This window comes from Leptospira langatensis (assembly GCF_004770615.1).
GTDB lineage: Bacteria > Spirochaetota > Leptospiria > Leptospirales > Leptospiraceae > Leptospira_B > Leptospira_B langatensis.
On record NZ_RQER01000007.1, the window covers coordinates 288,357 to 344,151 of the forward strand.

Sequence of the window (55,795 nt, forward strand, 5' to 3'; positions counted from 1 at the left end):
GGAAGAAGAAGGCTGAGATCTACGACCTTAACTCCGGAAAGTGGACCTTTGTTCATTTTATATAATCTTCCTGCTGTTTAACTTCCGACCTGTTTAGATCTAAAAGGAGAGAAGGAAAGTCATTTTTAATTCTAAAAAACAGCGTTCACATTTACTCTTCTAAAACTTCTTTGGTCGTTTTTCCCCAGCGCCATTTTGCATAATCTTCTGCAGTTCCGAACTTATATCCTTCTTCTTTTAATTTTTCTATTACGAATGGTAACACTTCTTTGGTGGTTGGATGCGTATCATGGAATAGGATCACTATTCCTTGCCCGTCCGTTTTAGAAGTAAGCTTCATATAGATCCGATCCATTTTCGCTCGGAACCGGTCGCTCTCTATGTTGATCCTCGGCCCCTTCTCATACCATTCTCCTCTGACCCACTCTTTGGAATCGGAAGAATCGAAAGCCTTAGACCACATGAAGACGATCCCTTTCTTTTGCAGAACGGAGCTTACTCTTTTCTTCTTCTCCTCGCTCAAATTCCTGTTATAAGGAGATCCGAAAGGAGGACGGAGCAACGTTAGTTTTTCTGAATATTCTCCCAATTCCTTTCTATACAATCTCTCGTTCTCATCCAACTGCCTTTCTATCCTTGCCTCCGACATATTCGCAAGATTCGGATGACCTAAAGTATGGTTTCCTACTACGTGGCCCTCTTTTCTCATTCGGATCAGAGTGTCCCTATACTTCTGAAAGCTATTACCGCTCCTGCTTTTCTGCGGAAGCCAAGCACCGCAAACGAAGAAGGTGGCCTTAACGTTCTCTTCTTTCAATACATCCAGCACTTCGGAAGTCCAGTCCGAGGGCCCGTCGTCGAATGTAAGGAATGCAGTTTTACTCGGGAGAGGATCTCCTTCATAATATCCTAACGCATATTGATTGGAAGAAGGATGCAGATCCGATCGTAGATCGGCAGCAGTACATTGAAGAAAGAAAAGAATAAGCGAGGCAATCGCTAAGACGAAAGCGTTCATAAGATTTTACCTTCCCAAGAAGCAGAATACTTTCAGCATGGAAACGATTGAGATCTTACTTTGCGCTTATCCTCTTACCCATTAGACCGCCCTGGGAAATTTGTTCTGACAGAAGAGAGATTTTATTTCTCTCGGTCCTTATTCCCAAACCGGGAAATAAGGATGAAAACTTTGGGAATTTTGAAACGAACGGGAAACTGAATTGTTTAAGGTCGGAAAAATCTAAGGACTCAATCGAACATTTCGCCGGCGGTCAGCCATACTCCAACCACGATCAATGCGATCCCGGTCCATTGGGACCAGTTTAATTTTTCCTTAAAGAAAACTGCGGATGCAAGTAATACGATGATGAATCCCGCGGAGGTGAACAATGGATAGGCCAAGGATAATTTCAGTCCTTTTCCTAAAACCCATCTATATCCAAGCAAAGCGATCCCGAATGAAACTAGTCCTGCAAAGAAAACAGGGTGAATAAAACTTTTGATCAATCCTTCAATTCCGGGAGTCGTATCCGTTTTATCTCCTAAGGAACTCGCTTTGATCAGGATATTGGCGAGCGCATTGAAGGAGAGCGCGACGATAAACACAAGAATCACAGTTGCTTTCATTCGTATTTCTCTAATGTTCGATTTTTGCTTTCTCGGAATCTCCCGAATGGAAGGATGTATTATCCCGGTCTTCGGGTCCGGGGATTGAATTCCCGAATTCCTATCCATCGAATGTAAAGGAAAGGAAATAGCAAGGGCAAATCTTGAATGCATAGAAAAACGTTCCAGTTCCGTGGGATCCAGCTCTCTTATCTAGATTCGGGTCCGAAAGAAAAATCTCCCATCCTGATCGCACATGCGAACGGCTTCTCTGCAGGATGCTATTCGTATTTGATCCGAGAACTCTCTTCTTCTCATAGAGTCTTAGCCTTGGATTTTTGCGGTCATGGGAATTCTGAATCTAATATGGATTGGAAGAATTGGTTCTTCTTAAGAGATCAGGTTCTAGCATTGATCGAAGAAGAGAATTTACAGAACATAGTCGGCATAGGTCATTCCATGGGAGGAGCAAGCCTTCTTCTTTCGAGTCAAAATAGGCCGGGCTTATTCCAAAAGATATTCGCTCTCGATCCGGTAGTTTTAAATATCACGTATACATTGCTTTCTCTTCTATTCGGAAATCCTTTGGCAAAAGGTGCAATGAAACGAAGAAGGGAATTCAAGAATCTGGATGTGATCCGCAAAGCATACCGCAAGACTCCCACATTCGCAAATTGGACCGACGAGATCTTCGAGGACTATCTTCATTCTTGTTTAAAAGAAGAAGGAGACAAATGGGTCCTATGTTGCCCGCCCGAGCTGGAAGCAAAGATCTTCACCTCCATGAACCCCCTCGCCTTCTTGCAGTACGGAAAATTTAGCACCGAAATGCATATTACGATTCCAAAAGATTACGAAGTATGTTCTCCTAATTCGGCAAAAAGGATCATGAAGGGAAATCCCAATTCTTCTTTGGAATCTTGGGAGAATGTATCCCATTTTTTTCCTTTCGAACAACCAAAACGCACCTTGGAAAGAATTCTAAAAAGATTATAAACAGAATGGAAGGGAATCAAAGCGGAGTTCTATTTTATTTCGGAGGAAGGGTCTTACTCGCTCATAAGGGACTCGTTACGGACCCGCATTCCCATTACGCAGTCTCCATTATCATTTCCTTAAGTTCCAATTTCCAGATCGTGGACGAGTCCGACAAAAGTAAGGACTACCAAGCCGTCGTACTAGCTCCGAATACCTATCACACACTTCTTGCGGAACATTCCGATCTGATCGTCTTGCAAATGGACCCATATGGTATCGATTATGCGGGAGTTGCAGCAAGATTCGGAAGAAAAGGGATCTCGGAGATCCCGTTTCAGGATCTGGACTCTGTATTGGATCGTTGCAAGGATCTATTCCGAGAAAAAGTAAATTGTCATTCTGCCAAGGAGCTCTTTGAAGATATACTGAATGCTGTGGGCTCCCAAAAACCTGTACGAGTCTCCTTGGACTCCAGGATACTGGATGCCACGGAAAAGATGAAGGCCGCTCTGCCAGGTTCCATTTCCGTTCCGGAACTCGCAAAAGAGATCGGATTCTCAGAGACCAGATTCATGCACGTATTCAAGATGCAGATGGGCCTTCCGGTCAGACAATTCCAACTCTGGCTTAGACTGCATGAGGCGGCAAAACTATTGAAAGAAGGTGGTAATCTCACCGAAGCTTCTCATGCGGCAGGCTTCGCGGACCAAGCACATTTGAGTAGGACATTCAAAAGAATGTTCGGAGTGCAACCCTCTCGGTTCTTAGGATCAAATACGAACGTCACTGTTCATTTTTGCGTATAACGTTCCAAACTTTTTGCCGCAGAGAGAATCGCTTCTTCTACGGAGCGAGGCTTCCATCCTAAAACTCGTTTCGCTTTTTCGTTTGTTGCATTCTTCCTCTTGCCCAATTCAGGAAGGATCTGTCTAGCTAAAGGATTAAATAAACCTGCAAGCCTCACGAGAAGGTTCGGCAATTGCTTCTTCGGAACCTTGTCCGCGTATTTTCCCAGGTTTTCCCTAAGTATATTCGCGATCTCTATCATTGGAATAAAATCGTCTGACACCGCAATAAAGCGTTCTCCCTTGGCGTTTGGATGAGTCATCGCTTTCAAATGCAGATCCGCCACGTCACGCACATCGACTACCCCAAAATAGATCTCAGGACAGCCGGGCATGGCCCCACTTAAGAGACGCTGCAATAATACGATCGAACTGGCAAAATCCGAACCTAGGACAGGTCCAAAGATCCCGACAGGATTGATCACAGAAAGTTCCATGCCATTCCCTTCCCGATCCATGAAGTCCCAGGCCGCCTTCTCTGCAATTGTCTTAGACTTATTATATGCAGGGACCTTTGCATTCAAGTTGGTCCAATTTGTCTCGTTGAAAGGAATGCTTTGAGGCTTATGACCGTATCCGATCGCCGCAAAAGAAGAAGTCAATACTACCCTCTTGACCCTCGCTTCTTTAGAAGCGCGTAACACTCGAATCGTTCCTTCTCGAGCAGGAACAATTAGATCATCCTCATGCTTTGGTACACCTGCAGGAAAGGGAGAAGCCACATGCAAAACAAACTCGCAACCTTGGACTGCTTCCTGCCAACCTGCGTCCTTTTCCAAGTCTGCCTCAAAGAAGGAAAGATCATCTTTAGCGTCTACTCCTCCCTCTTTCAGCATCGCCCGGACCTCGGATTCTCTTTTTAAATTCCTTACGGTGGTCCGCACTCGATGTCCGTCCTTTAATAACTGAAGAATAATATGACTTGCTAAAAATCCGGATCCGCCGGTGACTAATACTGTACTCATTCTACCTCCGATCTTTACATATCCGAAATTGGCCAGAATATTCGAATGGATATTCTTTACTTGTCCAATCCGACAGCACGACCTTTCTTTAGCTAATTTGTTTAACTTTACCAAATTAGTAAAAATAGTCAACAATGATTCCCTTTAGTCCAGAGCATTCATTTTGTAGCACAAGCGAATTTTTCCCTTTAATTAGTTTGGTATTACGAACTAAAAAACCCATTCGTTCACAATAATTAGTTTTACATAAAACTAATGACGATATATCCTTAGTAAAGTATATTAGGAGTTCAGAATGAACGAAGAAAAATACAAAGGCCAGATCATAGACGCCTGGGCCCAGCCTTCCCTCTTATCCATGTTCGAAAAATTACCCGAGATCTTATCCTTATTTAAGCGTTCCGGTTCGGGTGGATATGCAAAGAAGAATCTAGGCCCGGAGGATATCATTGAGCTCATGGACAGAGCAGGAGTGGAAAAATTGCTCTTGAGAGCTTGGTGTCGTCCCGGGCAATGGGTATGCACAAACGAACAGATCTACGAATACACAAAAAAGTATCCAGATCGTTTCGTAGGGATCGCAGGCGTAAATCTGGAAAAACCGGTAGAGGCAGTGAAAGAATTAAGAAAGGCGGTCCGGGAATACGGCTTTAAGGGCTTATTCGTACTTCCTTGGCTTTGGAAACTTCCCCCAAATCATAAATTGTATTATCCTCTCTTTGTGGAATGCATTGAACTCGGGATCCCTTATTGCACGCAAGTGGGACATACGGGTCCTCTCATGCCATCCGAACCGGGAAGACCGGTGCCTTATCTAGATGAGGTCGCTCTTACATTTCCGGAGCTAAAGATCGTAGGAGGTCATATCGGTTTTCCTTGGACGGATGAGATGATCGGACTCTGCATGAAGCATGAGAATATCTATATAGATACTTCCGCTCATCTTCCGGCTCATTATCCGAAACAACTCTTGGAGTATATGAAGACTTCGGGAAGAAGTAAGGTCTTGTTCGGGACGAATTTCCCCCATTTGGATTTCAAGAAATGCACGGACCAGGCCATGGAATTGGATCTTCTGGAATCTTCTTTGAAAAGATTCTTTTATTCGAATGCTAAGAGAGTGTTTAATATTTAGAAAAGAAGAACGCCCGCAAGAAACGCGGGCTTTCAGAGGGAAAGAGAATGTTTAGTGAGCGGTGCTGAAAGTTTTCAACTTACCTTGAGCGGCAAGTTCCTTACGGACTGCTTCTTGCACGTCCTTTCTATATCCAAGTTCGAAGAACACATCTGCAACTACAAAGATAGGAGCCGATACGATCGCTTGGAATAGATTGTCGAAAAGAGCAGGACGACTTTTTTCGAAGATAAAATGTCCGTAAAATTGAGCTCCCCAACCGACTAACTGTGCTACTGCAAATACTGTCCAAGCAGTTGTGGAATCCAAAGAGGCAGTTAGATATTGAGCCAATGCCATCAAGGACCCGAAAACGAGGGTAGTCGTCGCAGCAAAAATAAAATCTAGAGTGAAATAATAGAGTATAACCACAAACCCGAATACGGTTGACGCAGTGATATCAAACCCTCCCAAATTCCATATATGAAATCTACTCAGCACTAAGAAGAGTGTGAATGTGATGGTAGGAACCCCTAATACGTGGATCCATACGTTTCTCTTCTCTTGGTGGTATGCGGAATAGAAAGCCATTTCCTTAGCGAACTTCATGTAAAACTCCTCACAATTTCGAGTTTGATTATAAGCGAACCTTGCCTTTCCGGCTTGAACGAACCTGCCGTTTTTGGAAAAAAAATCCGTTGCATAATCCTCGTTCGAAATAAATTTAGAAGCAGATCCAAGGAATCACTACGAATATGCCTTATGTTAATCTAAAAGTCGCAGGAACTCTCACGAAAGAGCAAAAGAAAACGATTGTGAAAGAATTCTCCGATACACTTGCAAAAGTAGCAGGTAGAGCTCCGGAAACTACCTATATCGTGATTGATGAGGTTTCTAGAGAAAACTGGGCCAAGGGCGGCGATCTTCTCGAGTGAGTATGGATACCCTCTTCTTTGCGGTATCTAAACTTGCGGGGGCCTTTTTGTTCCCGCTTCCCGCTTGCTTGCTTCTTCTTATTTTCTTTGGGCTGCGGCTTCCTAAGTTCAAACATAAGGTTTGGATCCTTCTTCCCACCTTATTTCTTTGGGTATGTTCCACTGACAGTTTTTCCCAATGGATGATCTACGGATTGGAGGAAAACCATCCTCCAGTTAAATGGGAGAAGCTCCAAAACTCCGACGCCATCTTGGTATTAGGCGGAGCCGTGGATAATCTGGCCTTGCATAATGAGCAGGTGCAATTGACTTCCGCTGCGGAAAGAATGACGGATGCTGTCTTCTTATTTCAAAAGAAGAAGGCTCCGAGGATCGTATTCACTGGTGGTTCCGGAAATCTATTCTTCCAAACTAGAAAAGAATCCGATTCGGCAGCACTATTCTTTCGTTCATTAGGTGTGCCGAACCATTCTATTTTCTTGGAAACCGAAAGTAGGAATACCAAGGAAAACGCGGAAATGACTGCCGAGTTATTCCGTAAGAAAGGTTGGAAATCCGCAATACTCATCACTTCTGCATTTCATATGGAAAGGTCTATTTTGGTTTTCCAAAAGACCGGTTTAGATATCAGGCCTTGGCCTACGGATTATCGCTCTCGGGTGAAGGTGCTAACCATCGATGATTTTGTTCCTTCTTCTCAAAGTCTGGAGAATACGAGTATCGCTTGGAAGGAGAGGATCGGCCTCTTCGTTTATAAGCTTAGGGAGAGTATTTCCACTTTTCTTCCCCTCCGCTTCCGATATCCTTGGTCTAAGAACTGGACTTCGGCCTAAATATGAACCTTAAATTTACTGTGCTTGCGAGCGTGATCGGACTCTCTCTGGCATCTATTGCTTTTTTCTCTTCCAAAGAAACCTCTTATACCCTACTAGACGCCTCCGAACTGGCGGCTCATCCCGCTAAGTACGAACCGGACGAACTCTTAAGAGTCAGAGGCTTCGTGAAATTGGGCAGCCTGATCCGAGAAGGAAAGACCGCAAAATTCACTCTTCAATTGAACGAGAAGGAAGTCCCCGTTTACTTTACTGGAGCCACTCTTCTTCCGGATGCTTTTAAGGAAGGAGCTAGGGCCAGAGTGGATGGTGCCTGGAAAAACGGGGTACTGGTAGCCGACAAAGTGGAGGCTAAATGTGCTTCCAAATACGAGGCAGGATACCAGGGAGAAGAGAAAGAATATTAAAGATTTATTATATATTTAGCTTCAGGATTTTTCAATGAACGATTTAGGCGCCCTCTGTCTTATCTCCTCTTTTTCCGTTTTATTATTCTCCTTGGTCCAAACAGGCTATGGGATCTTTAAGAAGGATTTCCGCGCATTAGAATTAGGCCGTTATACTCTGATGGCAAATTTCGGTCTCATCCTTCTCGCATTCATAGTGCTTGGGGTCCAGCTCATGAGAACGGATCTTAGCAATTATTACGTTGCGATGCATTCCAGCGAACATCTTCCGATGTTCTATAAGGTCACTTCGATCTGGTCCGGTTCGTCGGGGTCCCTTCTCTTCTGGAACCTTCTTCTTTCCTTATTCACTTTTATCGTTCTTTGGCAGACCAAGGATCTGGCAAACGATCGGATCCCTGTTATGCATTTCAGCCTGGCGCTGATCTCCTGCTTCTTCTCCTTCTTGGCTATCTTCTTTCCGGATGCACAACCTTTCCGGGAATTCCAACCGGCAGCTGTCGCAGGAAGAGGATTAAATCCTCTCTTGCAACACTGGGCCATGATCATCCATCCTCCTATCCTTTACATCGGATATGTGAGTTTTGCGATCCCTTTCTCTATCGCGACTTCCGCATTGATCACAGGACAATTGTCCGAGAACTGGTTCCGTTTCGTAAGAAGATGGAGTATCTTCTCTTGGTTCTTCTTGGGTACCGGAATTCTTTTAGGTTCCAAATGGGCCTACGAGGAATTGGGTTGGGGTGGTTACTGGGCCTGGGATCCGGTAGAGAATGCAAGCCTCATGCCTTGGCTTTTATCTACGGCATTTCTTCATTCCATGATCATTCAGGAAAGAAGAGGAATGTTAAAATTTTGGAATATGCTTCTCATCATTTTAGCATTCCATTTCTGCCTTCTTGGGACCTGGATCACTCGAAGCGGAGTATTAGAAGGACCCCATTCCTTTTCCAAGTCTAGCATAGGAACTCCTTTCATCATTTATATCGGGATCAGCTTCTTCGCTCACATAGGTGTTCTTCTTTATCGCAGAGAACAGTTGAGACCGGAAAGGAATCTAGAGGCGATGACCTCTAAAGAAGGAAGCTTTCTACTCAACAACTTCCTTTTAGTGATTGCCACTCTTTCCATTCTACTCGGAGTATTCTCTCCTTTACTCTCAGGCGTAGAATACAAGGCTCCTTGGTTCAATTCCTGGGGAGTTCCTGCAGGGATCCTTCTCATTCTTTTGATGGGAGCGGCTCCGTTGCTCGCTTGGAGAAAAGGCGCTGATAAGATCTTCTTTACCACCTTATTCAAGCCTTTGCTCGCGGGTGTGATCGGTGCCGGGATCTATATACTCTATTACTCTTATAATTTTTCCATCAGCGACTACAGCTTAGGCGACGTATTGGGAGAAGTATACAGTGTTCTCACAGTCGGTCTTGGGATCTTTACCATCGCTGGGATCGTGCAAGAATATCATAGCGGGATCCAAGCGAGAAGAGCCACCATCCCCGATGAGAATTATTTCTTAGCAGGATTTCGCATGCTTCTCAAGAACAAGAGAAGATACGGCGGATATTTGGTTCACCTGTCCATGGTGATCCTATTCATCGGTCTCGCTGGGAATGCATTCAAACAGAATACTTCCGTGAAATTCTTTTACTTCCTGGAATTGTCCCAAACCAACGAGGTCATTTATACGAGCCAAGACACCGCAGTGATCGGAGATTATACGATCACCGCAAGCACCTTGAAGATCAAACCGATCATCAACGGAGACGCCTCCAAGGGAGTAAATCATCGAAATGTGATCGTGTCTCACGAGGCTACCTTTAATGTGAAACGACAATTGAAGGACTTCGAAACAATGGTGACGGAGCGTAGATACTATCCTCAGATCTCTCATTTAAGCGGAGACTTTGAGACACATATTCCTACAAGCGAACCAGCGATCGCTTCCACTCCGAAAGAGGATCTATATATCCAACTCGGGGCCATCGAACATGCGGATCTTTCGGACGAGAATCCGGATCTACCTAGAATGTTCCTGAGCTATTTCTTTACTCGGGATCCTGCCATCAAACTGGATCAGTATCTTAGTTTTCCGAGACAGATCGTGGCGAACCTGGAAGTCTGGGTGAATCCTATGGTGAAATTCATCTGGGCAGGCTCCTTGATGTTCTTTCTCTCCGGGCTTCTAATCCTTCTTCCTATAGGAGAGAACCGAAAATGAAGGCTCGTACATTCATAGATTTTAGATCCATCCTGGTCGCGGCCTTCGTATTCGCGGTTTCGGCTTCTTCTTCCTTGGTTGCGGATTCCACATTTACCAATCTAACGGAGCCGAATCAGATCCGGACCTTTCACGATGTAACGGACAGGATCCGATGCATCTGCATTCCTTCGATCCCGATCAAGAGCTGTTCCTTTAACAATTGCACCGTATCTGCCAAACTTAAACTGTTCATAGAGAATCGGATCCGTGCAGGAGAGGACGCGGATACCATAGTGAATAAAATGGTGCATGGCTTCGGACCGGAAGTAGTCACCGATCCCATCGTGGCAAAATTTATAGAGAACGGAAACCAGGGAATGGCCCAAAGCATAGTGGTGGGTTTCGGTCCTGACATCCTTGCCAAGCCGGATTCCACTTGGATCGATCTTAGCATAGCTGCAGCAGGGGCCTTAGGAGTACTTTTAATGTATCTCTATCTGAAAAGAAGGACCGCACCGAAGGCGGCCATTGCCACAGAAGTGGATGGTGATTCTTCCTTTCACAGATATATCTCAGAAATCGAGGAAAAACAAAAATAGTGGATTTCTTATTAATTTTCTTTTATATACTTTTGGTCGGATTACTGGTCTCCCCTTTCCTATACGTTGCCTTCGTTGTGGAGCATAAAGAGTTAGAGACGGAAACGGAACGCTCCGAGTTATTCGATAGAAGAGCAATCCTTTTAGATAATTTAAAAGATCTTAAAATAGAATTCGATACCGGAAAACTGACCGAACAGGAATTCAAATCCATCTCTGCAGGACTGATCCAGGAATTAGAAGAGCAGGACAAAAAGATCGAATTAGGACCGATTGCAAAGCCGCAACCGATCCAAACGGCATCAACTGCCAAGTTCTGTCATAATTGCGGATTTAAAATCGAGATTTCCGGAGCTAAGTTCTGTCCCGAATGCGGGACCAAGCTGATCGCTTAAGATCTGAAAAGAATTAAGAATGTCTTTTGCGGAGCTCTTCTACCACGTCGGTAAGAGATAAGCCTCTCTCGACCAGAAGAACTTGCAAGTGGAAGAGTAGATCCGCCGACTCATGAGTGAGTTCTTTCTTGTCCGCGTTCTTGGCGGCGATAATGACTTCTCCAGCTTCTTCTCCCACTTTCTTTAGGATCCGATCCACGCCGCTTCGGAAGAGATCGGCAGTATATGATTTTTCAGGTAATTCCTCTTTGCGTTTTTTCAGGATCTGCTCTAACTGAAGTAGGAATTCCATCATTTCCCCCGGAGATACTTCGAATATTCGGGCAGCTACCTGCGGGTAAACAAAAATTCTCAAATTCCCGTTTCCTTAAGATCAGCCCGGGTAAAAAAAGGTCGAAGAGAATAGCATGCGTCCCTTCTTTCCATTCCTCCCCACTCTGATCGTCCTAACTACCTTCTTCTTTACGAACAATCTATTCTCGGAAGTAAAATGGGAAAGCTCTGTAGAAGGCGCCTTCACTAAGGCCAAGAAGGAAGGCAAACCCATCTTCATAGATGTGTATGCGGATTGGTGCGGTTATTGTAAGACATTGAAAAAAGAGATCTATCCTAAGAAGGAAGTTCAGGCAGAGCTTTCTAATTTCGTTCTTCTCTCTTTGGATGGGGATCGTTTTCCGAACCTAAAGAGAAAATACCAGGTCAGCGGTTACCCGACTCTTCTATTTTTGGACAAGAACGGTAGCCTAACGGAGAAGATCGCGGGAATGCCCGACAGAAGAATGGTGGTCCGTACCTTAAAGTCTGCCTTCTCCAAGAGAGACCAGGAGAGTACTCTACTTGCTCAAGTTTCCAAGGACCCGGAAAATAATCTTCTCCTCTTGAAATTGGGAGAGTATTATTTCGAGGCAAAGGAATACCAAAAGGCGGCAGAGTATTTTTATAGATCCTTTGCCTCCGAAGACCCAAGGACTCCGGAAAATCGTCACAAGGCTCTATTCAATCTAGGAGTGAGCTTCTCCGAGCTAAAGAATTGGGAGAAGACTATAAAGACCTTTTCTCTCTATTTGGACAAATTCCCAACTGGTTCCGCTCAGGCAGCTTACTATTTTAGAGGATCGGCATACAAGGCCTTGGGAAAAAGATCGGAGGCGGAATCCGATCTGAAGAAGGCCCTGGAACTCACTTCTAATCCAGAAGAAAAGAAAGAGATCCAAGACCTTTTAAGATCTCTCGGATCAGACCGGTAGCTTACCGATCGAGAAGTATTTAAATCCTTCTTTCTTCATCTGCTCCGGACGATATTGGTTCCTACCGTCAAAGATCACATGAGACTTCATTAGTTTCTTAACACGGGAGAAATCAGGTTCTCTGAACTCTCTCCATTCCGTAAGAAGAAGAAGCGCATCCGCATCCTGAAGTGCTTCGTACGCATCCTTCGCATACTCCACTTTTCCTTTGAAATAGTATTCTGAAGTTTCTTTAGCGACCGGATCGAACGCCTTGAGATGAGCGCCTTCTTCATGCAATTTTAATAATAGAGGAATGGAAGGAGCCTCTCTCATATCGTCGGTTCCGGGTTTGAAAGCAAGGCCCCAAATCGCGATCTTTTTACCCTTCACTCCGCCTTTACCGTAAAACTTCTCTATCTTCTCGAAGAGGCGGACTTTTTGGTCCTCGTTTACGGTTTCCACTTCGCGAATGATGCGTAACGGAGTAGAATATTGCTCGGAAGTACGGATCAGAGCGCGCACATCCTTAGGAAAGCAAGAGCCGCCGTAACCGATCCCTGCATATAGGAACTGTCTTCCGATCCTGGAATCTGTTCCCATTCCTTTGCGAACATCCTCGTAGTCTGCACCTACGGACTCGCAAAGATTTGCGACCTCATTTGCAAAAGAGATCTTAGTGGCAAGGAATGCGTTACACGCATATTTAGTCAGCTCCGCGGAAAGAGTGCTCATCTTGATGATCGGGTTTCCGTTCAAAACGAAAGGGGAATAAAGTTGCGCAACCAGATCTCCCGCTCTCTCGCTATCAGCGCCGATCACCACTCTTTCCGGTTTCATGAAGTCGTCGATCGCAGCGCCTTCCTTCAAGAATTCCGGATTAGAGACCACATCGAATTCGTGCTTTGTGTTCTTGGAGATGATCTCTTTTACTTTCGCCGCGGTTCCTACAGGAACGGTGGACTTGTCCACGATCACCTTGTAACCGTTCATCGATTTACCGATCGCTTCCGCGACCGCGAAGACTGCAGTCAGATCCGCGGAACCGTCTTGGGATGTAGGAGTTCCTACAGCGATAAAAATGATCTCGGAGCTCTCCACCGCTTCTTGGGTGGAAGTACTGAATTCCAGACGATTCTCTTTTCGATTGCTAAGAACCAGCTCGGAAAGGCCCGGTTCGTAAATAGGAATGATTCCGTTTTTAAGATCCTCTATTTTCTTAGAGTCCTTATCTACGCAGATCACGTTGTTCCCGAATTCGGCGAAGCAAGCTCCTGCCACAAGACCTACGTATCCGCTACCAATTACACAAACTCTCATACGGAAACCAGAATCCTTTCAAATAGGAGGCTGGGAAGGAATTTATAGAGGAAAATCGCCTTTTTTCGACTCCACTTGGACCGGGATCCAAGCCGCCCCCTCAAATTTAGGAAGATCCAATCTTTCTAATTCGAACTGCAGGATCCCATCCTTCCAAAGATAGGAACCTTCTGCATGACTCTCTCCGGAATGAAGCGCAATCCCTAGAGAATATTTTCCAGGAGAAAGATTGAGAGGAAAACGAAAGCTCACCTGAACATTCTCTCCGAGAGAAATATCCTTTTGTCTTCCGCCGATATGATAGGTATTCGTACCGAACACTCGGATCCCTCTATGATCGTCTATATGAAAGCCCACGGTCAGATCGGTGATAGGAGCTCGAAAGCTCACTTTGACAGTCAGTTCCGTTTCTGCTCCCACAGGAAGAATGGGAGGATTTAGCTTCCCAGCATGTAGAATTCCTACCTGCAGGTTTTCCACCAAGGACTTGCTATCCTCTATCTTTGTATTTCCTTCCAGAGAAGAAGAGGCGATGATCTGCATGTATTCTCGAAAACCGTCGATCGGGTTCCCATCGAATACGAGTTTGCCTTTTTCCAATACGAGCAAACGGGTGCAAACGGACTTTAAGAGTTCGAGATCATGGCTCACGATAAGGGTCAGAGTCCCGTCCTCCGCAAACTTACGGAACCTACCTAAGCTTTTTTGCTGGAAACTCGCATCCCCCACGGCCAAGGCTTCGTCCACGATCAGAATATCGGGCCTCTTTGCAGTCGCTAAAGCAAAGCCAAGCCTCATTGTCATTCCCGACGAATAATTCTTTAAAGGAGTATTACGAAATTCTGATAAACCGGAAAACTTGAAGATCTCTTCGGAAGAATCCAATAATTCCTGCGGGTCCAAACCCCAGACTAGACCGTTATAATACAGGTTCTCTTCTCCCGAAAGTTCCGGATTGAATCCTACTCCGAGTTCCAGGATGGAACGGACCGTGCCCTTCTTCTCGAGTTTGCCCGAATCTGGCTTGGAGACCCCCGTCAATAATTTGAGTAAGGTGGACTTGCCGGCACCATTCCTGCCTATAATGCCGATCACTTCGCCTTTTTCAGCGGAAAACGAGATCCCATCCAGTGCCTTGTATTTCACATCCAGTCCGAAATAACCGAAGCTCAAGGCGCTAATCAAGCGATTGAGAGGTTTGCTGTACCCCTGGTAGGTCTTGGAGAGATTCTCTATCTTAATCAAAGGTGATCCAATACGATTTGATTTAGTTTGGCCCTGCTCAAGAAAAAGATCGCCAAGAATAAGATCAGGAAAGGAAAGAAGTCGGCAAATGTGGCTTTGGACTCATACCCCGAAAGAAGAAAAGAACGGAATGTCTCTAAAGGGAAGAAAAGAGGATTAAACAAATTCAGTTTTCCTAATATTCCTTTGGATTCGTATAGGATAGGAAGCCCCCAAAATAGGAACTGAGTCATCAATCGGACCAAAGGAGAAATATCCCGGAGAATAATATTAATTCTCGCTAAATAACTCTGGAGACAGGCTATGAAAAGCCCAGTGCAGAAAACGCAAAGAAATGCGAGAGGAAGGCCGGCTCCTAACTTTCCCGCCCAAGCGAGAAATAGGAATATGGGGACTGCAGTAATCGCCCAATGTAATAAAAACTGAATGAAAGGGATCCAAAGAAAGATCTCCGGTCCCAAAGGAGAACGCTTGATCAATTGGCGATTATCTGTGAGGATCCCGGTCCCACGTATTAAATATTCCTGCAATGGGATCCAAAATAACAAGCCACTGAGAACGTAAGCAAAATAGCCGAGAGGATCTTCCCCTTGGGATCGAATTCCTAAGAAATAAAAAACAACGGTATAGATCAGTATGAGGCTTAGATTCTGAAGGAACATCCAGGTCAAACCGAGGGCGGACCCAGCATATTGTAAGGCGTAGTCTCTGCGAACTAGAACGAGTAAGATCCTGAATTTACGTAAGAAGTCGGACTGAAACACCCTGAAACCCGAGACTCGAAGTCTTGTTGGAGAGTGAAATCGAGTCAGCTCTCATCTAGCCGAGTAGAATGTTTGCAGGAAAAGATCCCGTCAATTCCAAAAATCCAATGGTCCAAAAGATCCACATCCAGATCGGAGAGTATCTCCTTTAATCTGAGATACACGTTCCAGTCTTCTTGGCTAGGATAGCAGACCATGCCGGGATGATTGTGTGCGAGTATGGCCTGGGTAGCCTCGTCGTTTAAGATAATCCTCACTAGATCTCTGGGCAGGACTCCTACTTCTTCTAGACTTCCTTTGGAAACAATCTCCGCTCGAAGCAAATGTCCTGCCGGAGAAACAGTAGCGAGTACGAAACATTCCCTTTTTAAGGGAGAAAAGACCGCGCGAAGATACCCGCAAAGATCCGCAGGATTGTATCCTGTCATTCGGATGGATTTATATTTTAAGCGCTTGGAAAGCTCTAAAGCGGCAAGTAGAGTGGTTGTCTTTGCCTTGCCGAGCCCGGCAATATTCAAATTTCGAGAAATATCGGAAGCAAGAAGGCCTCCTAATCCCTGAGAAGCTTTTAGGATATCACGACTTAAGTCCTCAATAGAAAGACCTCGGTTCCCCTTACCTAAAAGAACGGCTATCAGTTCCCAGTCTTCTAGACTCTCCGCATCGTACAATATGCGGGTCCGCGGATCAGGTTCTGAACCCCAACGCAAAGCCAAGACTCAAATCTTTTTTAGATTCTTTTTGCTGAGCTCGGATAAGGTTTCGGAGAACCAGTTTCCATCTTGGACCAGATCGCCTTGAAAGGACTCCTCTAGATAGTCCGCAAATGTCTTGGTATCTGGATCCACGGAGCGAACTTTTTCTCTCCAATCAAACCCAGCACCTGTCAGACCTTTTCGGCTTCTCTCGTAAGCCCCAGAATCTTGTAGAGATCGAATCATCATACTTTCTCTCCCTCGCCTAGTTAGACGACATAAATTGAATTTTGCACACTAATAATCTACTAAACGGTTATTTATATACTATACGAATTTATAGCTACCGTCAAGCGTTTACTTCTCTTTTTGCAAGGAATTTCCGGAATTTCCAGTCCGAAGCACCTCCCTGCTTGCAATTCATTCTATCTAGGCCCCGGACAAATCCGGGAGCTTGCGATCCAAATTCTCTGAAAAAAGGGGGCTTCCCCAAAAATCCTCTCTCCAACTCCTTGTTTTCCCACCTGCCTTCGAGATGAGGCTCCGAAATATTATACTCCTCCTTCTTCCTATAAGCAGCGTCTGGGGAAGAGCCGCCGATCTACCGAATGAATTCCTATTACGGCCCTGGTGGAGCGGCGGAGAAATATCCGTTTTTGGGATTTCAGGACCAGGGAACCCGAAAGAAGCCGGAGCAATCCTGCAGGTCCCCTTTTGGAAAACGCAAGTCCGCAGTTCCAGATTCGTTTGGGTGGGAGGGGACCGAACCAACTCATTCTCCCAGATCTTCGGCCTGGGTCACAGGATCAAATTGGATCGGGACATCGGGTTGGAATTCCAACTCTTAGGAAGTCCGGGAGAAAGCGGCTTCTTCTTAGGGAGCCTGGGAGCACACACAAGATATGTTAGTTTAGATTTTTTGAATAGAAGAAGTTCGGAAGGGACTTCGATCGGAGCACTTCTTCGATCCGATCCAAACTCTGCGTTCAGGCTAAGTCTATCCTATGAAAGAACAAAAACGAATGCGGGGATCTGGGAGGATAAGATCTCCTTGGGCTTCACTTGGGGAATAGACCGCTTCTTAGGAGATGCACAATTTCAGGAAAAGGAGAAAGACTTTATAGGTTACGCAAGCCTCGGCTTCTCACCCTTCCCCTCAGAAGAGAAAGCGGAAGAAATCTCCTCCGACAAAGGATCAAACCGCAGAATACCTAATTCAAAGAAAGAAGAACAATCCTATCCTTCCTTAGAAACAGAAGAGCTCTTAAAATACGGTTTTTCGATCGGAGAGTCACTTGAGATCGCAGGACATTCCCGCCAGTCACAGATAAAATTTAAAGCCTTCTTAGGGTCCCTTCCCGAGGCGAAAAGAAGAAAAATAGAGGCATTGATCCGCAAGAAAAGAGGCCTGAAATGAAACGGGCCATTGTACTTCTATTCTTGTTTTCTAATATACTTGAAGCTCAGAGCTTGCCTACTCCTTTCTCGAGCGGATTCTCCTTCTCTGGATTCGATTCCAGATTCTATCAAACCAGACAGGAAACTCTTTGGGTGCGAGGGGAATTCTGTTTAAAAGAAGCCCGGATCCTGTTCTCAAAACAGGAATGTGCTAAGCATAAGGCATTCTTAGAAAAAAGAGGAGAGACCGTTTTAGGATCCTATTCCTTCGAGAACGAAAGGATCTACGCTTCGTACGGGAATCGGTTTCGTCCCCTGAACCATTTCTTCTTTTTACGAGAAACATTCGATTTCACTTCATTTTGGTTCTTGGAGCAACCTACTGTGAGAGCGGGATTTCTATCCCTCAAATTGGGAGAAAGTCAGGTAGGAACGTATTATGCGGAGAGATCTGCAGAGAAACGCCCTGGTCTCTTCTTCAAACCGTATAAGAATTATCTGGAGTTCGCATATTCTCCGGAAACAAAAGAAGCGTTTATCCTTGCGGAATATCCCTCTTCTTCGGAGCGAAAAGAAGAAAAAAAACAGTATGGTTTTCGAATGGAAGTCTATGGGACCAAGGAAAATCCGCAAGGTATCGTTTCCGCTTCTTGGCAGGATTGGGAAAAAAGCAGACGGGTTTTCTTTTCCGGATACAAAGGAAGAGCGGGGCAATTATTCAATCTCACCGAGAAAACCGCTCCAGAAGAGAAAGCTGGATTGTTCCGATTTGTCTGGGAACCGGGAAACTATCACAGATTACAGATCGCCGGGTTCGAGCGGATCTCTGCCGAAGGAAAGACCATTTACAGTGCAAGAGCGATAACCACAAGAATAGGATTCTTGCAATTTCCGATCTTCGCCTTAGTAGCACAAATCCGAGCCTATGAGTTTTCGGATCAACCTGATTGGATCCTGGGCAGAGGACTGTATCTGGCCTATCAAAAGAGAGCCTGGAGATGGGAAATCGGGCAGGAATGGAGAGATAACGGAGACCGTCTCACGGAAGCAGGCTTACAGATCTCCTTGGGCAAGGAATGGAAGATCTACTCAAGTTTACTCTATGCAGAAGAAGGAAACCGAACTCCTTCCTTTGCGGAAGAATCCATCACTCCGGACGAAACAGGACTCGTAGTCACGGACAAGGCCTTTTATTCTTTCTTACGGATCTTTCATCCGTACTTTGCGATCCACTTGCGTCATACCAGAGGAAAGTCCGCAAGCGGAGACAGCTTGAGTCTACGCTTTCAAGTGTTTTTGCCAATCTGGGAATAGTAGATCTATGACTTTGCCGTTTCAAATAAAATAGAGGAAAGATCCACGTATTTAGAAGCTCTGCCGTGAATATCTATTCCGACAGGCCTTCCGTCTTCATCTAGATCCACATTTAGATCGTCATTGATCTCTCTAGTCTCAAACGATCGACGGTTAGAAAGATCTATATAGATCGAATCGGTTTCCGGATAATAGGTGATCTTCATTCTCTAAAGCCTCGATCAAAGAAAGCGTTGTGGATCGTCTCTCCATCCTCTAGTAGAATAACTCGAAGGTATTTTTGGGCTTCGTCAATCCATTTCCAAATACGAATTCTGCCGTCTTCTTGGGTTTCTTTTCTATCGGGGAATTGAAACGCTTCTATCACCCAATGTATGCGAAGTTCTGATCGCTTCCGCAATACTTCATTTTCGAAATATCGAGTGAATTTCATAGTTAATAGAAGGATCTAAAGATCCAGATCCTTCTATTAAGCTTTCGGGATTTGTTTTTAAGAAAATAATTTTTCTTAAGTTTTCATCCATTGGCCCGGAATTCTCATTCCGAAAATTATAAAATATTAATATACTTCAATCCAGTTTGACTCTAAGATCCTGAAGAATATGGATCAGGAACGTAATCAGTCCGGAGAAGATATATAGACCGATCAAGCCGTAGATCAACCAAGGCCAGCGTTCGAATCCAATAAAGAACAATAAGACCAGTGCAGCGGCAAGCATTAGGATCCCTCTTCCCGGAGTCAGCTTGGTGCGGATCGCAACTTGGGGTTTGCCATAGCGAACATTAGAAACCATTAATATTGCAATGACCACGAAAAGAGGAATAGTGATCCAATGCGGCATATGGTCCTTTCCGAGAAAGATAGGTAGGAATCCGATGGTAACTCCGGCAACAGGGGAAGGTAAACCGGTAAAAGAAGAAGGATCGTGAGCCACATTGAAGCGAGCCAATCGATACGCAGCGCAGATCGGGAAAATAGCCGCAATTAGCATTCCGACCGGGAAAAGATCGTCCTTACCGAATACGTCTATTTTGTATTCTTCCAGGATCATCGTATAAAAAAGATATCCCGGTGCGATCCCGAATGCAGTCAGATCCGCCAAACTATCCAGATCCGCCCCTAATTCGCTTGTAGCATCCAAGGCTCTGGCAACCATTCCGTCCAAACCGTCGCAGATCGCTGCGAGCAGGATAAAGAATCCGGCCAGAACGAAAGATTGAGGCCCGTTCCCGACTGCCTCTGATGCGATCAAGATGGACACGAAACCCATACTTAGGTTTCCGAGCGTGATCATATTGGGGATCCAATTTAGCTTGCGATTCATATATAGGTCTCCTGCCTTACCGGACTCACTGTGAAGTCCAAACTCTTAGAATAGCCCTGTTGCATTAAATAATAACCGAGAGCGGCAACCATCGCTCCGTTATCCGTGCAGTAGATTTTTTTTTGTGGAGAAAAAAATTCCAGGGAATTTTTTTTCGCGAACGCAGACAATCTGTTACGAAGAGTCGTGTTTGCGAGCACTCCGCCTGCCGCGATAATCCTGCGTATCCCTGTGATTGCCACTGCCCTCTTTAAATTTCTTTCCACGAGCTCAAAGGCAGTGTTTTGGAAATGATAGCATACTTTAGGAACGGAAAGATCCGGCTGTTTCGCAAGCAAATGGGAAACTGCAGTTTTCAAGCCGGAAAAGGAAAATGCAACACGATCCTGTTCCAGGTTCCGGAGCATGGGGGGAAGTAGATCCTTCTCCCCAGATTCCGGAGTATATAGAGAGGCTTGCGCCTCTATGGGCGGCCCCCCAGGATAAGGCAAGGAGAAAAGTCCCGCAACCTTATCGAATGCCTCCCCTAAAGCATCGTCCATCGTATCTCCAACTGTTTCCATCTTCCCGAAATGAGGAATTCTGTAGATGGCCGAGTTCCCACCGGAGAGAAGCAGGCCTAAAACGGGAAATACAGGCTCCACTCCTTCCAATTGCAATACCGCAAAATGTGCCTGCAAATGACAGAGAGGAACGATAGGCGTGCCGTGAATTGCATGAATGCAACGAGCAAGTTGGGCTCCTACCATAAGCGAACCGGTAAGACCGGGGGATCGGGTCACCGCAACGTAATCCAAGTCGGAAAGAGAGACCTTGGATTCTTCCAAGACTTCTTCTAAGAGAGGATTGATCTTTTCCAAATGAGCTCGAGAAGCGATCTCCGGAACAATCCCGCGAAACGGCTTATGCAGATCGATCTGGCTGTAAATCTTCAGGGAAAGCAATTCCTTCCCGTCTTTTACAATGCCTAAACTTGTTTCATCACAGCTTGTCTCTATTCCAAGACCGATCATGAGATCTTACGACTTTGCCGAAGAAAGCAGATCCACAGCTTTTTTCAACTGAGGATCCAATTCCATATCGGTGGCACCTCTTTCTTTTTCAGGCTGGGTCTTATTCTTATATACGGCTCTCGCAACCTCGGTGGTAAGTTTGATCCCTTGGTCCTTCAAAGCCTTTTCGAAAAGTACAAAATTCTGTTCCGTGTATTCAGGATACTTTGCAGCAAGCTGGTCTAATAATTTCTTTTCTCCCATCTTACGCAGGTAAAAGCGATCATCCTCGTTCGGCTCAATTCCTTTGATCACTACGTCAGGTTGTATTCCCTTTCCATGAAGGGATTTACCGGAAGGAGTATAGTATTTTTGCACCGTAAGTTTAACAGCCATTCCGTAAGAAAGAGGATACACGATCTGAACAGAGCCCTTTCCGAAGGAAGTAGTTCCTACGATCTTCGCCCTGGAATGATCCTGCATGGCCCCCGCAAATATCTCAGAAGCAGAAGCGGAACCCTCATTGATCAGTACAACAAGAGGAATATTCGTAAACTTATCGGTTTTACCCGTGGACTTGGAGACGTCAGCAAGCTCTCCACCTCTTCCTCTCACGGACACGATATCCAAACCTTCCGGCAAGAATAGATCGGAAAGAGCGACTGCAAGAGGCAATAGTCCTCCTGGATTCATTCTTAGATCTACGATCAGTCCTTCTGCCTTCTTATCTACTAAGGACTTTACTTGTTTCTTAAATTCCTCGTAAGTGTTCTCGCCCATGAATTGGTTCAAGCGCACATATCCGATCTTTTCCTTATCGAAGAAGGTAGATCTCACATAACGTATCTTAATATTCTCACGAACAAGAGTGAACTGAAGTGCTTCCTTCACATTCTTTCTTTCTACCTTGATGGTGACGGCTGTACCAGGCTTCCCTCTCATGAGTTTGATGCCTTCGCTATATCCGAGATTCGAGGTATTCTTTCCGTCTATCTCCACGATCCGATCCTGAGGCAAGATCCCTGCCTTCATCGCAGGAGTGTCTTCGATCGGAGAAACCACCACGATCGCACCGTCGGTATAAGCCACTTCCATTCCGACTCCGCCGAAACTTCCGCGAGTCTCCTCTCTCATTTGCCTGTATTCTTCTTCTTCCAGGAAAGTAGAATGAGGATCTCCTAAAGAACCTAAGAGTCCTTTGATCGCTCCTAAGAACGCCTTTTCCTCATCGACGGTCTCCACATAACCGTTTTGCATGAGTCCGAAGACTTCGTGGAATAATTGCAGATATTTCTCCGAAACTTCGGAGAGGGCCTTTGCTTTTAAGGGTTGGAATACAAGAGCCGTAAAAAGAACGAAGACCAGGGAGGCCCAAGCAAATCTTTCTTTATGTTTCATTTCTTACCGACCAGAGCGGAGTAGATCTCCGGATGCTTGATCCTGATCTGCTCCATTACGGAATCTTGATCTAGTTGATATCTTTCGCAAGCTGCCGCGACGATCTCCAGATCACTGCGGATCTTTTGTTCCCCAGTATAATTCAATCTTCCCGCGAAGCGAGCCTCGGTCAGATATTCTAAGACTAACTTTAGTTCCGGTTCCCCGATCTGTTTCTTGGGAGAAGCGCAATCGAATAGGAGGAGAAATAATAAAAATACCGCGAGCTTGCGGAATAAGGAAAGAAAAATCACTCTTTCAGAATCTTTCCTTAAAGGAAGCAAGTGTCAACCAGGAATTCTGGCCTGGCCTTAATAGGAGCGATACAGTCCGATCAGCTTTCCTAAAATGGTAACCTTCTTACTACGTATTGGTTTGTACTTAGGATTTCTGGCTTCCAAACGGATATGATCCACTTCCTTATAATAGACTTTCAAGGTAGCTTCGTCTTCGATCAGAGCGACCACGATCTCTCCGTTACGAGCGATGTCTTTTTTCTGGATGATCGCAACATCTCCGTCGTTGATCCCAGCCTCTATCATGGAATCCCCTTGCACTTTCAAGGCAAAGGTAATGCCTTTGGATGCCATTTCTTCGGGAACCGGGATATAGGATTCGATATTCTCTTCTGCCAAGATCGGGAGTCCAGCAGCAACCCTACCCAAGAGGGGAATGCTAGGCGTGGGAACAGGAAGGGTCTCAAAAGGACTTTGGCGGGTCAATTCAATGGCTCGAGATTGGTTCTTGGAAGTCTTCAGATACCCCTTCTTTTCGATCGCCTTCAGGTGATCGTAAGCACCCTTGGCAGTAATCCCGAACTCATCACCGATCTCCCTAATTGTGGGAGGAAAGCCTCTCTCTTTGATCACATTGGTAATAAAATGTAGGACTGCGAGCTGCTTTTCGGTGAGGTCTTTCATGCTTAACAAGTTATTAGTGAATAGATGTTTTGCAAGTACTTTTTTGGGGAGTGGAATGAGGTTTCCGAGAGAGGGTTGTAAAAGCAGGGAAATTCAATTGACTGTTAAAAGATAATAAGTAGTCTAAAAGCAGACTACTATGCAAACGATCAATCTAGCAGAAGCTAAGGCACATTTAGGACAATATCTCCAGGCCATCAAATCCGGAGAAAGGGTCATTATTTCCGAGAGAAACCAACCGATTGCAGAGTTGAAACTTCTTCCCGAAGCTTCTCCTCGTAAAAAGAGGATACCAGGAATGCTAAAAGACCAATTCGTCGTTCCTGAGGATTTCAATTCTCCTCTGCCTGAATTCGAAGCCGATTTTTACGGAGAATAAGATTTGAGATCCGTACTACTGGATACCCAGGTCCTTCTCTGGTTCTTGTTAAGCGATCCAAAACTTCCAAAGATCGTCCTCGAGCTCATTGAACAGGAAGATGTCCGACTTCTATTCCACCAAGTATCCCTCTGGGAAATACAGATCAAATATGAGCTCGGCAAACTTCGTCTTCCTTCTCCTCCATGGCATTTTATTTTACCGGCAGCATTGGGTTCGGGCTTAGAGAAGGCGGATCTGCAAGACGAGGCTGTCTTCTTTTTGGGGAAGGTCCCAAACATCCATAGGGATCCTTTCGATCGATTATTGATCTCTCACCTGTTAGTCAACGGTTGGGAATTCGCGACCGCAGATAGCATCATGCATAAGTATCCGATCCGGATCTTAAAAGATCTATAGTTTAGATAAACTTAATACTTCAGGAATTCGCTCTTTAGAACGAAGGATCCTTTGGAGATCACTTTGGCTCCTTCGGGCAGGCCGCCCAGGATCACAACATCGTCCTCGATCGTATCTCCCACGATCACATTCACCGCTTCGAAGGTATCTTCTCCATGAGGAATGAATACGAAGGACTTACCTTCTATCTCATGTACAGCTTCGAGAGGTACCATTTTGCGTTTTCCTTCTCCGGTGCTGACAACTAAGCCGGCCACTTTTGCGGTGACTGTTTGGCCTGGTTTGAGTTTTCCACCCTTATTCGAGACCATTATCCTAAGTTTTGCAGTACGTTTTACGTTGTCCAAAACCGTTCCCACGTATCCGACCTTGCCATAGATCTGGATCGTACTATGCTCGTCTCCTAAAGGGAAGATAGTAGCCTGTGCTCCTTCTCTTACTCCTCCCAGGTCCTTTTCATACACATCCAAGAGCACCCAGAGATGATTCAAATTCGCGATGGTAAATAATTCTTCGTTGCGAGTGACCTGCTGTCCTAGGATGGCCCTTCTCTCGGTGACCTCTCCGTTGATCGGACTTCTTAAGATCAGGTTGGAAGAAACATAGATCCCTCTTTCGATTCCTTCTATCTCGGAAGGAGTGAGACCGTAGTTGTCCAATTTGATCCGAGTAGTTTCCGCTTCCGTCTTGGCAGTCTTGTACTGCATGGTTGCCAGCTCATATTCTTTCGCAGAAGTTACCTTCATCTCGAAGAGTTCCTTTGCCCGGTCCGCTTGCAATTTCAATGCATCTAAAGAGGCTCTCGCCTTTACATATGAGGCTTCTACTTCTCCCAATTGAATGGAAGAAAGAATGGCGAGAGGAGATCCTTGGCTGACCCTGTCCCCTTCCTTGACCAAGACTTTTTTGATACGGGCCTCTACTTGAGAACCCACCTTGGCCATGCTTTCCGGGTCATAAGTGATCCTACCTGGAAGAGCTAATTCTTCGAACTGAGAGACTTCTTTCAAATTAACATAGGTCAAAGGATGTCTTTTCAAGACGTCTTCCGGCACCGAGAATACGTTCTTGGATTCTTCGGTTACTTTCTTCTCGGGTTTTTTCTTGGAGAAATACTTGTATCCGTAAATGCCGCTCGCGATCAGCAATGCAGCTACGATGAGGATCTTATTTTTTTGAAATAGAGCGATCATTGCCTTTCTCCTTTTGCCGGATCGCTGGAAGACATTTCCGCAATTTTTCCGGTCGCAGCCTTATAGGCTTCTACAGCATTAAAGTATAGGAATAAGAGATCGTAGTATTCGCGAAGGATGGTGAGGTAGTTCTTTTCAGCTTGGAGGAAGGTTACTTGGTCGGATGCGCCCCGAACATACGCGATCCTGGACTTCTCTTCCAACTGTTTATTTTTTTGTAATAGATTGATCCTTTCGTATTTCGTAAGAAGTTCTTCTCGGGCAAGCAACTCTTTCTTAGCGGCCTCTATCTCAGCAACCACTTCTCTCTTCTTCGCATCGAGAGCGAGTTCGAACTTTCGGTATTCTTCCTTGGCGGAATAAACCTTACCCTGGCCTCTATCGTTCAAAGGGATCGGAAGAGTAGCGAATACGCCTCCGTAGTTCTCTCCTCCTTTGATCCTCCACTCGCCACCTAACTGTAGCCAGCCGAGGGCCTCCTTTCTTTGGAGTTCGATATTCATCTTCTTCTCTTGGAGCCTTTGCTCCAAGGCGATCACATCGGGTCTTTCGATAGAAGGAAATTCCTCTTTCAGTCGCAGGCCCATATCCTCCAAGGATCTGAATCGCATGGATTCCACCTTGAATGCGAATAATCCTTCCGACTCGGAAAGTCCTGTTAGGATCCGAAGGTCCTTTTCGATCGACTGCCTGCGAACGATAGCATCCCTATAGTATTTCTCTACCTGGATCCGTTCCAATTCCAATCTTTCGAATTCCAAAGGAGAGATATCTCCCTTCTGCACTCTGAATTTAGTGAGCTCCAAAAGATCACTATAGTTCTCGTAAAATTCCTTGTTGGTATCTACGAGAAGAGTCAGGAATACGAAGGCCCAGTAATTCTGTCTGAGTCTCATTCTAAAGATGCGATCAAAATTCCGGAAGTCTTGGATGGATGCCTCGAAGGATTTCTTGGCGACTCTGGTCCTCAAAGGAACGACCCCATACACATCCAAGTCTTGGAATAACCCGGGAGCGGTTTCTGGACTTCCTCCTTGGGAATTGGGAGTACCGCCTATGAATTGTTGCTGGAACTGAACGATAGGGTTTCTGTAAAGAGAAGCGGTGATTACCCTTCCTCTTTCGATCCCCATATTCTGTTTTTCGGATAAATACAAAGGATTGTTTGAGATCGCATATTCTGTAAGCCGATCGATATCCCAGTCTATGATCTTTCCTGCAGGAATATTTCCGAGAGAATTACTCGGAGTATTGTCCTGGTCCGTATTTATGGACGAAGGTGCAGGAAGGTTCCCTTTTTTTTCTTCCGTATAGGTCTCAAAGGGAATGGTCTCCGGAAGGATTGCCGGCCCGAAAGGAAATAGAAAGGAAGAAGTCGCAAATATAAGAAGAAGGAGCCAAGGGATTTTTTTCGTACTCGTTTCCTGTTCGATACGATTTTGTTCGGTTAACAATGAAACTCCCCGCATCCTCTTTCCTTATGACTATTTCAATATCAAGCCCTGGTACCGCAAGTCCGTTTGCCTTTTTTACGGTCCTAATACGCGGTCTAGAAGAGCCTGAGCAAATACCATTTCCCTTCCAATTTAATAAAGTAAGGATTGATCAGTTCCTTTTCTAATTTTACGTTTTCCTTGAAGCGGAGTTTGATCTCGCAAGCTGTTTTACTTTCGTAATATAGATCCGCTTCTATTCCTCCAGAAGAAAGAAGAAGATCCCGTACTGTCCTTACATTCTCCGAGTTCTTTTGCTTCGCGAGCAGATCCCTATCGAAGAAATAGATCTGAAAGTAATTCTCTTTTGTCCTTAATTCCGTAATGAGTCTTTCTTTAGTCCAATTCCCTTTCAGATCCAGAAAGATCCCTTCCTTCTCCGAGACGATCTCGGGAAGAAAATCCAGATCTTTCTGTACGGTACCTTCTATCAATCTCCTGAGTAATGCGAGGATCTCTTCGGTATTCTGGGAATGTTCCGCAGTATGCCCCGCTACGAAGACTTTTCCCTTTTCCACCTTGGGAGAAGGTTCAGAATTCCTTTTAGAAGAGAGCGGAGTTTCTTTCGCGGACAAGCAGGCTTGAAAGACGGAAAGAAAACAAAATAATAATATAATAATGCGTTTGTCGGAATACAACCCGCGAATAAGACCCGAAACTTGCGGGAGAAGTTCCACTTTAACCCTGGGCCCTCAACGCCTTTTTCAAGAGCTCGTCCAAGTCCTTGCCATAAAGGATGGAAAGCCGAGACGGATTATCCGCAAGGAATCTACGGGCTCCTTCTGTGAAATCCGCGTCGCCGATGATGAACGCCTTGTCCAAGCCTAGATCCTTGACCTGGCTCAGAGTGTCCCGAAGAAAGATGTCCGAGATCTTAGCATCCTTCCATTTCCTGAATTTGAAGAGGGCACGGGTCTCCTTGTCGGTCTTATTCAAGCCTTGGAAATTCAATCCATCCCCTTCCTTGTTCGGGATCTCTCGACTCACTGTGTAATTCAAGGCCATAACGACTTTCACACAAAGGTTCTTGAAATCCACTCCCTTGATAGTGCGGAAATGATCGAGAGCGCTGATCCCGATCTTGCCCATATCGATGGCCGTTTTATTCCCTTCGTCGTCCAGGATGCCTTTGATATGAAAGGACTTGGAGGATTTCAATCCGGAGATCTCATAATATCTTTCTACCGGAAAAAGCTCATTGAATAACTTGCTGATTTCCTGCTCCGGAGTGAATCCGCTCTTTGCCACCTTGCCTAATTCCAATCTCTTGGTTTCGACTTGGTACTTATAATTTGCCAATTCTATAATACGATCGTCGTCTACTCTTTCGGATTCCGCTTCGATCAGATATTCGCTCGCGTCTTCTAGTTTTCCCATTTGTACCGCTAAGAGAGCGAAGTGAAAATCGGAGTCGATCATCTCCTGCTTCCAACCGTTATTGCGAGCCATCTCCATACAGAGCCTCGCATGTTTCAAGGCTTCGTTCCAGTTTCCCTTCTGTATATGCTCGAGCATAATGAATTGGAATAAGGTGTATCTTACATATTCGTCGGCGATCACATCCACAACGGAGTTCGCAACCCGGATGGCTTCGTCATGTTGGCCGGAGCGGGCCAAGGAGACCGAGTACAAGAATCCGCCTACGGAAGAAGTAGGATCTTCTTCGAATGCTTTTTGGAAATAGATCTTCGGATCTCCTTTGCGAAGGATACCGGCAACCACTCCCTTCCCTATGAGAAGAGCCGGCATCTTGATCCTCTCGTCCGGGATCCTAGAAAGAAATTTATCTGCGATCCCGAATTCTTTCTGACCTATGGCCATAAAGGCGATCCGTATATTTGCTTCTAGATTGTCAGGATCTACAAGAAGCGTATCTGAATAATGAAAGACCGACTCTTCGAATAGATCCTGTTGGTAATAGATATCCGCGATGCGATTTGAAACGGCTACCTCGGAGATCTCCTTATCGTAGCTTCCTATCTTCTTGATCTTCTCTAGATGACGAGCCTCATTGATATGATCTCCTTCCATCGCATAGATCTTAGCCATTATGAAGTTGGCTTTTACATTGGAAGGGTTCGCATCTAGGACGTCTCGGATCAACATCCTGGAATCGACGTAGTTACCCATGGCCGCGAGTGCGAGAGCTTTTTCAAAAGAGTCCTTTTTGGACTGAATGAGAAAGGAACCCGCCGCGACGATCAGAATGATTCCGGCTGCTACGAGAATTACAAAGATCATTTTTCGGAATTTCTGCTATTAACTAAATTAATGTTGGATAAAATCAAACGTTTTCAATATTCTGCCTTCGATGGGAAGGATCACTTACCTAAGGTTTGCATTTTCCCTTTTTACTCGGGATTGGATCACTAGCGCTCTGCATGTCGTCTTCTCCGCGTTCTTCGGATACGGATTCGTATACGGATTCTTCGCAGCACGCACGGAAAAAATCTCTTCCGACCTTTCTAGTATCGAGCTATTTTTGAAATCTCCGTACCTGGTTTTATGCCTTTCCGGGCTCGCTTTTATTTTTATGACCATAGTTCGGATCATGAGTCGTTCCGGTGACAACGGGATCATGATGGCAGTGGGAGGAAATCGTAACGGTGTTGTCTTCCTACAGACCATGGAAGTCTGGCTCATTCATGGGATCGGCTTTGTAGGAAGCATCCTGATCAGCATTCTTCTTCCCTTTGGGAACCCCGAATTGGTTTCCTTTCTGGACTATTTGGGGACCATACTGCTGGAAATCCTACTGATTGGCGCCATTGCCGGTTTTACGGCCTTCCTCTATACTTTGATCGATCCTTATAAGTCCATTCGGAGGGGAAAATGATCCTTCGGATTAATAATCTTTCCAGATTCTACGGCTCGACCAAGGCAGTAAACGGAGTTTCCTTCGATATCAATCAATCTGACTATGTCGCGATCGTAGGGCCTTCCGGCTCGGGCAAGACCACCCTTCTTTCTATGATCACAGGAATGCTATCCAGCACCTCCGGAGAGATCTATTTCGATACATTGAGACTTTCTTCCATCAGCAAAGGGGAGCTTGCCAAATTCAGGGCCAAGAGTATAGGCCTGATCTTCCAATTCTCCGAGTTAGTATCTCACCTCACTGTCGAGGAGAATATACTTCTTCCCGCTCTTTTAGTGGGGAAGTTTCCGGAACAGGAATATAAGGAAAAATGCGAATACCTGATCTCTAGTCTGCACTTGCAGGCGATACGAGACCAGTTACCGACCCGTCTTTCCGGCGGACAGATCCAGATGACTGCGATCGCAAGGGCATTGATCAACGAACCGGAGATCCTTTTGGCAGATGAGCCCTCCGGGGATTTGGATCCGGAGAATAGCGAACTCGTTCGTAAACTTCTCTCCGACTTCAATTCCAGAGGATTGACCATCTTACTCGTTACTCACGATATGAATCTTGCCTTTGATGCGAAGACCATCTACGAAATGAGAGAAGGAAGCTTTACCAGAGTCGTTAAATGAGTCTTGTCTTAGGCCTGGATATAGGCGCTCAAAGCATCAAGGCCTGCCTCACGGACCGAAAAGGTTCTATCTTATACCAATGCGATCGAAAGACCGGTCCGGAAACTAGCAACGAAGACTTTCTCACCCTCTTAGAGGATTCCGTTTCAGAAGTATTCAATTTTTCTAAAGAACCCATTCAATCGATAGGGATCGGAAGCCCGGGACCTATAGATAAGGAAAATGGCATCTTGATATCTTCTGCCAATCTCCCGAAACTGAAGGACGTCCCTCTCGTTTCTCATTTAAAGAAGAAGTTTAACATTCCAGTATATTATGATAATGACGCAAACTGTGCAGCACTCGGGGAATATTGGTTCGGCTCCGGAAAGAATTCCCCTAGTCTCATCGTTATTACTTTGGGCACCGGACTCGGCGGAGGATGGGTCTTCGAAGGAAAGCTCTTCGACGGTTACAAGGGAAACTCCTTGGAAGTTGGACATACTACCATTCGTCCTGGCGGGGCTCTCTGCGGCTGCGGACAAAGAGGGTGCATAGAGGCTTACTTCAGTGCTTCCGGATTTTCTGCCAGATACTTGGAGAAAACCGGCAAGATCCTTTCCGATGTGGAAATTCTCTTTGAAACAGCGGAACAAGGAGATCCTTCCGCCAAACTCATCATAGAAGAAGGGATAGAAGCACTCGCGGAAACGATCCGAAATCTCATCCATCTATTCAATCCGGAGTGCATCGTACTTTCCGGAGGGATCGCAAGGTCGTATTCTCGATTCGGAAAACGACTTGAAAATCGGGTTCGAGAAATCATCTTTCCTATATTCAAAGACTATACAAGGATCCTGGCAGGCGGTTCCGTTACTGGGGCCTTAGGAGCGGCAAGTCTTTGCTTGGACAATAAAATATGAGCGATCCGAACTGTTTATTCTGCAAAATCATCAAAAAAGAGATCCCGGCCAAAATAGAATTCGAAGACGAGAATCTATTAGCTTTTTATGATATATCCCCTCAGGCGCCCACACATCTGCTTGTCATCCCGAAGAAGCATATCGTTTCCTTGGATCAGGCAGAGGCCTCGGACAAGGCCCTAATTGGAGAGATCCTTTTTCGGGTCTCAGAGATCGCAAAGTCTTTAGGTTTGGATAAGGAAGGCTTTAGAGTGGTAAATAACTCAGGAGCGCTCGGCGGACAGACAGTGTTCCATTTGCATTTCCATCTATTAGGTGGAAGACAAATGAAATGGCCCCCCGGCTGATCTACGGAGAAGTATTTTGAAAAAACTCATTCTAGGCTTTGCTATCAGTGCGCTTTCCCTGGGATTCCTTTTTTGGAACCTGGATCTTTCCGGCTTTCGATCCATATTGGAGAGATGGCAACCGATCTACCTAGCCCCCTTCTTTCTTGTAATCATCTGGGGACTTCTACTCTTCTCCTGGAGGTGGTATCTATTATTGCATAAGAAGGTTTCCTTCAAGATCTCACTTCTTTCCGCATATATAGGTGTGGGAGCGAACCAATTCCTTCCAGCAAGAGGAGGAGACCTATTTCGACTCTATCTATGTCGACAAGGAACGGACATAGGTTATGCGAGTCTCGTAAGCGGGATCTTCCTAGAGAAAGTATTAGATTTTTCTTTTATATTCTGCGCAGGTTTGGGGGCCTTATTCCTATTAGGAGTCAACCAAACAGACACGAAGCTCTTCTTTCCCTTACTCGGGATCATCGGCATCTTTTCCGCTCTAGGGATAGTGCGCTTCTTCCATCCCAAATTGATCCAACTTGGAGAATGGATGTTTTCCAAAATAGGAAAGCGAGAATTCTTTCGAGACAATCTGGCGTCTCAGATCACAGAACTCGGGAGTTTTTTAACATTTCGTAATATAAGTACCTATGGGCTTCTTACCGGGGCGACCTGGCTTTTTGGTTATGCAATCCATTATACCTTATTGCAATATTTGGTCGGGATCCATCTCAGCCCTTTACAGACTATCTTTATTATGTTTTGTGGAGCGGTAGGAGTGATGGTCCCTTCTGCTCCGTCGGGCGCGGGAGTATACCATGCCTCCATCACATCCGGCTTTGTATTATTGGGAAGGGATAGCTCGGAAGGTTTGGTCTATGCAACCACTGTGCATTTAGGCCAGATGATCTCGCTCGGGATCTTAACCGCCATCTTGTATGTATATTGGTCCTTTTCAGGACAGGAGAAGAAACCGGAATTAGGAAGATAGTTCCCACAATGTGGGAACTATTTAAGTAACCGGGAATTTTCAGTTGCGAACATAAGGCTTTTGTGATATAGCGGAGGCGCTTCTCCCGCAAGCCCTCCTCCACCACCCAATTCGGGTGGGGGCCGCCCTGAATCGCCGGAACGGAAGTTCCGTTCCGAATTATTCCGGTTTAGTGAGCTTCTCCAGATCTTCACAACCTGGGATATTTAATTTTTTTCCTCTGGAGCTCTTGAACGGCTCACAGGTAGAAGCTTCCAATCCGGAAATACAAGCCTCGAATGTGGAGACCATTTCAGGAGTCACTTGCTCTTTCTTCTCCGTTCTACGTTGCTTTGCCTTTTCGAATTCTTCTTTGAAATGACTAACGCAGTTTTCTTCGGATTGCATAAAAGGAGGGATCATATTCCGATACTGAGCCGGGATCTTTTCCAGCTCGTCTTTAGTGCACTCGATAGTTTTAGAGCAAATTGCTTTCTGGAAACGAGGAACTAGTTCGTTCAGTTTTTCCTCAGGTGACTTGGAACAGGAAACCATGAACAAGGTCCCTGAGAGAAGGAACATTAGAATTTTTGTATATTTCATTGAAAACTCCATAAATAATTTTTTGAACAAGCCTAAGTTGTGGGACCTCCAACGAAAATCCTTTTTCATAACCTTACGCAAATTAAACTAGTTTTCTCCGTTTTAGTGGAGGATTTATCTTCTTTTTTGCGTCGTATACGTTTCGAAATGATTTTTTTTATTTCCAAATCTGACAATCAAAGGTAATTTCTGATCCCTCTGGCCCTATGGAAAAAACAAAGAATGGCAAGAATTCAAGAGTTGTAGTAACCGGTATCGGGGTCATACTGCCCAATACTTTCTCCGTGGGAGACTTCTGGACCAACCTTTCGGAAGGAAGATCCCAGTTAGACTTCATCACTCGCTTCCCTACCGACAATTTCCCGATCAAGGTCGCGGGAGAAATGAACACATTCGACTGGAGAAAACATCTCCCCGATCTCAGCGACAAATACGCAAAGAATTACAATACGGAAACACTCGCCCTCATGTCTGCAATGGAAGAAGCAAACAAGGATGCAGGGATCAAAAAAGGGGATCTCGAACCCAGCAGAGTGGGATTTATAGATTCTTCTTCTAGAGCTTCTTTATCTTGGTGGGATTTTGCCTGGAGAAAGTACCTAGAGGAAAAGGATCATAACGTATTTGACCGTTATTCGGTGCTTACCTCCATGGCATCCAATCCCACAAACTTAACGGCGATTAACGCAAACATCCAAGGATTCGTTACCACTGTTTCCGCGGCCTGTGTAGGCGGGCACCATGCGATCAGTTTATGTTACCAAGCCATCCGAAAAGGAAGAGCCGAGGTAATGTATGCCGGAGGACATGAATTTCCTCTCTTGCAGCCGCTCATGTTGATGTACTCCGATCCATTGAGCAGGGTTATGTCCTTAGAAAAAGATAATCCTAAAAGAGGGATCCGCCCTTACGACAAGACCAGGGACGGTTTCCTTTTGGGAGAAGGAGCAGTCGTACTCGTGCTCGAAAGATTGGACAGGGCCTTGCAAAGAGGAGCCAGGATCTATTCCGAGATCTTAGGAACCTATAGCTATAACGAAGCGGATCATGCCATGAGAATGGACCTAACCGGAAAGAAAGCCGCAACCGGTCTAAAACATCTTATGAAGATCAGCAATCTCAGACTAGGGGACATCGATTATTTCTGCGGACACGGAACTGCAACCCATAACAACGATTTAGCGGAAAGTAGAGCGATCTCCCTTCTCTATGAGGGACGCCCCAAATTCCATTGGGCACCCGTAGGCTCCATCAAGCCGATCTTCGGGCATACGTTCGGAGCCGCAGGGATCATCAATGTGGCGGCAACCTCTCTCATGATGCAAAAACAAACCCTCTGCCCGACCATCAATCTGGAAACTCCGGACCCGGAATGCGATCATGATCATATCGCAGAAGGCCAGCGCAAGGCGAAACTCAGGAACGCGATCTCCATGGCTTTCGCGATCGGAAGCCAATCTTCTTTTGTAAGTCTAGCCGCTCCGGAATTCTGAGGAAGAGAATGCAACTATCAAAACAATATAATATCCTAAAAAGGACAGGAGTTGCCCTTCTCTACAAGGGTCCGTTCTCCGAGACAACGATCTCTGCTCTAAATGAACTTTTAAAGGAGAAGTTAGAAGGAGAAAAGAAGAAGAACCGAATTCTCACGGTCTTCGTCGAGATGGCGCAAAACGTTGCTCATTATTCCAAGGAAAGGGATGAGAAGAGCGGTATAGGGATCCTAGCTCTGCGAAAGAAAGCGCATAACTGGGAGTTGAACTGCGGGAATGCGATCGATTCTTCTCAGAGTGAATTCCTAAAGAAGAAGTTGGAAGAGATCAAAAGCCTTTCCGACGAAGAACTAAAACTAAAATACAACGAACAGATCCGTTCCGATAGACCGGAGAAGAGCAAGGGAGCAGGACTGGGATTCTACGAGATCGCTCGCAAATCGGATCTGCCCTTAGTCATTCAATTTGAAGAAGGGGAAGAAGAGGAGATCTTCTTCAGATTAACTGCCAGATTCCTGCTCGAAGAAGCCGAATAAATATTAATAAAACTTAAACCGCTTCTATCTGAATGATCAACACGGTATGATTATCCCTGGTCAGTCGGATATTTGCCTCTTCCGAAAGATGTCTGCAAGTCTCTCTTAGATCGTGGCTGTCTCTCAAGATCTTTTCCATCTGATCAATATTCAGGACTTCAGTTAAACCGTCGCTACAGATCAGCAAATAATCCCCGGCAGACAATTTTCCGGTAAGATCGAAGATATCCGCCTCCATACTCTTGGAGCCGCCACCTATACAACTAGTGAGAAGGTTCCTTCCGTGGCCGATCCCTAATTCTTCGCTGATATTATGATCTACGGTCACTTTCTTCAGGCCGTCTTTATCCAGATGATACAATCTGCTGTCACCCACATTGAATACCCAGGACTTTCGCTTTCCTAACAAGCACCCAACTAAAGTCGTTCCCATTTTCGGTTTATGAATGGACTCGCCATAAGAGTTCACTTCGTTATTGATCTTACGAAGAAGGTTCTTCCATCCGGTGGAAGGCAATTCTTCTATGGGTCGGATCGCTCTCTCCATCCAAGAAAGTTTTTCCAACGCAACTCTACTTGCGATCTCTCCTGCCTCATGTCCGCCCAGCCCATCTGCGAGAGCGAAAAGAGCTGCAACAGACTCTGTATCCAATTCCTGAACAGAATCCAATTCTCCATGAGTTTGCCCACAGACAATCGTCTCTATCGCTAAGAAAGAATCTTCATTATGAGAACGAAAGTTTCCCTTATCCGTAATTGCATAATAGCGGAGTTTCATATATTTATACCGGACACACTGCGTAAGACCCGGATTTTACTTTGCAGTGTATCCTCCGTCTACCGGAAGCGCAACCCCGGTAACGAAGGAGGCCTCGTCCGAACAGAGCCATACTGCCGCCTTTGCCACTTCTTCCGGCTCGGACAGTCGATTGACAGGATGCAGTCGAGTGATCTTTCTTTCTGCTTCTTTCGGATCTGGAGAAGAATGAAATAGACCTTCTAACATTTCGGTGCGGATAAATCCGGGACATACAGCGTTCACTCTGATATTCTTCTCCGCATATTCCAAGGCTGCGGATCTTGTCAGACCAACTACTCCATGTTTGGCGGCAGCGTAAGGAGCTACCTTCCAATCCGCACCTACGAGACCGGCAATAGAGGAAATATTCACTATGGAACCCCGCCCTCTCTTTAAGATCAGCTCTATCTCGTGTTTCATGCAAAGCCATGTGCCTTTCAAATCCACCGAAAGTACCTTATCCCAAACCTTTTCAGGATAAAGATGCAGATCCGTCGACAGACCTCCAACTGCGGCGTTATTTACCGCATAGTCCAATCCCCCGAACTCGGACTCCGCTTTTTGCACGAAATCCTTTACCTGCGAATCGTTAGACACGTCGCAAGGGAAGAATTTCGCAACTCCACCGGATTTCGCGACTTCCTCTTCCGTTTTTTTTCCTTCTTCTTCTCTTCGTCCGCAGAAGAGTACCTTGGCCCCTCTGGACGCAAATTCCAATACGATGGACTTGCCTATGCCTGCGTTTCCACCGGTAACTAAAGCAACTTTGTTTTTCATCGGATCTTCCTGGCTTCTCCGGTTCGGACTCTATTTAAGTATTTCTTTAAATGAGAATTAATGATCTCAAGATCGTCCAGTTCTTGAGCGGGATCCACCGCCCCCAGATCCGCGATCAAGATGAGAAGATAACGTAACTCTTCCAGGTGGACCTTTGCCTTGAGTATATTCTTGATCTTCTCGGAGCGTATTCTGGTTCCCCAGGCTCCTGCGATCCGAACAGGCAAAAGAGAAGAAACGGATTTAATATGATCGATTAGGTTCGGCTCCACTTTCTCCTTCCAAGAATCGCAGAGCTCATAAAGATGCAGAAGGAACACATGAGCGAGTTTCCAAACTTCTAATTTACGGAATCCGGATACGAATCCGTCCGGTCCAAGAGTCCCTGAAGATGCAGTTCCTATCTCAGGACTCGGCTGTGAGATGATCTTCCCGGTTTCGAATTTTTTCCTGAATCCGTCCGGAATAGGTACAACCTTTCTCTGGGAATAATCGAAGAATAACACCCGTATCTTGACCACGGAGACCTTCTCCGTTCTATTTTTCTTAGAGAGACGAAAATACAGATCGAAGGACTTTTCTCCCAGATTGTCCAAGGAAACATCTATGATCACTTTATCTTTATATAATAATTCTCCCTGATACAGTATATTAGCATTCGCGAATATGATACTGTTCCCATGTATATCGGTTACCGAATATCCAAGGTACTGAAAGAATTGCAGATGGGCCTCCATTACGAGATCCAATATGCTTGCGAAGGACACATGTATATCCAGACTCAGATCTATCTTTCGGATCAGGATCTCAGTTGAGAAATAATACCGAGCCGGAAATTCCGGGTCGGAGTTTGGCACCTGGGGATTGGAACTCATGAGCTAAACTTTGCCCGAAAGCTATCCGGGATTTCCAAGGTTTTCTTAGAGACGTAGTCGAAGAAGACCAGAGCGATCTTCACGAAGGCAACTTCTTCTCCGCTTTTTTTGTTCGTTGCTTTTACGAGAAGTTCACAGGACTTCTTTCCCAGATTGGAAATTCCTAGAGCAAATTCCAAAATGTCCCCTGCCTTCGCCTCGGATCTGTATTCCGCTTCCATCTTGGGAATAATGATATTCGCACCGGCAATGTTTGCCTTAGACCAAGAGTGAGACTCCAGGAATGCGTCGAATGCCTCATTCACTAAGGGAATGATCGTCTCATAGGTAACATGAGAAACGAAGAGTCCGCCTACTACGGTCGCGCTTCGGGTATCGGATCTACGAACGATCAAGTCCGTCCGAAAAGAGAAGGACTGGCTTTCGGAGAGCTGGGACATAGGTTCCTTCTTTCGGGAAAAGATACTATTAATATCGGAACCCGGAAATCCGATCTTAAAGGACCTATGAGAAGAGAGGAGCTTAGTCTTTCCAAAATTTTAAACCTTGGAAATATTTTTTATACTTGAGTCCGGAGGAAATACTGCGATATAATCGGATGAGTAACTCGAAAGTTTTACTCTAAACGATGTTAGTTTCTATGGGTCGTTGACAATTCGCAAGAATTCGTTTCGACGGTATTTTCCGTCGAATTTCGTATGAAACCGGCCTTTTTTCCGTCAAAAGACTAATCTTTAAAAACGAAGAAGTCAGGCCGCTTCTTTGCGAATACGATAATGCCTCTGGAACCGCAAAAGAGAGAACCAACAAAGATTCTTTCCGATCCAGACTCCTTGATCCAGGAGTTTGTCCGTCCTGGCATGTACCTTCACTTAGCCACTACCATGTCTCGTCCCAATGCTCTCATTTATGCTCTCGCTAGAGTATTCCAAGGGACCAAACCGGATTTCACGGTCAGTGTAGCGGGCATCCATTCTAGCGCTCATTGCCTGGCTCTCTCCGGCATTGTAAAAAAGATCATCACAGGTTTTGCCGGAGACAATTATCCGAAGCCGAGTCCCAATAGTTTGTACAAAGATCTCTTGCGTGGGAAACCATTCGAACTGGAACTTTGGTCCCTTCTCTCATTAACCCAAAGATTAATCGCAGGAGCGATGCGGCTTCCCGGTTTCATTTCTAATTCTCTCGTAGGTTCGGATCTGATCGAGGATAAATTAGGAAAGACCGCCTTCCTCTACCATAAGCCTACTCCTGGCCAGGCCTTTGGAGAAGCGGCGGCTCCTCACCTAACAACCGAAAGTCGCGGGACCAAGGAAAAGGATATGATCCTTCTTCTTCCATTGAATCCGGATATCACCTTTGTGCATGGGGTCGTTGCCGACGAAGATGGGAATATCGTTCTCTGTCCTCCGGCGGGAGAAGGTTCCTGGGGAGCTCTTGCTGCTTCTCAAGGAGTCGTTGCCACTGTGGAGAAGATCGTTCCCAGAGGGGCGATTCCTCCAGAACTTGTGAATATTCCGGGAACAAGAGTGCTCGGGATCGCTCCCGCAAGGTACGGAGCTCATCCGCAATCATTAAGAGTTCATAATTTTCCGGACATCCCCGCCTTCGAAGGTGTGGAATCCTATATGGACGATTATGAATTCCAGATCGAAGCCAACGAGTCTGCAGGAGTTCCTTCTAAAGCCGAGAAATGGTATAAAGAAAATGTAATATTATCCGGTCACGAGGAATACTTGGAACAGATCGGGGATGTAAGACTCAGACGTCTGAAGATGACTCCGCCGGAGCATGTCCTTTCTTCTCCAGAAGATCCTAAGACTGTGAACGATTCCGAGCAGACCATTCTCCTTACCGCTAGAGCTATTATCGAGAGAGTCAAAGAAAAAGGATATAAGACCGTTCTTGCAGGGATCGGCGCCGCTCATATGGCCGCCTGGACCGCCGCCAAACTTTTGGAAAGAGAAGGAATTCCTATCAAGGTAATCTCGGAACTGGGCTTCTATGGAATGAAGCCATTTGCGGGTGACGTATTCTTATTCAGTCAACTTCATACTCATTCCTCTACCATGTTATCCGATGTGGTCAGTATCCTAGGCACAGTCGTCCCGGACGATTGCCTGGCAGTCATCGGAGCCGCGGAAGTGGATTGGTTCGGGAATATCAACTCCGTAATGGATGGGAAAGGGAACTTCTTGGTCGGCTCAGGCGGAGCTAACGATATCGTTTCTACTGCGGATACGATCGTGGTAGCAAAGGCCAACCGCTATCGATTCGTAAGAAAAGTGAAATTCATCACTTCTCCCGGAGACAGGGTGGTAGAAGCAGTTTGTCAATTCGGTAGGTTCAAGAGAGCATCCTTCTCGGATCATCCGTTCGAACTGGCCTCTTGGATCGCTCCCGCCTCCGACGACGAGATGGAAGCAGAAGAAGCCGTTCTAAGATACACACTCTGGCTTCCCCCTGACGAAGAATTGCCGATTGACCAAGAACCGCCCATAACTTCGGAAGAATTGACGGCTCTTAGGGAATTGGATCCCGAGAGGATCTATACGGAACAGTTTATGGTTTACACTCGTTTGCCTTAACTTGTAGCCGAATAGAGCAAAAGATTGGAATTATGACTGGAAATTTATTTCGGACCAAGGGAGTATTGATCCATGGAAAAAGCTAAGAACCTAGCTTCCAACGGGGTTCGTATCACTGGGATAGGACATTACCTTCCCGAACGGATCGTGAAGAATGAAGAGATCCGCGCTAGATTAAAATATCCTGAAATGCATCCGGCCGAAAAGGCAGTCATCGGAGATATCGGTGTAATTGAAAGAAGAAGGGCTAACGAAAAGGAAACCCCTCAGTTCATGGCAACCGAGACCGCCAAAATGATCCTGAAAGATGCAGGAAAAGATCCCAAGGATGTGGACTTATATATTCTCGCAAATTGGACAGATCGATTCTATCTTCCGGATCTGGCCCCACAAGCCTCCAAAATGAGTGGGACATCGAACGCATTCGCATTCGATATTTCTACTGCTTGCACCGGATTCGTCCACGGAGTACAGATGGGTGCCGCATTTCTTTCCAGTGGTAAATACAAATCCGCGCTTGTGATCGGAAGCGAACGTTTTTCAGTGCGTACTAGAATGAGCGGTTACGGAGAATTCACTGCGGGAGACGCAGCGGCAGGAGTTCTACTCGAATACACAGGAGATAAGAACTACGGGATCATAGACTCCTTCTTAAAAGACGACGGAGATCTTTCCTGGCTGATCGAAATGGGTCCTGCTCCAAACCATTATATCAAGAGTTATCCTGAACTAGTCACGAATGCTGCGGATCTCACCTTATCTTCTATGGACCAACTCATGGACAAACATGGGCTTAAAGTGGAGGATATAGATTGGGTCATCCCTCATCCGGGAACGGATGTGGTAGTGCAGGACGTTTTAAAAAGGACCAAATTTCCCAAGGAAAAGCTCCTACTCAATTTTGAAAGAGTGGGAAATACTTCCGCGGCTTCCATTCCGATTGCCTTATCAGAATATTATTATAAAGGAATTGTGAAGAAGGGAGACTTAATTCTGTCTCCTGCGGTGGGTGCCGGATTTTATTGGGGTGGACTTTTATACCGATTATAAATTGGATATCTGTTCCGCCCAAAAAATAGAAACAAATCAAAAGAAAAGGTGAAGTAGAAGGATGATCGTAACAGGATTCGAACTAAGAGAAAGGCTAAACGCCGAATCTGCCTCGGAAGTGTATAAGGCCGTTCGAAAAGATGATAGCAAATCGATAATCATCAAATTCCTTCCCGTTTTGGACGAACTGCATCCTTCTGTAGTCAATCTCAAGAACGAATACGAGATCTTAACATTATTATCCGAGAAAGAATTCGTTAAGCCGATCAAGTTCGAAAAGCTCCAAGATGGATTCGCTCTGTTCATGGACTATGTGTCCGGAGGTTCCCTAAAGGACTTCATCGCAAAGAAGCCGATGACCCTTACGGACTTCTTCTCCATTGCGATCCAATTATCGGAAAGGTTAAGCGAGATCCATTCCCGCAAGATCATTCATAAGGACTTAAAACCAGAGAACATTATCTATAATAAGGAGACCAAACAGGTCCGGATCATAGACTTTGGGATCTCCACTAGGCTCAATAAAGAAGAGACTTCTTGGTCTGCTCCCAATATTTTAGAGGGCTCCATTCATTATGTTTCTCCGGAGCAAACAGGAAGAATGAACCGATCCGTGGATTATAGAAGTGATTTCTATTCTCTCGGGATCACCTTCTACGAAATGCTTTTAGGCAAACTTCCTTTCGAAGGAGACGATCTACTACAGCTGGTGCATTCTCACTTAGCAAAGATCCCTGTTTCTCCGAAGGAAGCCCGTCCTGAGATCCCGTCCGTACTTTCAGATATTGTAATGAAGCTTCTGGCAAAGAACGCAGAAGACAGATATCAAACTGCGAGAGGGCTCCAAGGAGACTTGGAAAAGGCCTATTCTCTTTGGAAGGAAAACACCGATTTTCCGGCCTTCCCATTGGCTCAAAACGATTTCTCCACCGAGTTCAAGATCCCTCAAAAACTCTACGGAAGGGAAGAATATATCAAAACCCTTTTGGAAGAGTTTAAGAATGTTGCGACTAACGGTCGTTCCAGAATGGTATTGATCGGAGGATATTCCGGTGTGGGTAAATCCTCGCTCGTAAAAGAGATCAATAAGCCCCTTACGGAATCCAAAGGTTATTTTATCTCCGGAAAATTCGATCAGTACAATCGGAACCTTCCCTTTTCCGCGATCATACAAGTCTTCTCCAGTTTAGTAGAATTGATCCTAACCGAGCCACCGGAAAGGATCGAAGCCTGGAAAGGAAAGATCCGTAAGGCTCTAGGCGCAAACGGAAAGGTAGTCACGGATGTGATCCCTGAACTCGAGATCATCATAGGAAAACAGGAAGCAGTCCCGGAACTTGGTCCCCAAGAGAACGCCAACCGTTTTTATATAGTATTCCAGAACTTCATTAAGGTTTTTGCAAGTTCCGATCACCCTCTCGCTGTCTTTTTGGATGATTTGCAATGGGCGGATACCGCTTCTCTGGAACTTCTGCGGATCCTAATGGAAGATGTAACTGTAAGTCATCTTTTTATTATATTAGCATATCGCGATAACGAAGTGGACTCTTCCCATCCGTTCCAAGCTCTATTGGACGTATTGGAAAAAGAAGGACTAGATCCGTACAAGATCGTATTGCAGCCTCTCGCACTAAAGGATGTGAAGGAATTGCTAATGGACAGCCTTCATACTGCCCAGGACAAGATCACCGAACTTTCCGAGATTGTTCATGCAAAGACCGGAGGAAACCCGTTCTTTATCGGTGAGCTATTGAAGCAGCTCGCCAAAGAGGATTCCGTCTATTTTGACCAAGGAACAGGAAAACCGGGAGAAGGCACTTGGAAATGGGATATCGCCAAGATCAAGAACACTAAGATTTCGGATAATGTTGTCGAACTTCTCATCAACCGGATCCGTAAACTTCCTCCTAAGATCCAAGAGACATTAGAACTTGCTTCCTGTATCGGAAGTTCCTTCGATTTGGCACTCCTCACCAGGATCCTAGAAACGGATTATAAGACCACAGTAGGAGCCTTGCAAGAGGCGGTCCAAGAAGAATTGATCGTACCCGTCGGAGACAACTATCGTCTAGGAGAAGCATTGGATGAAAAAGAATCCAATAAGGAAAAACTTCTCCAAGCTGCAAAGACAGTCATGTATAGATTCCAGCATGACCGAGTACAGCAAGCAGCGTATGAGATCATAGACGAGGATAAGAAGAAGAAAATCAGATTGCAACTCGGTAGGTTCCTTCTCGAAGGTGCGGACCAAAAACAGATCGAGGACAATATCTTCGATATAGCGAATCACTTGAACATTGGTTCTCCTTATATTACCGAGGCTTCCGAAAAACTTCGTCTCGCGCAGTTAGATCTCATCGCAGGAAAGAAGGCAAAGAATTCAACTGCTTACAAACCTGCCTTGAGCTATATTGCAAAAGCAAGAGAGATGCTTTTCCTTCTTCCGGAAGCGAACGAGGGAGACGATCGGCTCTGGGCAAAACACTATGAGATCTGTTATTCCGTATTCAGAGAATTAGGAGAGATCCAGTACCTGACAGGAGTATTCGAAGATTCGCAAAAGACGATAGATACTCTTTTGAAATATGCTAAGACTCCGATCGAACAGGCAGACGCTTACAATCTTCTTATCATAGAATATTCCGCCCTAGGGAAATTCGATCTTGCGCTCCCTATGATCATCAAGGCGTTAAAGCCCTTGGGCGTAGACATTCCGGACAAGGATCACGACAAGGTGACCGGAGCGGAAGTAGAGATCGCAAACGCAGCCTTAGAGGGAAAGACGGTCGAATCTCTCTTGGATCTTCCTCTGATCCAAAAGCAGGAACATATTATGGCGGTTAATCTGATGACCAGCGCCATCCCTACTGTTTATAACTACGCTCTTACTTTATTCCCGGTCATCTCGCTCAAGATGGTAAACCTATTCTTGAAACACGGAAACGTTTCCGATCCATACGGATATTCCATGTATGCGATCGTGCTTACATCCGGATTCCAACAATATCGAAAAGGATATGAGTTCGCAGAACTTGCCATCAAGGTAAGCGAGAAGTTCAAGAACCCGAGTGGCATCACGAAGGCAGCCAATATTCTCGCGAACTATACGACTCCCTTCGTAAAACACTTAAAGTATTCCGAAGAGATCAATCATAGAGGGATCCAAGCTAGTTTAGAATCGGGAGAATTCCTGCACGGCGGATATTGCGCAATGAACGACGCGATCAACGTGGTGCTCCAGTCCAAGAACCTAGAATTAGTAAAACCTAAAATAGATGGACTCTTGAAATTCACCAGAAAGGTGAAGAATAACCTGGCAATCGATACCGTTCTCGCTTCGGCGCTCATCGTTTCCAACTTGAGAGGAAAGACCGCCTCTCATACGGAATTCTCCACAGAGGAAATGAATGAGCAAGAATTCATAGAGTTATGTAATTCCCACCAGAGCCCCTTCCCTGTTTGTTTATTCAAGATCATGAAGAGCAGAATGCTTCTCTCCTATGGAGAACCGGAAGCGGCTCTCAAAGAATTGGAAGAAGCAGAAGGAATGCTTGGTTTCATTTCCGGACAGATCGCAGTAGAAGAACATGCCTATCTATATTCTCTCGCAATGGCTGCGAACTATAAACTTTCTCCTCAAGATAAGAAAGCTAAGTTCCTGGAGAGAATGAAACAGAATCAGCAAAAACTGAAACTTCTCTCAGAGAATTCTCCCGAGAACTTCGAACACAAATATCTCTTAGTCGAAGCCGAACTCGCAAGACTAGAATACAAAAACTGGAAGGCTGCAAAGACATACGAGCAAGCCATCCAGCTCGCGAGTAAAAACGAATATTATAACGACGAGGCCTTGGCCGCAGAACTCGCGTCCAAGTTCTGGTTCTCTAAGGGAAGCGCAAAGATAGGTTCCCAATATGTGGGCGAGGCCTACCAAAAGTACGGAAGATGGGGAGCCACCAAGAAACAAGAACTCTTGCGAGCAAAGTATCCGGAATTCATCCGAGAAAAAGGAGGAAGGGATACCTTCCGCACCACCAGGACCATCGGGACCCTAAGCACACGTACCGCTTCCGCAACGGAAGTATATACCGGACAGACTTTGGACTTCCAATCCATTCTGAAAAGTTCCACTGCGATCTCCGGGGAAATCAAACTGGAATCCTTATTGGATACGTTGATGCAGATCTCCATAGAGAATGTGGGAGCGGAGAAGGGAGTCATGATCCTGCGAAGGGACGGAAAGCTCTTCGTAGAAGCTGAGGGTAGCATAACGGACGACGAGATCCGGGTCATGCAAGGAACTCCTCTCCAAGAAAGCAAGAACATCCCGATCAGCGTTATCTATTATGTGGAGAGGACCAAGGAAGATCTGGTATTAAGGAACGCATTCGCGGATGAAAAGTTCAATAAGGATCCTTATATCCGGGAAAGAAAAACCAAGTCGGTCTTATGTTCTCCTATCATCAAGCAGGGAGAGCTGATCGGTATATTATATTTAGAGAATAATCTTTCCGAAGCAGCATTCACTTCGGATCGATTGCAGACTATCTCCATCCTTTCTTCTCAGGCAGCGATCTCTATCGACAATGCGTTACTCTATGCTAACTTGGAAAGCAAGGTTGCGGAAAGAACCAAGGAATTGGCGACTGCCAACGATGATCTAGCCCTGAAGAATCAGCACATTACGGACAGTATTACATATTCTTTGAATATCCAACAGGCGATCCTTCCAGCCCATGAGATCTTGAGCAAATCCTTGGAGGATTATTTCGTGATATTCCGCCCCAAGGATATCGTTTCCGGAGACTTCTATTGGTTTTCCAAACAGGAAGATGCGACTTATATAGCCGCCGTGGATTGTACTGGTCACGGGGTTCCGGGAGCGCTTATGTCCATGATAGGCAATACTCTTTTGAACCAGATCGTGAACGAGATAGGTATCACTGAACCGGGAGAGATCCTAAGCCTTCTTCACCTGAAAGTAAGACAGGCTTTAAAGCAGGATACCGATCAAACCAATTCCAGGGACGGAATGGACCTCTGCCTATTAAAGATCCAAGACAATAATTTATTCTTTGCGGGAGCGAAACGCCCTATTTTTATAGGAAAAGGCGGAGTCTTGACCGAAATTAAAGGAGATAGGTTCTCGATAGGCGGCAAGCAAAAAGAAGAGACGCGAAAATTCACGACGCACTCCATTCCTCTAGAAAAAGGAATTCGAACGAGTGTCTACTTAACCACGGACGGTTTCATGGATCAGCCGAATCCGGAACGCATGAAGATCGGTACCAAAGGATTTCTGGCATTCTTGGGTGGAATAGAACACCTTTCCTGTGCGGAACAAAAAGAGAGAATGGAATCCTTTCTGCTAGCTCACCAAAACGGAGAAGCGCAGCGGGACGACATAACACTTGTCGGTGTGGTTTTGGGGGGTTAAATAAAGGAGATGTTTCTGAACAAGGAAGATGCTAATGATGGAAAATGAAGTCGTTAATCTGTTTAAGACTTATCGGGAAACCAGCGAATATAATTTGCTAGTATCCTTCAAGGGCAGGCTGTCCCAAGAAGTGTTGACCGAATTGGGTTCTATGATCCGTACCTCTCTCAGCACGGAATCCAAAATTAAGAAAATTTTTGCCGTATTTATAGAACTCGCCCAGAACATGCTGCACTACTCCGCGGAGCGCAAGATCAACGAGGAGCAAAAGGACGCAGGGGTAGGGATACTCGTAGTCCGGGAAAATTCAGTTGGCTACCATGTTGCTTCGGGAAATTTGGTACTGAACGAGAAAATCGAGTTTCTCACGGAAAGGATCCAAAAAATCAACTCCATGAATAAGGACGAATTAAAGTCCTTCTATCAGCAACAACTCAGGTCGGAGAGACCGGAGGATAGTAAGGGAGCCGGAGTAGGATTGATCGATATTGCGAGAAAGTCGGATGGACCTCTTGTATTTCATTTTGATTCGTTGGATGGGAAACAATCCTTCTTCACAATCTCCGCATTTTTTACGAAGGAAAACTAGTCATGGAATCCTTACATATACAACAAACTAAAACTTCACCAGAAGTCATCTTAGATTCATCCAAAGGCGTCGCGGAGATCATCGGAGAGTCGTATCCCGAGAATGCGATGGCGTTCTACAAGCCAGTATTCGATTGGTTGGCAGCTATTCAGGCTTCTAACAAACAGATACAGTTCCGTTTTCAAATGGATTATTTCAATACCAGTTCCTCCAAAGTGATCATGGATATTTTGGATCATCTCCAAAAATATCACGACAAGGGTGGAAAGGTCGAGGTCGAGTGGCTTTACAAGGAAGACGATGAGGATATGCAGGAAACCGGTGAGGAATTCTCTTCTGACCTTAGCCTTCCGTTCAAAATGAAATCTTATAAATAGATTTCCGAGACAGTGGAAAAGAACGAGTCTACAAAAGAATCCAATACCTTCTTCGAGCAGGAATTCAAACTTCTCTCGGATGCTCAGTCCTTTCTGAACAATTCCGAGAACGGAGAAGATCCTAAGGACAAACTCAAGACTTTAGTAGATTCCTACGAGTCTTTGTTAAAGCAGTCCTCAAAGATCATGAAGATCGGGGACTCCACTCAGCATAGGCTCCTCAAGACACAAGAAGAATTAACCAATTCTAATATAATGCTCGAGGCGGCCTATATGGACCTTAAGCTGGTCACCGAGGTTGGGAGGATCATTACTTCTTCTCTCGAACCTAAGGTGATCATCCAGTCTGTGTATCAGAACACCAAGTCCATGGTTCCTATGGACATTCTTGCATTCGGTATCTACGACGAAGAAAAGAAAGAGATCAAATATAAGTTTTGCGTAATAGACGGAAGATACACTCCCGCTCCTTCGGTGGACTCCTTAGAAGAGGATAATCCTTCTTCTTATTGTATCAAACATGGACAGGAACTGATCAGTCAGGACGTAGAGAAGGATTTTCCGCAATATCTGGCGGAGATCCGAAAGCATTTCGGTGAGAATACGCAATCTGCGTCCTACTTTCCTTTAAAGGTAGAAGAACGTTTTATCGGAGTTCTCACAGTACATAGCTACGTTAAGAATGCATTCCAGCCCAACCAGCTAAACATACTCAGGACTCTTGCCAACTACGTAGCGATCGGAGTGGATAATGCCGACGCATATCGCACTCTTTCCAAGAGAAACAAGGAATTGAAGGATTCCCTGGAAAAGATCGAAGAGCTGAACAAGAATATAGAAGAAGAAAGACAGAAGTCCGAAAACCTTCTATTGAATATCCTACCTAGAAGCATAGCCGATAGATTAAAAGGAGGAGAAGGTGTCATCGCCGATTACTTCCCTTCTTCTACCGTATTGTTTGCGGATATAGTAGGATTCTCCAAGCTTACTACTAAGATCAAGACTCCGACTCGACTCGTGGAGATCTTAAACCGTATTTTTACAGAGTTCGATGTGATCGCCGACAAGTATAAATTGGAAAAGATCAAGACGATCGGAGACTGTTATATGTTAGCGGGAGGGATCCCAGTTCCCACCGCAGATCACGCAGACAAGGCGGCCGAGGCGGCATTAGATATGATCCGTCGTCTGGAAGAACTGAAGCCCGAGCTTGAATTCGATTTCAATGTGAGAATTGGACTGCATACAGGAGAGGTAGTCGCAGGAGTGATCGGTAAGAACAAATTCGTGTACGATCTTTGGGGCGATTCGGTGAACACTGCCTCTCGTATGGAGTCCCACGGTTCTACCGGAAGGATCCATGTTTCGGAAGCAGTTTATCTTTCTTTAAAGGATAAATATTCTTTTGAGGACAGAAGCATCATCGAGGTAAAAGGAAAAGGCCCGATGCATACTTACTTCCTGCTGGATAAAAAATAAGGCCCGAATACGGACCTTATTTTAATAGTATTCTCGGACTCGGATTTTAGTCCGGATCTATTGAGTCGATCAACCTAACGCGTCTATGACTTCCTTCGGAGCTTGGACAAGCTCTACCAGAACCCCTTCGGCACATAGAGGAAATTCCTCGTTTCCTTTCGGATGAATGAACGTAACTTCATGGCCACCGGCTCCCTTGCGGATCCCGCCAGGAGTAAAGCGAACTCCTTGCGCACTCAGCCATTCCACAGCCTTATGAATATCATCCACCCATAGACCGATATGATTCAATTTCGGATCGTGGACCTTAGGGCTCTTGCTTGCATCCACGGGTTCCATGATATCCACTTCAACCGCGTAAGCTCCCTTACCCATTCTAAGAATGTCTTCGTCCACATTCTCTTTTTCGCTGCGATATGTGCCTACGTTCTCCAGGCCGAGAATATCCACCCAAAATTTCTTGAGTTTCTGTTTGTCCTCTCCGCCTACCGCAATCTGTTGGACTCCTAGGATCTTAAACGGTCTCATATACAACCTATCTTAGTTTTTTTCCAAGTTCCGTTTCTCTAACAAAAGAGCAAGAGATTTGCTAGCCTATCCTAAGAAGGCAAATACAATATCAAAGCGGATCCCAAGAGCGTACGAAGAAATTATTCTTCGGAAGCGAATACGGCTTCGAGAGGAAGATGATCACTTGCTTCGGCGGCTTCCCCTTCTTGTAATACCTTGTATTCTTTCTTGGTGAGCCCTCTTGAATAGAAGATATAATCGATGGTACGATCCGGCTTCGCGATCTGAGGATCGTTCGGAACATGGGTGTAGAATTTTTCTTTATTAGGCCCATTCAACTCTTCCTGGGTCGCAGTCGAATTCCATTTTATGAATAGAGGGGTAATTTCCTCTTCGTCGCTATAGAAAAAGGCTCCGTTCGGATGAAGTTGGCTTCTGGAAAAACCGGGAGGAAGAAGATTGAAATCTCCGGCCAAGATCCAAGGCATATTTTTCGCATCCAAGGTTTCCAGGATCTTTGCGATGGTTGCCACCTGTCTATGCATCGTATCTGTTCCCATCGAGAATGCATCTAGATGAGTATTCAATATAGTGATCGTCTTCCCGTCGTGGGTCGCAATGTCCGCCTGTAGCACAGCTCTCTTCAATTGTAATTGTTGGGTAATCGGATCCGCAGGAGGAGTGGGAAGTTGATGCCTAAGCGCGGAAACTATTTTATATTTACTGAATATGGTTAGCTTCATTCCCACTGATCCCAGGATCTTGGGATGAGGAACGAATCCCGCCTTCCAATAGAATGCCTCCGTTCTGCAAGGATATAGATCGGAAAGAAGGGGAAGGATCCTTTCCGCCTGATCCTCGTTATACGTCTTCTTGGCTCCGTCGTCCACTTCTTGGAATAGGACAAAATCAGGATTTTGTTCCAGGATCACATTGGCCACCTTCTTGAGTGTGTTTTCCACTTCCTCCCTAGAAGGAGCGGTATCGGGTCCGCTCTCATCCGGAACGTCGTACCAAAATACTCTGTTCTTTCCTGCAAAATATTGCACATTCCAAGAAAGTAATTTGATCTGCTTGGCACTGTCCAGGATCGGAGCGTTGGATTCGCAGTTCACGGAGGCTTCTTGCAATTCAGATGGATGAAATGTGGTGAAATATATGATTAAGAGTAGAAGAGCAAGAAAGGAAAGTATGACGATGAGTAATCTTTTTAGTAATTTCAAGGGTTCCCTCTGCCGGAAATAGATTCTTTTTTGCCCCAAGAAGACTTTGGGGAGGCATCCTTTTTAATCAAAGTCCCGGTTTCGTCCACAATTTTAGAGTTTTCGGGGCCTAAGAATCTAGAACGGAAAGACTTTCCCTTTTTCGGGGGCCCGGAAAGACTGGAACTCTCCGCATGAAGAAGAAACTTCTAATCCTATTTCTCTCTCTTTCTATCCTATTCAGCCTAACTCCCGCGTTCGGAGAAGAAGTAGAACTGCAGGTCGTCCTGAAAAACGGAAGCACCGGCGGAGTCGGTTCCGCAGAAAGCATTCGCTTATTCGCCTTGGAAAGACAGATGATCCCTCTATCCATAGGAGACCTGGGCCCTGTCCAAGGATCGTTTAAGCTACCTAAGGTGAGCGCCCCGGATGGTCTGCCCATTCTTCTGCAGGTGACCTATAACGGAGTGAATTATAATAAGATCGTTCCTCCTGTACCTATCATGAGGACCCGTCCCCAAGAAGTGATGGTCTACGACAAGACCACTGATCGGGGTGCCATCAAGACCAAATCCCTTTTACAAGTGGTCCGTACCAAAGACGCATTAATTGTTTATAAAGTATCTATTCTCACGAACAATACCATCCCGCCTAAGAGCTTCCAAAACGAGAATGATCCGATCGAGATCTATATTCCTACCGAAGCTACCGATATCTCGGCGCAACTTACCCAGGGAGCAGGAATGGCAATCCCACTCCAATTGAAGCAAGGTAAGAATGGTTTGGCCCTGGACAGAGCGATCCTACCCGGCTCCTCTCAGTTGTTCGTAACGTATGCGATCCCTGCCAGCGATCTGGCTTCCGTTCGATTCAAGGATAGACTATTATTCGAGAAGCAAGAAGGAGAGAGAGTCGTATTCTCCAAGCCAAAGGACATGGAAGTTTCTTATGTGGGAGCCGGCACTGTTCGGTCTGTGAAAGAAGAAGTTCCGGAAGATGTGAAGGCTAATATAGTTTCTTATCCTTCTCCTCAATATGAGATCACTTTATCCGTAAGCGGTGGAGAAGCGGTAGTGGAACCGGTTGCAGAACAGGAGAGAGAGGTCCAAAACGGGAAGATCTTTGTCTCCACCGAAAAGACGATCTACGGAGTCGTTGGGATCGTATCTTTCTTATTCTTTCTTTCCTTTGCGATAGGTCTGAAGTTTAGAAAGAAGGATTGAGAATCACACCACTTACAGCTTTATCAACAAGGTCGATTTTATTCGGTAAGAGTGGTTTACAATCTTAGAAGAAGTGTCGGCCCAAATCGTTCTTTTCGAAACGAAAGGTCGGCTTAACCCTACTATTTCTTCTTTGCGGCTACCTTCTTCTTAGCGCTTGGCTTAGAAGAAGGTTTCTTGGTAGCCTTCTTAGGAGCAGGCTTGCTTCTTTCAGGAACCAGAGAATCCATGAATTCCTTGATGTCCTTTAGAACCTTCTCCCTTTCTCCGGCCGGCTCGTTCATAAGCTCGTGGAAGAATCCCTTATAGGTCTTCATTCTCTTATTCTTATATACTAAATGATTATAGAACTCCAAACTTCCGGAAGGATCTGCGATCTTGTCGGCAAGACCGTGAAGAATGAGGATTGGGGTCCGCAGGATCCCTGCCTTCTTATTAGCGATCTCTCCCTGTTGGAATAGCTCATATCCCATGGAGAAGGAGATCTTTCCGTGGACCAAAGGATCGTCTATATAGGCCTGGACCACTTCTGGATCCCGGCTGACCAGACTCGTATCCAGGTTCGCATCCAAAGTTGTGGAAGGAGCGATCTTTCTCAAGAAACCGGCAATTGCGATCTGCGCTCTTTGTACAGCTGTAGTTGGGATCTTAAGAGCGGATGAACAAGCGACCACTCCATAGATATAATCCTGATTAATTCCCTCGAGAGCGTAACGAATAACGACGACTCCACCCATGGAATGTCCCAAAAGAAGGATCTTGTCCTTATTCTCCCGTTTGCGCACCTCTTGGATGAAGTCCGCAAGATCGTCCACGAAGAGCTCGAAGCTAGCCGCATGACCTCGTTTGCCTTCGGACTTTCCGTGACCTCTCAGATCCAGTCCGTAAAAATTCGCATCGCTATCTTTGAAGTATTGGATCAGGTTAGAATACCTACCGCTATGTTCACCGAATCCATGACAAAATACAACAACCCGATTCGCTCCGGATTTGGTCCAAGCCTGGCCGTATAGTTTTGTATTATCTCTGGAAGATTGTATGAAGAATTCTTTGTGTTGGTAGGCCATGCTTTTGGCTCCGTATCCGAATATAGGCGGCGATCCCGATTGCGACCGAAGCTATAGATAAAACCTAGCATGGTCAAGCCTTTATTCCAAAATGGAAGAAAGCGTCGATTCCACTCACTCGATCTAGGTGCTTCTTCTTATTGGAAAGAGAATAAAGTCCGCTTCTCTCCTTCACATTTTCGTTGCCGATTCTTTTTCCTTTGATCAATCTGTCGCTTTACATGCCTTTAATCCAATCGGCATGAAATTGATACAAAAGACACTCTCAAGCGACCCAAACCGGGCGTCTTGAAGGTGCGAAACAAAGCTTGGAGAGAATTTGGATGACTGGGTCAACTACGGATAAAAGTCTTCTTCGATATTTTGGGTTAGGCGAACTCGCAACCCATGGAGGTAACGCAGTCCTGGCCTTCTGGATGATCATGGGAATGGCCTTCTTTTTGTTCGCGGATCAAAACCTGATCGCTCCCAACCTACGCAATATTGCCGCCTCTTTCGGGATCACCGAGCAAAGGGAGATCGATTGGAAACTTGGCGGGATGATCCCCATTTGCTTCTTCGTATTGGGAGGCTTCGTTTCCGTTTATATGGGTTATCTCACCCAGAGATTTTCCAGAAAACCTCTCGTGGTCGGAACAGTGCTCCTAGGAGAGATCCCTTGTTTGCTTTCCGGATTCGCAAGAACCTACGACGAGTTCCTCATCCTAAGAACCCTGACAGGTTTCGGCTTGGGGGGAAGTTTCCCTCTACTCTTCTCTCTCGTAGGGGACTATTTTTCGGACAAGTCCAGATCCACTGCGGCAGGCTATCTTTCTCTTTCCATAGGGCTCGGAGTGGGTCTCGGCCAAATGACCGGTGGAACCTTGGGAGCCGCAGACCCTGTGAACGGATGGAGGCTTAGCTTCATCTATATGGCCGCCCCTTCCTTCTTATTCATGCTCATTTACGGATTATTCTGCAAGGAACCTGTCCGAGGAGGTAGAGAGAAGGAATTCGCAAATATATCCGCTAATCAAGGAGAAGAGGCTGTTCGCTTAACATGGGCCGACATCCGGAACCTATTCTCCACCAAGACAAATATCGGGATCTTCATGCAAGGGATCCCAGGATGTGTGCCTTGGGGAGTATTCTTCGTATTCTTAAACGATTATTACGAATTTCATTATGGAATGAAGAAGGACGCAGCCTCCGCACTGGTCATCTTCGCCGCATTAGGGATCTTCATCGGAACCTTTTTCGGAGGAATACTCGGCCAGAAGCTGTACGACAAGAACAAGAACCTACTCCCGATTTTCTGCGGAACTATGATCCTGATCGGGATCCTTCCTACGATCTATCTACTACACGCGGGAAGCGTGGCCGGGAGTCCCATATTCATTATTGTGAATATTGTCACCGGGATCATTATTTCCGTAACAGGTCCGAATGTGAGAGCGTTGATCATGAATGTGAATCCTCCTAAGAGCAGATCTTCTATGTTCGCACTCTATAATCTCACCGACAATTTGGGACAGGGACTCGGACCTGCCATGGCAGCGCTCTTACTCACTGTACTTGCCGATAGGGCCACAGCTTTCACGATCTCCATCCTTTTCTGGATCCCTTGCGGACTTTCTTGGATCTATATTCTGAAGAATTTCAAACATGACGAGGAAACCCTTCATAAGAACCTTGCAGAAGAAGCGAACAGACTTCGGAGGGCCGGTTAATTGAAGGAAAAAGACACAGAGTTATTCTTATTCGATATAGAAGGCACGACCACTCCTATAGAATTCGTGCATAAGGTATTATTCCCTTACTCGGTGCAAAATTTCGGATCCTTCTTCTTGGAGAATAAAGAAGAAGGATTTGTGAAAGATTTGATCTCTGCCTCCAAGAACGAGCCGGAATATGGAAAAGAAGTCTCGGCCAGTTCGGGTTCCTTGGCAGAATTCTGCAAATTCCTAGTATCAAAAGATCGTAAATTAGGAATCTTGAAAGAGATCCAAGGAAGGATCTGGAAGAAGGGTTACGAATCCGGAGAGCTCAAGAGCACAATCTTCTCCGATGTGCCTTCTTTCTTGGAAAGGATCGCGAAAGCAGGCAAGCGAGCCGCTGTTTATTCTTCCGGAAGCGTAGAGGCCCAAGTCCTCATCTATAAATACTGCGAAGCGGGAGATCTAACTCCTTATTTCGAATCCTATTTCGATACGGCTATAGGAGGAAAGAAAGAGTCCGCAAGCTATACAAGGATCGCAGAAAGACTTTCGATATCCCCTTCTTCCATTACCTTCTTTACGGATATTAAGGAAGAAGCGGACGCTGCTTTCGCTGCGGGAGTCCATCCGGTGATCCTGTCCCGCCCGGGCAATCATCCGCAAGCGGAGCATTCTTACGAGGTGCTGCAAGATTTCGGTTCCCTTCTTCTATCTTAACCCGGAAATTCTTTGCCTTTTTACGATTTAGCCTTTAAATTCGGATATTGGAGGACGGAGTTTCGACCGAAAATCCTACTATGGCCCCTTTCCGATCG

The 55,795-nt window shown here is 45.5% G+C and carries 61 protein-coding genes (2 of these 61 only partly in view); 31 read left to right on the forward strand and 30 right to left on the reverse strand.

The genetic code is table 11. The features are described from left to right. From EHO57_RS12985 to EHO57_RS12995, 3 genes are all read right to left on the reverse strand, one after another. Positions 1-56 carry the beginning of a CaiB/BaiF CoA transferase family protein gene (locus EHO57_RS12985; protein ID WP_135645680.1) on the reverse strand. Its footprint begins 1,117 nt before the window's first position, so only the first 56 of its 1,173 coding nucleotides appear in the window; the start codon lies at positions 54-56; its stop codon lies off the left edge, out of view. 95 nt (positions 57-151) lie between these two features. Next, entirely contained in the window at positions 152-1,018 is an 867-nt protein-coding gene (locus EHO57_RS12990) for a polysaccharide deacetylase family protein (RefSeq protein WP_135645679.1), read from the reverse strand. Between the two features lie 230 nt (positions 1,019-1,248). Then, positions 1,249-1,626 (reverse strand): SMR family transporter, encoded by a 378-nt coding sequence (locus EHO57_RS12995; protein ID WP_135645678.1) that lies wholly within the window; start codon positions 1,624-1,626, stop codon positions 1,249-1,251. Between the two features lie 147 nt (positions 1,627-1,773). Here EHO57_RS12995 and EHO57_RS13000 point away from each other — a divergent pair, with 147 nt between their 5' ends. Together EHO57_RS13000 and EHO57_RS13005 are read left to right on the forward strand one after the other, a co-directional pair. Further along, complete coding sequence (locus EHO57_RS13000; RefSeq protein ID WP_135645677.1) at positions 1,774-2,601, forward strand: alpha/beta fold hydrolase; 828 nt, start codon at positions 1,774-1,776, stop codon at positions 2,599-2,601. Between the two features lie 5 nt (positions 2,602-2,606). Then, positions 2,607-3,389, forward strand: a complete 783-nt coding sequence (locus tag EHO57_RS13005) for a helix-turn-helix domain-containing protein (RefSeq protein ID WP_135645676.1) — start codon at positions 2,607-2,609, stop codon at positions 3,387-3,389. Here EHO57_RS13005 and EHO57_RS13010 read toward each other — a convergent pair. Continuing rightward, entirely contained in the window at positions 3,374-4,393 is a 1,020-nt protein-coding gene (locus tag EHO57_RS13010) for an SDR family oxidoreductase (RefSeq protein ID WP_135645675.1), read from the reverse strand. The two genes, EHO57_RS13005 and EHO57_RS13010, sit on opposite strands and share 16 nt — an antisense overlap. Positions 4,394-4,688: 295 nt before the next feature. Here EHO57_RS13010 and EHO57_RS13015 point away from each other — a divergent pair, with 295 nt between their 5' ends. Beyond that, the gene (locus EHO57_RS13015) at positions 4,689-5,528 is read left to right on the forward strand and encodes an amidohydrolase family protein (RefSeq protein WP_135645674.1); all 840 of its coding nucleotides are present in this window, start codon (positions 4,689-4,691) and stop codon (positions 5,526-5,528) included. Between the two features lie 51 nt (positions 5,529-5,579). Here EHO57_RS13015 and EHO57_RS13020 read toward each other — a convergent pair whose 3' ends face one another. Then, on the reverse strand, positions 5,580-6,116 hold the full coding sequence (locus EHO57_RS13020; RefSeq protein ID WP_135645673.1) for an Mpo1 family 2-hydroxy fatty acid dioxygenase: 537 nt from the start codon (positions 6,114-6,116) through the stop codon (positions 5,580-5,582). 146 nt (positions 6,117-6,262) lie between these two features. Here EHO57_RS13020 and EHO57_RS13025 point away from each other — a divergent pair, with 146 nt between their 5' ends. The 6 genes from EHO57_RS13025 to EHO57_RS13050 are packed head-to-tail and all read left to right on the forward strand — an operon-like array spanning position 6,263 to position 10,876. Next, positions 6,263-6,442: a tautomerase family protein gene (locus EHO57_RS13025; protein WP_135645672.1), complete on the forward strand. Its 180-nt coding sequence runs from the start codon at positions 6,263-6,265 to the stop codon at positions 6,440-6,442. Between the two features lie 2 nt (positions 6,443-6,444). Further along, complete coding sequence (locus EHO57_RS13030) at positions 6,445-7,275, forward strand: YdcF family protein (protein ID WP_135645721.1); 831 nt, start codon at positions 6,445-6,447, stop codon at positions 7,273-7,275. Between the two features lie 2 nt (positions 7,276-7,277). Then, positions 7,278-7,682, forward strand: a complete 405-nt coding sequence (locus EHO57_RS13035; protein WP_135645671.1) for a cytochrome c maturation protein CcmE domain-containing protein — start codon at positions 7,278-7,280, stop codon at positions 7,680-7,682. 34 nt (positions 7,683-7,716) lie between these two features. Then, a complete protein-coding gene (locus tag EHO57_RS13040; protein WP_135645670.1) occupies positions 7,717-9,900 on the forward strand; it encodes a heme lyase CcmF/NrfE family subunit in 2,184 nt (727 codons plus the stop codon). Then, positions 9,897-10,481, forward strand: a complete 585-nt coding sequence (locus EHO57_RS13045) for a cytochrome c-type biogenesis protein CcmH (protein ID WP_135645669.1) — start codon at positions 9,897-9,899, stop codon at positions 10,479-10,481. Before EHO57_RS13040 ends, EHO57_RS13045 begins: the two co-directional genes overlap by 4 nt. After that, positions 10,481-10,876 carry a zinc ribbon domain-containing protein gene (locus EHO57_RS13050; RefSeq protein ID WP_135645668.1) on the forward strand — a complete coding sequence of 132 codons (396 nt, stop codon included), beginning with the start codon at positions 10,481-10,483 and terminating at the stop codon, positions 10,874-10,876. Before EHO57_RS13045 ends, EHO57_RS13050 begins: the two co-directional genes overlap by 1 nt. A 13-nt stretch (positions 10,877-10,889) precedes the next feature. Here the strand turns inward: EHO57_RS13050 and hisE are convergent, their stop codons facing one another. Beyond that, positions 10,890-11,168, reverse strand: coding sequence for a phosphoribosyl-ATP diphosphatase (gene hisE / locus EHO57_RS13055; RefSeq protein ID WP_135645720.1), 279 nt, complete (start codon positions 11,166-11,168; stop codon positions 10,890-10,892). Positions 11,169-11,283: 115 nt separating this feature from the next. On the opposite strand from hisE, the gene EHO57_RS13060 reads away from it, so the two are divergent. Beyond that, positions 11,284-12,123: a thioredoxin family protein gene (locus tag EHO57_RS13060; protein WP_135645667.1), complete on the forward strand. Its 840-nt coding sequence runs from the start codon at positions 11,284-11,286 to the stop codon at positions 12,121-12,123. Here EHO57_RS13060 and EHO57_RS13065 read toward each other — a convergent pair. From EHO57_RS13065 to EHO57_RS13085, 5 genes are read right to left on the reverse strand one after another with little or no spacing between them, the layout of a single operon-like run. Continuing rightward, complete coding sequence (locus EHO57_RS13065) at positions 12,112-13,422, reverse strand: UDP-glucose dehydrogenase family protein (protein ID WP_135645666.1); 1,311 nt, start codon at positions 13,420-13,422, stop codon at positions 12,112-12,114. The two genes, EHO57_RS13060 and EHO57_RS13065, sit on opposite strands and share 12 nt — an antisense overlap. A gap of 42 nt (positions 13,423-13,464) precedes the next feature. Beyond that, complete coding sequence (locus EHO57_RS13070; RefSeq protein ID WP_135645665.1) at positions 13,465-14,667, reverse strand: ABC transporter ATP-binding protein; 1,203 nt, start codon at positions 14,665-14,667, stop codon at positions 13,465-13,467. Further along, the gene (locus tag EHO57_RS13075) at positions 14,664-15,431 is read right to left on the reverse strand and encodes an ABC transporter permease (protein ID WP_135645664.1); all 768 of its coding nucleotides are present in this window, start codon (positions 15,429-15,431) and stop codon (positions 14,664-14,666) included. The genes EHO57_RS13070 and EHO57_RS13075 overlap by 4 nt, the downstream gene beginning before the upstream one ends. Positions 15,432-15,475: 44 nt before the next feature. Beyond that, positions 15,476-16,147 (reverse strand): JAB domain-containing protein, encoded by a 672-nt coding sequence (locus EHO57_RS13080; RefSeq protein WP_135645663.1) that lies wholly within the window; start codon positions 16,145-16,147, stop codon positions 15,476-15,478. Positions 16,148-16,150: 3 nt separating this feature from the next. Further along, complete coding sequence (locus EHO57_RS13085; RefSeq protein ID WP_135645662.1) at positions 16,151-16,375, reverse strand: LIC12298 family protein; 225 nt, start codon at positions 16,373-16,375, stop codon at positions 16,151-16,153. A 205-nt stretch (positions 16,376-16,580) separates the two neighbouring features. Here EHO57_RS13085 and EHO57_RS13090 point away from each other — a divergent pair, with 205 nt between their 5' ends. Beyond that, positions 16,581-17,543, forward strand: coding sequence for a hypothetical protein (locus EHO57_RS13090; RefSeq protein WP_135645661.1), 963 nt, complete (start codon positions 16,581-16,583; stop codon positions 17,541-17,543). Then, the gene (locus EHO57_RS13095; RefSeq protein WP_135645660.1) at positions 17,540-18,838 is read left to right on the forward strand and encodes a hypothetical protein; all 1,299 of its coding nucleotides are present in this window, start codon (positions 17,540-17,542) and stop codon (positions 18,836-18,838) included. Before EHO57_RS13090 ends, EHO57_RS13095 begins: the two co-directional genes overlap by 4 nt. A 5-nt stretch (positions 18,839-18,843) precedes the next feature. On the opposite strand, the gene EHO57_RS13100 is transcribed toward EHO57_RS13095, so the two are convergent. From EHO57_RS13100 to lexA, 7 genes are all read right to left on the reverse strand, one after another. After that, positions 18,844-19,044: a DUF2283 domain-containing protein gene (locus EHO57_RS13100; protein WP_135645659.1), complete on the reverse strand. Its 201-nt coding sequence runs from the start codon at positions 19,042-19,044 to the stop codon at positions 18,844-18,846. Beyond that, a complete protein-coding gene (locus EHO57_RS19045; protein WP_135645658.1) occupies positions 19,041-19,271 on the reverse strand; it encodes a hypothetical protein in 231 nt (76 codons plus the stop codon). The genes EHO57_RS13100 and EHO57_RS19045 overlap by 4 nt, the downstream gene beginning before the upstream one ends. A gap of 136 nt (positions 19,272-19,407) precedes the next feature. Beyond that, positions 19,408-20,163 (reverse strand): CDP-diacylglycerol--serine O-phosphatidyltransferase, encoded by a 756-nt coding sequence (gene pssA / locus EHO57_RS13110; RefSeq protein ID WP_135645657.1) that lies wholly within the window; start codon positions 20,161-20,163, stop codon positions 19,408-19,410. Further along, the gene (gene tsaD, locus EHO57_RS18950) at positions 20,160-21,176 is read right to left on the reverse strand and encodes a tRNA (adenosine(37)-N6)-threonylcarbamoyltransferase complex transferase subunit TsaD (RefSeq protein ID WP_135645656.1); all 1,017 of its coding nucleotides are present in this window, start codon (positions 21,174-21,176) and stop codon (positions 20,160-20,162) included. Before tsaD ends, pssA begins: the two co-directional genes overlap by 4 nt. A gap of 6 nt (positions 21,177-21,182) precedes the next feature. Continuing rightward, positions 21,183-22,553, reverse strand: a complete 1,371-nt coding sequence (locus EHO57_RS18955) for a S41 family peptidase (RefSeq protein ID WP_135645655.1) — start codon at positions 22,551-22,553, stop codon at positions 21,183-21,185. Further along, entirely contained in the window at positions 22,550-22,846 is a 297-nt protein-coding gene (locus tag EHO57_RS13120) for an LA_1448 family UV-C exposure upregulated protein (protein ID WP_135645654.1), read from the reverse strand. The genes EHO57_RS18955 and EHO57_RS13120 overlap by 4 nt, the downstream gene beginning before the upstream one ends. 57 nt (positions 22,847-22,903) lie before the next feature. Next, a complete protein-coding gene (gene lexA, locus EHO57_RS13125) occupies positions 22,904-23,512 on the reverse strand; it encodes a transcriptional repressor LexA (RefSeq protein ID WP_135645653.1) in 609 nt (202 codons plus the stop codon). 139 nt (positions 23,513-23,651) lie between these two features. Between lexA and EHO57_RS13130 the strand changes: the two genes are divergently transcribed. Together EHO57_RS13130 and EHO57_RS13135 are read left to right on the forward strand one after the other, a co-directional pair. Continuing rightward, entirely contained in the window at positions 23,652-23,891 is a 240-nt protein-coding gene (locus tag EHO57_RS13130; RefSeq protein ID WP_135645652.1) for a type II toxin-antitoxin system Phd/YefM family antitoxin, read from the forward strand. Positions 23,892-23,894: 3 nt separating this feature from the next. Next, on the forward strand, positions 23,895-24,290 hold the full coding sequence (locus tag EHO57_RS13135) for a type II toxin-antitoxin system VapC family toxin (RefSeq protein WP_135645651.1): 396 nt from the start codon (positions 23,895-23,897) through the stop codon (positions 24,288-24,290). An 11-nt stretch (positions 24,291-24,301) separates the two neighbouring features. Here EHO57_RS13135 and EHO57_RS13140 read toward each other — a convergent pair whose 3' ends face one another. The 4 genes from EHO57_RS13140 to EHO57_RS13155 all read right to left on the reverse strand — a co-directional run bounded on the left by EHO57_RS13140 (position 24,302) and on the right by EHO57_RS13155 (position 29,217). Then, positions 24,302-25,483: an efflux RND transporter periplasmic adaptor subunit gene (locus EHO57_RS13140; RefSeq protein ID WP_135645650.1), complete on the reverse strand. Its 1,182-nt coding sequence runs from the start codon at positions 25,481-25,483 to the stop codon at positions 24,302-24,304. After that, positions 25,480-26,952: a TolC family protein gene (locus EHO57_RS13145; protein ID WP_135645649.1), complete on the reverse strand. Its 1,473-nt coding sequence runs from the start codon at positions 26,950-26,952 to the stop codon at positions 25,480-25,482. Before EHO57_RS13145 ends, EHO57_RS13140 begins: the two co-directional genes overlap by 4 nt. Before the next feature lie 80 nt (positions 26,953-27,032). Further along, positions 27,033-27,623 (reverse strand): hypothetical protein, encoded by a 591-nt coding sequence (locus EHO57_RS13150; protein ID WP_425460794.1) that lies wholly within the window; start codon positions 27,621-27,623, stop codon positions 27,033-27,035. A 31-nt stretch (positions 27,624-27,654) separates the two neighbouring features. Beyond that, entirely contained in the window at positions 27,655-29,217 is a 1,563-nt protein-coding gene (locus EHO57_RS13155) for a tetratricopeptide repeat protein (protein WP_135645647.1), read from the reverse strand. A gap of 70 nt (positions 29,218-29,287) precedes the next feature. Between EHO57_RS13155 and EHO57_RS13160 the strand changes: the two genes are divergently transcribed. Genes EHO57_RS13160 through EHO57_RS13180 form a run of 5 tightly spaced genes read left to right on the forward strand, consistent with a single transcriptional unit; the run spans position 29,288 to position 32,699 of the window. Continuing rightward, positions 29,288-29,812, forward strand: a complete 525-nt coding sequence (locus EHO57_RS13160; protein WP_135645646.1) for an ABC transporter permease — start codon at positions 29,288-29,290, stop codon at positions 29,810-29,812. Beyond that, positions 29,809-30,474 (forward strand): ABC transporter ATP-binding protein, encoded by a 666-nt coding sequence (locus tag EHO57_RS13165; RefSeq protein WP_135645645.1) that lies wholly within the window; start codon positions 29,809-29,811, stop codon positions 30,472-30,474. The genes EHO57_RS13160 and EHO57_RS13165 overlap by 4 nt, the downstream gene beginning before the upstream one ends. Beyond that, positions 30,471-31,376: an ROK family protein gene (locus tag EHO57_RS13170; RefSeq protein WP_135645644.1), complete on the forward strand. Its 906-nt coding sequence runs from the start codon at positions 30,471-30,473 to the stop codon at positions 31,374-31,376. Before EHO57_RS13165 ends, EHO57_RS13170 begins: the two co-directional genes overlap by 4 nt. Further along, entirely contained in the window at positions 31,373-31,723 is a 351-nt protein-coding gene (locus EHO57_RS13175; RefSeq protein WP_135645643.1) for a histidine triad nucleotide-binding protein, read from the forward strand. Before EHO57_RS13170 ends, EHO57_RS13175 begins: the two co-directional genes overlap by 4 nt. 16 nt (positions 31,724-31,739) lie before the next feature. Continuing rightward, positions 31,740-32,699, forward strand: coding sequence for a lysylphosphatidylglycerol synthase transmembrane domain-containing protein (locus EHO57_RS13180; protein WP_135645642.1), 960 nt, complete (start codon positions 31,740-31,742; stop codon positions 32,697-32,699). 159 nt (positions 32,700-32,858) lie between these two features. Here EHO57_RS13180 and EHO57_RS13185 read toward each other — a convergent pair whose 3' ends face one another. Continuing rightward, a complete protein-coding gene (locus EHO57_RS13185) occupies positions 32,859-33,281 on the reverse strand; it encodes an LA_2478/LA_2722/LA_4182 family protein (protein ID WP_135645641.1) in 423 nt (140 codons plus the stop codon). 206 nt (positions 33,282-33,487) lie between these two features. Here EHO57_RS13185 and EHO57_RS13190 point away from each other — a divergent pair, with 206 nt between their 5' ends. Both EHO57_RS13190 and EHO57_RS13195 read left to right on the forward strand, forming a co-directional pair. Continuing rightward, positions 33,488-34,774, forward strand: coding sequence for a beta-ketoacyl-[acyl-carrier-protein] synthase family protein (locus EHO57_RS13190; protein ID WP_135645640.1), 1,287 nt, complete (start codon positions 33,488-33,490; stop codon positions 34,772-34,774). 8 nt (positions 34,775-34,782) lie between these two features. Continuing rightward, a complete protein-coding gene (locus EHO57_RS13195; protein WP_135645639.1) occupies positions 34,783-35,310 on the forward strand; it encodes a SiaB family protein kinase in 528 nt (175 codons plus the stop codon). 13 nt (positions 35,311-35,323) lie between these two features. Here EHO57_RS13195 and EHO57_RS13200 read toward each other — a convergent pair whose 3' ends face one another. The 4 genes from EHO57_RS13200 to EHO57_RS13215 are packed head-to-tail and all read right to left on the reverse strand — an operon-like array spanning position 35,324 to position 38,201. Continuing rightward, positions 35,324-36,088, reverse strand: coding sequence for a PP2C family protein-serine/threonine phosphatase (locus EHO57_RS13200; RefSeq protein WP_135645638.1), 765 nt, complete (start codon positions 36,086-36,088; stop codon positions 35,324-35,326). A 36-nt stretch (positions 36,089-36,124) separates the two neighbouring features. Then, positions 36,125-36,886, reverse strand: a complete 762-nt coding sequence (locus EHO57_RS13205; protein ID WP_135645637.1) for a glucose 1-dehydrogenase — start codon at positions 36,884-36,886, stop codon at positions 36,125-36,127. After that, the gene (locus EHO57_RS13210) at positions 36,883-37,761 is read right to left on the reverse strand and encodes a four helix bundle protein (RefSeq protein ID WP_135645636.1); all 879 of its coding nucleotides are present in this window, start codon (positions 37,759-37,761) and stop codon (positions 36,883-36,885) included. The genes EHO57_RS13205 and EHO57_RS13210 overlap by 4 nt, the downstream gene beginning before the upstream one ends. After that, on the reverse strand, positions 37,758-38,201 hold the full coding sequence (locus EHO57_RS13215; protein ID WP_135645635.1) for an acyl-CoA thioesterase: 444 nt from the start codon (positions 38,199-38,201) through the stop codon (positions 37,758-37,760). The genes EHO57_RS13210 and EHO57_RS13215 overlap by 4 nt, the downstream gene beginning before the upstream one ends. 336 nt (positions 38,202-38,537) lie before the next feature. On the opposite strand from EHO57_RS13215, the gene EHO57_RS13220 reads away from it, so the two are divergent. The 6 genes from EHO57_RS13220 (at position 38,538) to EHO57_RS13245 (ending at position 49,281) form a co-directional block, all read left to right on the forward strand. Next, complete coding sequence (locus EHO57_RS13220; RefSeq protein ID WP_135645634.1) at positions 38,538-40,349, forward strand: CoA-transferase; 1,812 nt, start codon at positions 38,538-38,540, stop codon at positions 40,347-40,349. A gap of 72 nt (positions 40,350-40,421) precedes the next feature. Then, complete coding sequence (locus EHO57_RS13225) at positions 40,422-41,399, forward strand: ketoacyl-ACP synthase III (RefSeq protein WP_135645633.1); 978 nt, start codon at positions 40,422-40,424, stop codon at positions 41,397-41,399. A 61-nt stretch (positions 41,400-41,460) separates the two neighbouring features. Beyond that, positions 41,461-46,836 carry a protein kinase domain-containing protein gene (locus EHO57_RS13230; RefSeq protein ID WP_135645632.1) on the forward strand — a complete coding sequence of 1,792 codons (5,376 nt, stop codon included), beginning with the start codon at positions 41,461-41,463 and terminating at the stop codon, positions 46,834-46,836. 34 nt (positions 46,837-46,870) lie between these two features. Further along, complete coding sequence (locus EHO57_RS13235; RefSeq protein ID WP_135645631.1) at positions 46,871-47,425, forward strand: SiaB family protein kinase; 555 nt, start codon at positions 46,871-46,873, stop codon at positions 47,423-47,425. Positions 47,426-47,427: 2 nt separating this feature from the next. Beyond that, positions 47,428-47,802: a DUF1987 domain-containing protein gene (locus EHO57_RS13240; RefSeq protein WP_135645630.1), complete on the forward strand. Its 375-nt coding sequence runs from the start codon at positions 47,428-47,430 to the stop codon at positions 47,800-47,802. A 12-nt stretch (positions 47,803-47,814) separates the two neighbouring features. Continuing rightward, positions 47,815-49,281: an adenylate/guanylate cyclase domain-containing protein gene (locus EHO57_RS13245; protein ID WP_135645629.1), complete on the forward strand. Its 1,467-nt coding sequence runs from the start codon at positions 47,815-47,817 to the stop codon at positions 49,279-49,281. A 69-nt stretch (positions 49,282-49,350) separates the two neighbouring features. Here the strand turns inward: EHO57_RS13245 and EHO57_RS13250 are convergent, their stop codons facing one another. Both EHO57_RS13250 and EHO57_RS13255 read right to left on the reverse strand, forming a co-directional pair. Continuing rightward, a complete protein-coding gene (locus EHO57_RS13250) occupies positions 49,351-49,809 on the reverse strand; it encodes a VOC family protein (RefSeq protein ID WP_135645628.1) in 459 nt (152 codons plus the stop codon). Positions 49,810-49,931: 122 nt separating this feature from the next. Beyond that, positions 49,932-51,014, reverse strand: coding sequence for an endonuclease/exonuclease/phosphatase family protein (locus EHO57_RS13255; RefSeq protein WP_135645627.1), 1,083 nt, complete (start codon positions 51,012-51,014; stop codon positions 49,932-49,934). A gap of 173 nt (positions 51,015-51,187) precedes the next feature. Here EHO57_RS13255 and EHO57_RS13260 point away from each other — a divergent pair, with 173 nt between their 5' ends. Next, positions 51,188-52,216, forward strand: a complete 1,029-nt coding sequence (locus EHO57_RS13260; RefSeq protein ID WP_210410037.1) for a hypothetical protein — start codon at positions 51,188-51,190, stop codon at positions 52,214-52,216. A 122-nt stretch (positions 52,217-52,338) separates the two neighbouring features. On the opposite strand, the gene EHO57_RS13265 is transcribed toward EHO57_RS13260, so the two are convergent. Next, positions 52,339-53,283 carry an alpha/beta hydrolase gene (locus tag EHO57_RS13265; RefSeq protein WP_135645626.1) on the reverse strand — a complete coding sequence of 315 codons (945 nt, stop codon included), beginning with the start codon at positions 53,281-53,283 and terminating at the stop codon, positions 52,339-52,341. 323 nt (positions 53,284-53,606) lie between these two features. Between EHO57_RS13265 and EHO57_RS13270 the strand changes: the two genes are divergently transcribed. The 3 genes from EHO57_RS13270 to EHO57_RS13280 all read left to right on the forward strand — a co-directional run. Then, complete coding sequence (locus tag EHO57_RS13270; RefSeq protein ID WP_135645625.1) at positions 53,607-54,992, forward strand: MFS transporter; 1,386 nt, start codon at positions 53,607-53,609, stop codon at positions 54,990-54,992. Further along, a complete protein-coding gene (gene mtnC, locus EHO57_RS13275) occupies positions 54,993-55,697 on the forward strand; it encodes an acireductone synthase (RefSeq protein WP_135645624.1) in 705 nt (234 codons plus the stop codon). A gap of 80 nt (positions 55,698-55,777) precedes the next feature. Further along, positions 55,778-55,795: the beginning of a tetratricopeptide repeat protein gene (locus tag EHO57_RS13280; RefSeq protein WP_135645623.1), read on the forward strand. The gene runs 1,257 nt beyond the window's last position; 18 of the gene's 1,275 nt are visible here — the first part of the coding sequence; the start codon lies at positions 55,778-55,780; its stop codon lies off the right edge, out of view.

What these genes read in the sequence shown, in the direction of transcription:
- EHO57_RS13205 (WP_135645637.1), bottom strand. Translation starts at nt 36,886, where the DNA reads ATGAAAAACAAAGTTGCTTTAGTTACCGGTGGAAACGCAGGCATAGGC.
- EHO57_RS13195 (WP_135645639.1), top strand. Translation starts at nt 34,783, where the DNA reads ATGCAACTATCAAAACAATATAATATCCTAAAAAGGACAGGAGTTGCC.
- EHO57_RS13025 (WP_135645672.1), top strand. Translation starts at nt 6,263, where the DNA reads ATGCCTTATGTTAATCTAAAAGTCGCAGGAACTCTCACGAAAGAGCAA.
- EHO57_RS13020 (WP_135645673.1), bottom strand. Translation starts at nt 6,116, where the DNA reads ATGAAGTTCGCTAAGGAAATGGCTTTCTATTCCGCATACCACCAAGAG.
- EHO57_RS13170 (WP_135645644.1), top strand. Translation starts at nt 30,471, where the DNA reads ATGAGTCTTGTCTTAGGCCTGGATATAGGCGCTCAAAGCATCAAGGCC.
- EHO57_RS13265 (WP_135645626.1), bottom strand. Translation starts at nt 53,283, where the DNA reads ATGGCCTACCAACACAAAGAATTCTTCATACAATCTTCCAGAGATAAT.
- pssA (WP_135645657.1), bottom strand. Translation starts at nt 20,163, where the DNA reads ATGAATCGCAAGCTAAATTGGATCCCCAATATGATCACGCTCGGAAAC.
- EHO57_RS12995 (WP_135645678.1), bottom strand. Translation starts at nt 1,626, where the DNA reads ATGAAAGCAACTGTGATTCTTGTGTTTATCGTCGCGCTCTCCTTCAAT.
- EHO57_RS13085 (WP_135645662.1), bottom strand. Translation starts at nt 16,375, where the DNA reads ATGATGATTCGATCTCTACAAGATTCTGGGGCTTACGAGAGAAGCCGA.
- EHO57_RS13140 (WP_135645650.1), bottom strand. Translation starts at nt 25,483, where the DNA reads ATGATCGCTCTATTTCAAAAAAATAAGATCCTCATCGTAGCTGCATTG.
- EHO57_RS13155 (WP_135645647.1), bottom strand. Translation starts at nt 29,217, where the DNA reads ATGATCTTTGTAATTCTCGTAGCAGCCGGAATCATTCTGATCGTCGCG.
- EHO57_RS13030 (WP_135645721.1), top strand. Translation starts at nt 6,445, where the DNA reads ATGGATACCCTCTTCTTTGCGGTATCTAAACTTGCGGGGGCCTTTTTG.
- EHO57_RS13015 (WP_135645674.1), top strand. Translation starts at nt 4,689, where the DNA reads ATGAACGAAGAAAAATACAAAGGCCAGATCATAGACGCCTGGGCCCAG.
- hisE (WP_135645720.1), bottom strand. Translation starts at nt 11,168, where the DNA reads ATGGAATTCCTACTTCAGTTAGAGCAGATCCTGAAAAAACGCAAAGAG.
- EHO57_RS19045 (WP_135645658.1), bottom strand. Translation starts at nt 19,271, where the DNA reads ATGAAATTCACTCGATATTTCGAAAATGAAGTATTGCGGAAGCGATCA.
- EHO57_RS13225 (WP_135645633.1), top strand. Translation starts at nt 40,422, where the DNA reads ATGGAAAAAGCTAAGAACCTAGCTTCCAACGGGGTTCGTATCACTGGG.
- EHO57_RS13045 (WP_135645669.1), top strand. Translation starts at nt 9,897, where the DNA reads ATGAAGGCTCGTACATTCATAGATTTTAGATCCATCCTGGTCGCGGCC.
- EHO57_RS13035 (WP_135645671.1), top strand. Translation starts at nt 7,278, where the DNA reads ATGAACCTTAAATTTACTGTGCTTGCGAGCGTGATCGGACTCTCTCTG.
- EHO57_RS13270 (WP_135645625.1), top strand. Translation starts at nt 53,607, where the DNA reads ATGACTGGGTCAACTACGGATAAAAGTCTTCTTCGATATTTTGGGTTA.
- EHO57_RS13095 (WP_135645660.1), top strand. Translation starts at nt 17,540, where the DNA reads ATGAAACGGGCCATTGTACTTCTATTCTTGTTTTCTAATATACTTGAA.
- tsaD (WP_135645656.1), bottom strand. Translation starts at nt 21,176, where the DNA reads ATGATCGGTCTTGGAATAGAGACAAGCTGTGATGAAACAAGTTTAGGC.
- EHO57_RS13175 (WP_135645643.1), top strand. Translation starts at nt 31,373, where the DNA reads ATGAGCGATCCGAACTGTTTATTCTGCAAAATCATCAAAAAAGAGATC.
- EHO57_RS13160 (WP_135645646.1), top strand. Translation starts at nt 29,288, where the DNA reads ATGGGAAGGATCACTTACCTAAGGTTTGCATTTTCCCTTTTTACTCGG.
- EHO57_RS13165 (WP_135645645.1), top strand. Translation starts at nt 29,809, where the DNA reads ATGATCCTTCGGATTAATAATCTTTCCAGATTCTACGGCTCGACCAAG.
- EHO57_RS18955 (WP_135645655.1), bottom strand. Translation starts at nt 22,553, where the DNA reads ATGAAACATAAAGAAAGATTTGCTTGGGCCTCCCTGGTCTTCGTTCTT.
- EHO57_RS13200 (WP_135645638.1), bottom strand. Translation starts at nt 36,088, where the DNA reads ATGAAACTCCGCTATTATGCAATTACGGATAAGGGAAACTTTCGTTCT.
- EHO57_RS13065 (WP_135645666.1), bottom strand. Translation starts at nt 13,422, where the DNA reads ATGAGAGTTTGTGTAATTGGTAGCGGATACGTAGGTCTTGTGGCAGGA.
- EHO57_RS13060 (WP_135645667.1), top strand. Translation starts at nt 11,284, where the DNA reads ATGCGTCCCTTCTTTCCATTCCTCCCCACTCTGATCGTCCTAACTACC.
- EHO57_RS13145 (WP_135645649.1), bottom strand. Translation starts at nt 26,952, where the DNA reads ATGCGGGGAGTTTCATTGTTAACCGAACAAAATCGTATCGAACAGGAA.
- EHO57_RS13000 (WP_135645677.1), top strand. Translation starts at nt 1,774, where the DNA reads ATGCATAGAAAAACGTTCCAGTTCCGTGGGATCCAGCTCTCTTATCTA.
- EHO57_RS13250 (WP_135645628.1), bottom strand. Translation starts at nt 49,809, where the DNA reads ATGAGACCGTTTAAGATCCTAGGAGTCCAACAGATTGCGGTAGGCGGA.
- EHO57_RS13240 (WP_135645630.1), top strand. Translation starts at nt 47,428, where the DNA reads ATGGAATCCTTACATATACAACAAACTAAAACTTCACCAGAAGTCATC.
- EHO57_RS13210 (WP_135645636.1), bottom strand. Translation starts at nt 37,761, where the DNA reads ATGAGTTCCAATCCCCAGGTGCCAAACTCCGACCCGGAATTTCCGGCT.
- EHO57_RS13010 (WP_135645675.1), bottom strand. Translation starts at nt 4,393, where the DNA reads ATGAGTACAGTATTAGTCACCGGCGGATCCGGATTTTTAGCAAGTCAT.
- EHO57_RS12990 (WP_135645679.1), bottom strand. Translation starts at nt 1,018, where the DNA reads ATGAACGCTTTCGTCTTAGCGATTGCCTCGCTTATTCTTTTCTTTCTT.
- lexA (WP_135645653.1), bottom strand. Translation starts at nt 23,512, where the DNA reads ATGAAAGACCTCACCGAAAAGCAGCTCGCAGTCCTACATTTTATTACC.
- EHO57_RS13215 (WP_135645635.1), bottom strand. Translation starts at nt 38,201, where the DNA reads ATGTCCCAGCTCTCCGAAAGCCAGTCCTTCTCTTTTCGGACGGACTTG.
- EHO57_RS13130 (WP_135645652.1), top strand. Translation starts at nt 23,652, where the DNA reads ATGCAAACGATCAATCTAGCAGAAGCTAAGGCACATTTAGGACAATAT.
- EHO57_RS13235 (WP_135645631.1), top strand. Translation starts at nt 46,871, where the DNA reads ATGATGGAAAATGAAGTCGTTAATCTGTTTAAGACTTATCGGGAAACC.
- EHO57_RS13190 (WP_135645640.1), top strand. Translation starts at nt 33,488, where the DNA reads ATGGAAAAAACAAAGAATGGCAAGAATTCAAGAGTTGTAGTAACCGGT.
- EHO57_RS13040 (WP_135645670.1), top strand. Translation starts at nt 7,717, where the DNA reads ATGAACGATTTAGGCGCCCTCTGTCTTATCTCCTCTTTTTCCGTTTTA.
- EHO57_RS13185 (WP_135645641.1), bottom strand. Translation starts at nt 33,281, where the DNA reads ATGAAATATACAAAAATTCTAATGTTCCTTCTCTCAGGGACCTTGTTC.
- EHO57_RS13220 (WP_135645634.1), top strand. Translation starts at nt 38,538, where the DNA reads ATGCCTCTGGAACCGCAAAAGAGAGAACCAACAAAGATTCTTTCCGAT.
- EHO57_RS13005 (WP_135645676.1), top strand. Translation starts at nt 2,607, where the DNA reads ATGGAAGGGAATCAAAGCGGAGTTCTATTTTATTTCGGAGGAAGGGTC.
- EHO57_RS13260 (WP_210410037.1), top strand. Translation starts at nt 51,188, where the DNA reads ATGAAGAAGAAACTTCTAATCCTATTTCTCTCTCTTTCTATCCTATTC.
- EHO57_RS13230 (WP_135645632.1), top strand. Translation starts at nt 41,461, where the DNA reads ATGATCGTAACAGGATTCGAACTAAGAGAAAGGCTAAACGCCGAATCT.
- EHO57_RS13100 (WP_135645659.1), bottom strand. Translation starts at nt 19,044, where the DNA reads ATGAAGATCACCTATTATCCGGAAACCGATTCGATCTATATAGATCTT.